Source organism: Synechococcus sp. CS-205 (genome assembly GCF_025128255.1).
Taxonomy (GTDB): Bacteria; Cyanobacteriota; Cyanobacteriia; order PCC-6307; family Cyanobiaceae; genus Regnicoccus_A.
In genome coordinates, this window is record NZ_JAHLZB010000008.1 from 1 (window position 1) to 52,666 (window position 52,666).

60 protein-coding genes, 1 tRNA gene and 1 pseudogene are annotated in these 52,666 nt (G+C 67.4%); 30 read left to right on the top strand and 32 right to left on the bottom strand.

Annotated elements, in window-relative coordinates:
* On the top strand, positions 1–1,021 hold a 1,021-nt coding region (locus KQ297_RS01590), incomplete at its 5' end, for a hypothetical protein (RefSeq protein ID WP_259737880.1).
* A gap of 12 nt (positions 1,022–1,033) precedes the next feature.
* Here KQ297_RS01590 and KQ297_RS01595 read toward each other — a convergent pair.
* Together KQ297_RS01595 and KQ297_RS01600 are read right to left on the bottom strand one after the other, a co-directional pair.
* On the bottom strand, positions 1,034–1,207 hold the full coding sequence (locus tag KQ297_RS01595; RefSeq protein ID WP_259737881.1) for a hypothetical protein: 174 nt from the start codon (positions 1,205–1,207) through the stop codon (positions 1,034–1,036).
* A 185-nt stretch (positions 1,208–1,392) separates the two neighbouring features.
* Positions 1,393–1,647: a hypothetical protein gene (locus KQ297_RS01600; RefSeq protein ID WP_259737882.1), complete on the bottom strand. Its 255-nt coding sequence runs from the start codon at positions 1,645–1,647 to the stop codon at positions 1,393–1,395.
* Between KQ297_RS01600 and KQ297_RS12785 the strand changes: the two are divergent.
* A pseudogene (locus tag KQ297_RS12785) lies at positions 1,633–1,704 on the top strand (M28 family peptidase); the annotation flags it as partial. The gene KQ297_RS01600 and the pseudogene KQ297_RS12785 sit on opposite strands and share 15 nt — an antisense overlap.
* A gap of 198 nt (positions 1,705–1,902) precedes the next feature.
* On the opposite strand, the gene KQ297_RS01605 reads toward KQ297_RS12785, so the two are convergent.
* The 10 genes from KQ297_RS01605 to KQ297_RS01650 form a co-directional block, all read right to left on the bottom strand.
* Positions 1,903–3,807 carry a phage terminase large subunit family protein gene (locus KQ297_RS01605; RefSeq protein WP_259737883.1) on the bottom strand — a complete coding sequence of 635 codons (1,905 nt, stop codon included), beginning with the start codon at positions 3,805–3,807 and terminating at the stop codon, positions 1,903–1,905.
* 7 nt (positions 3,808–3,814) lie between these two features.
* A complete protein-coding gene (locus KQ297_RS01610) occupies positions 3,815–4,492 on the bottom strand; it encodes a hypothetical protein (protein ID WP_259737884.1) in 678 nt (225 codons plus the stop codon).
* Between the two features lie 3 nt (positions 4,493–4,495).
* On the bottom strand, positions 4,496–4,816 hold the full coding sequence (locus KQ297_RS01615; protein ID WP_259737885.1) for a hypothetical protein: 321 nt from the start codon (positions 4,814–4,816) through the stop codon (positions 4,496–4,498).
* Complete coding sequence (locus KQ297_RS01620; RefSeq protein ID WP_259737886.1) at positions 4,809–5,486, bottom strand: hypothetical protein; 678 nt, start codon at positions 5,484–5,486, stop codon at positions 4,809–4,811. Before KQ297_RS01620 ends, KQ297_RS01615 begins: the two co-directional genes overlap by 8 nt.
* A gap of 304 nt (positions 5,487–5,790) precedes the next feature.
* Positions 5,791–6,153, bottom strand: coding sequence for a hypothetical protein (locus KQ297_RS01625; RefSeq protein ID WP_259737887.1), 363 nt, complete (start codon positions 6,151–6,153; stop codon positions 5,791–5,793).
* A 187-nt stretch (positions 6,154–6,340) separates the two neighbouring features.
* Positions 6,341–6,505: a hypothetical protein gene (locus KQ297_RS01630; RefSeq protein WP_259737888.1), complete on the bottom strand. Its 165-nt coding sequence runs from the start codon at positions 6,503–6,505 to the stop codon at positions 6,341–6,343.
* 192 nt (positions 6,506–6,697) lie between these two features.
* A complete protein-coding gene (locus KQ297_RS01635) occupies positions 6,698–7,141 on the bottom strand; it encodes a hypothetical protein (protein WP_259737889.1) in 444 nt (147 codons plus the stop codon).
* 3 nt (positions 7,142–7,144) lie between these two features.
* Positions 7,145–9,664 carry a virulence-associated E family protein gene (locus KQ297_RS01640; RefSeq protein ID WP_259737890.1) on the bottom strand — a complete coding sequence of 840 codons (2,520 nt, stop codon included), beginning with the start codon at positions 9,662–9,664 and terminating at the stop codon, positions 7,145–7,147.
* A gap of 458 nt (positions 9,665–10,122) precedes the next feature.
* Positions 10,123–11,322 carry a hypothetical protein gene (locus KQ297_RS01645; protein ID WP_259737891.1) on the bottom strand — a complete coding sequence of 400 codons (1,200 nt, stop codon included), beginning with the start codon at positions 11,320–11,322 and terminating at the stop codon, positions 10,123–10,125.
* 151 nt (positions 11,323–11,473) lie between these two features.
* Positions 11,474–11,545: transfer RNA gene (locus tag KQ297_RS01650), tRNA-Val, on the bottom strand.
* Between the two features lie 41 nt (positions 11,546–11,586).
* Here KQ297_RS01650 and KQ297_RS01655 point away from each other — a divergent pair.
* Together KQ297_RS01655 and mazG are read left to right on the top strand one after the other, a co-directional pair.
* Positions 11,587–12,090, top strand: coding sequence for a metal-binding protein (locus tag KQ297_RS01655; protein ID WP_259737892.1), 504 nt, complete (start codon positions 11,587–11,589; stop codon positions 12,088–12,090).
* A gap of 63 nt (positions 12,091–12,153) precedes the next feature.
* A complete protein-coding gene (gene mazG / locus KQ297_RS01660; protein WP_259737941.1) occupies positions 12,154–13,011 on the top strand; it encodes a nucleoside triphosphate pyrophosphohydrolase in 858 nt (285 codons plus the stop codon).
* An 18-nt stretch (positions 13,012–13,029) separates the two neighbouring features.
* On the opposite strand, the gene arfB is transcribed toward mazG, so the two are convergent.
* Both arfB and KQ297_RS01670 read right to left on the bottom strand, forming a co-directional pair.
* A complete protein-coding gene (gene arfB, locus KQ297_RS01665; RefSeq protein ID WP_185465720.1) occupies positions 13,030–13,464 on the bottom strand; it encodes an alternative ribosome rescue aminoacyl-tRNA hydrolase ArfB in 435 nt (144 codons plus the stop codon).
* A gap of 18 nt (positions 13,465–13,482) precedes the next feature.
* Positions 13,483–14,226: a carbonic anhydrase gene (locus KQ297_RS01670; RefSeq protein WP_259737893.1), complete on the bottom strand. Its 744-nt coding sequence runs from the start codon at positions 14,224–14,226 to the stop codon at positions 13,483–13,485.
* 105 nt (positions 14,227–14,331) lie between these two features.
* Between KQ297_RS01670 and speE the strand changes: the two genes are divergently transcribed.
* Both speE and speB read left to right on the top strand, forming a co-directional pair.
* On the top strand, positions 14,332–15,183 hold the full coding sequence (speE, locus tag KQ297_RS01675; RefSeq protein WP_259737942.1) for a polyamine aminopropyltransferase: 852 nt from the start codon (positions 14,332–14,334) through the stop codon (positions 15,181–15,183).
* Between the two features lie 4 nt (positions 15,184–15,187).
* Positions 15,188–16,114, top strand: a complete 927-nt coding sequence (gene speB / locus KQ297_RS01680; RefSeq protein ID WP_259737894.1) for an agmatinase — start codon at positions 15,188–15,190, stop codon at positions 16,112–16,114.
* Here speB and KQ297_RS01685 read toward each other — a convergent pair.
* Entirely contained in the window at positions 16,108–16,503 is a 396-nt protein-coding gene (locus KQ297_RS01685) for a cyclic nucleotide-binding domain-containing protein (RefSeq protein ID WP_259737895.1), read from the bottom strand. The genes speB and KQ297_RS01685 overlap by 7 nt on opposite strands.
* Before the next feature lie 127 nt (positions 16,504–16,630).
* Positions 16,631–16,882, bottom strand: a complete 252-nt coding sequence (locus tag KQ297_RS01690) for a hypothetical protein (RefSeq protein ID WP_259737896.1) — start codon at positions 16,880–16,882, stop codon at positions 16,631–16,633.
* A gap of 155 nt (positions 16,883–17,037) precedes the next feature.
* Here KQ297_RS01690 and gcvT point away from each other — a divergent pair, with 155 nt between their 5' ends.
* From gcvT to KQ297_RS01750, 12 genes are all read left to right on the top strand, one after another.
* Entirely contained in the window at positions 17,038–18,174 is a 1,137-nt protein-coding gene (gene gcvT / locus KQ297_RS01695) for a glycine cleavage system aminomethyltransferase GcvT (protein ID WP_259737897.1), read from the top strand.
* A 63-nt stretch (positions 18,175–18,237) separates the two neighbouring features.
* Complete coding sequence (aspS, locus tag KQ297_RS01700; protein ID WP_259737898.1) at positions 18,238–20,058, top strand: aspartate--tRNA ligase; 1,821 nt, start codon at positions 18,238–18,240, stop codon at positions 20,056–20,058.
* Positions 20,059–20,274: 216 nt separating this feature from the next.
* Positions 20,275–21,369 carry an RNA polymerase sigma factor, RpoD/SigA family gene (locus KQ297_RS01705; RefSeq protein ID WP_259737943.1) on the top strand — a complete coding sequence of 365 codons (1,095 nt, stop codon included), beginning with the start codon at positions 20,275–20,277 and terminating at the stop codon, positions 21,367–21,369.
* 87 nt (positions 21,370–21,456) lie between these two features.
* Positions 21,457–21,954 (top strand): Dps family protein, encoded by a 498-nt coding sequence (locus KQ297_RS01710; protein ID WP_185465736.1) that lies wholly within the window; start codon positions 21,457–21,459, stop codon positions 21,952–21,954.
* 50 nt (positions 21,955–22,004) lie between these two features.
* Positions 22,005–23,672 (top strand): CTP synthase, encoded by a 1,668-nt coding sequence (locus tag KQ297_RS01715; RefSeq protein ID WP_259737899.1) that lies wholly within the window; start codon positions 22,005–22,007, stop codon positions 23,670–23,672.
* Between the two features lie 322 nt (positions 23,673–23,994).
* Positions 23,995–24,345: a hypothetical protein gene (locus tag KQ297_RS01720; RefSeq protein WP_259737900.1), complete on the top strand. Its 351-nt coding sequence runs from the start codon at positions 23,995–23,997 to the stop codon at positions 24,343–24,345.
* 73 nt (positions 24,346–24,418) lie between these two features.
* Positions 24,419–25,084: a 7-carboxy-7-deazaguanine synthase QueE gene (locus KQ297_RS01725; protein WP_259737901.1), complete on the top strand. Its 666-nt coding sequence runs from the start codon at positions 24,419–24,421 to the stop codon at positions 25,082–25,084.
* Between the two features lie 50 nt (positions 25,085–25,134).
* A complete protein-coding gene (hisS, locus tag KQ297_RS01730) occupies positions 25,135–26,415 on the top strand; it encodes a histidine--tRNA ligase (protein ID WP_259737944.1) in 1,281 nt (426 codons plus the stop codon).
* A 43-nt stretch (positions 26,416–26,458) separates the two neighbouring features.
* Positions 26,459–27,862 carry a nucleotide sugar dehydrogenase gene (locus KQ297_RS01735; RefSeq protein WP_259737902.1) on the top strand — a complete coding sequence of 468 codons (1,404 nt, stop codon included), beginning with the start codon at positions 26,459–26,461 and terminating at the stop codon, positions 27,860–27,862.
* Positions 27,863–27,866: 4 nt separating this feature from the next.
* Complete coding sequence (locus KQ297_RS01740) at positions 27,867–28,817, top strand: UDP-glucuronic acid decarboxylase family protein (protein ID WP_259737903.1); 951 nt, start codon at positions 27,867–27,869, stop codon at positions 28,815–28,817.
* A complete protein-coding gene (galE, locus tag KQ297_RS01745; protein WP_259737904.1) occupies positions 28,814–29,857 on the top strand; it encodes a UDP-glucose 4-epimerase GalE in 1,044 nt (347 codons plus the stop codon). The genes KQ297_RS01740 and galE overlap by 4 nt, the downstream gene beginning before the upstream one ends.
* Before the next feature lie 199 nt (positions 29,858–30,056).
* A complete protein-coding gene (locus KQ297_RS01750; protein WP_259737905.1) occupies positions 30,057–31,085 on the top strand; it encodes an NAD-dependent epimerase in 1,029 nt (342 codons plus the stop codon).
* 95 nt (positions 31,086–31,180) lie between these two features.
* Here KQ297_RS01750 and KQ297_RS01755 read toward each other — a convergent pair whose 3' ends face one another.
* The 6 genes from KQ297_RS01755 to KQ297_RS01780 form a co-directional block, all read right to left on the bottom strand.
* Entirely contained in the window at positions 31,181–31,381 is a 201-nt protein-coding gene (locus tag KQ297_RS01755) for a photosystem II reaction center protein J (RefSeq protein ID WP_185465752.1), read from the bottom strand.
* A gap of 15 nt (positions 31,382–31,396) precedes the next feature.
* The gene (locus KQ297_RS01760; RefSeq protein WP_048017332.1) at positions 31,397–31,516 is read right to left on the bottom strand and encodes a photosystem II reaction center protein L; all 120 of its coding nucleotides are present in this window, start codon (positions 31,514–31,516) and stop codon (positions 31,397–31,399) included.
* An 8-nt stretch (positions 31,517–31,524) separates the two neighbouring features.
* Positions 31,525–31,659 carry a cytochrome b559 subunit beta gene (gene psbF / locus KQ297_RS01765; RefSeq protein ID WP_006173009.1) on the bottom strand — a complete coding sequence of 45 codons (135 nt, stop codon included), beginning with the start codon at positions 31,657–31,659 and terminating at the stop codon, positions 31,525–31,527.
* 3 nt (positions 31,660–31,662) lie between these two features.
* Entirely contained in the window at positions 31,663–31,911 is a 249-nt protein-coding gene (gene psbE / locus KQ297_RS01770; protein ID WP_006173010.1) for a cytochrome b559 subunit alpha, read from the bottom strand.
* A 92-nt stretch (positions 31,912–32,003) separates the two neighbouring features.
* Positions 32,004–32,999 carry a photosynthesis system II assembly factor Ycf48 gene (locus tag KQ297_RS01775; protein WP_259737906.1) on the bottom strand — a complete coding sequence of 332 codons (996 nt, stop codon included), beginning with the start codon at positions 32,997–32,999 and terminating at the stop codon, positions 32,004–32,006.
* Between the two features lie 5 nt (positions 33,000–33,004).
* Positions 33,005–33,412 carry a rubredoxin gene (locus KQ297_RS01780; RefSeq protein ID WP_399250997.1) on the bottom strand — a complete coding sequence of 136 codons (408 nt, stop codon included), beginning with the start codon at positions 33,410–33,412 and terminating at the stop codon, positions 33,005–33,007.
* A gap of 88 nt (positions 33,413–33,500) precedes the next feature.
* On the opposite strand from KQ297_RS01780, the gene KQ297_RS01785 reads away from it, so the two are divergent.
* The 3 genes from KQ297_RS01785 to KQ297_RS01795 are packed head-to-tail and all read left to right on the top strand — an operon-like array spanning position 33,501 to position 35,182.
* On the top strand, positions 33,501–33,863 hold the full coding sequence (locus KQ297_RS01785; RefSeq protein ID WP_185465757.1) for an NAD(P)H-quinone oxidoreductase subunit 3: 363 nt from the start codon (positions 33,501–33,503) through the stop codon (positions 33,861–33,863).
* Between the two features lie 34 nt (positions 33,864–33,897).
* Positions 33,898–34,659 carry an NADH dehydrogenase subunit K gene (locus KQ297_RS01790; protein ID WP_185465759.1) on the top strand — a complete coding sequence of 254 codons (762 nt, stop codon included), beginning with the start codon at positions 33,898–33,900 and terminating at the stop codon, positions 34,657–34,659.
* Positions 34,613–35,182 (top strand): NAD(P)H-quinone oxidoreductase subunit J, encoded by a 570-nt coding sequence (locus tag KQ297_RS01795; RefSeq protein WP_259737945.1) that lies wholly within the window; start codon positions 34,613–34,615, stop codon positions 35,180–35,182. Before KQ297_RS01790 ends, KQ297_RS01795 begins: the two co-directional genes overlap by 47 nt.
* Here the strand turns inward: KQ297_RS01795 and yvcK are convergent.
* A complete protein-coding gene (gene yvcK / locus KQ297_RS01800) occupies positions 35,176–36,567 on the bottom strand; it encodes a gluconeogenesis factor YvcK family protein (RefSeq protein WP_259737946.1) in 1,392 nt (463 codons plus the stop codon). The two genes, KQ297_RS01795 and yvcK, sit on opposite strands and share 7 nt — an antisense overlap.
* A gap of 126 nt (positions 36,568–36,693) precedes the next feature.
* Here yvcK and KQ297_RS01805 point away from each other — a divergent pair, with 126 nt between their 5' ends.
* Both KQ297_RS01805 and KQ297_RS01810 read left to right on the top strand, forming a co-directional pair.
* The gene (locus KQ297_RS01805; protein WP_259737908.1) at positions 36,694–37,497 is read left to right on the top strand and encodes an ABC transporter ATP-binding protein; all 804 of its coding nucleotides are present in this window, start codon (positions 36,694–36,696) and stop codon (positions 37,495–37,497) included.
* Positions 37,498–37,503: 6 nt separating this feature from the next.
* A complete protein-coding gene (locus KQ297_RS01810) occupies positions 37,504–38,505 on the top strand; it encodes an MlaD family protein (protein ID WP_259737909.1) in 1,002 nt (333 codons plus the stop codon).
* On the opposite strand, the gene bchD is transcribed toward KQ297_RS01810, so the two are convergent.
* The 4 genes from bchD to KQ297_RS01830 are packed head-to-tail and all read right to left on the bottom strand — an operon-like array spanning position 38,502 to position 42,773.
* Positions 38,502–40,628, bottom strand: coding sequence for a magnesium chelatase ATPase subunit D (bchD, locus tag KQ297_RS01815; protein ID WP_259737910.1), 2,127 nt, complete (start codon positions 40,626–40,628; stop codon positions 38,502–38,504). The two genes, KQ297_RS01810 and bchD, sit on opposite strands and share 4 nt — an antisense overlap.
* 53 nt (positions 40,629–40,681) lie before the next feature.
* The gene (locus tag KQ297_RS01820; protein WP_259737911.1) at positions 40,682–41,011 is read right to left on the bottom strand and encodes a hypothetical protein; all 330 of its coding nucleotides are present in this window, start codon (positions 41,009–41,011) and stop codon (positions 40,682–40,684) included.
* A 23-nt stretch (positions 41,012–41,034) separates the two neighbouring features.
* Entirely contained in the window at positions 41,035–41,823 is a 789-nt protein-coding gene (locus KQ297_RS01825; RefSeq protein ID WP_259737912.1) for a fatty acid desaturase, read from the bottom strand.
* The gene (locus KQ297_RS01830) at positions 41,820–42,773 is read right to left on the bottom strand and encodes an orange carotenoid-binding protein (protein WP_259737913.1); all 954 of its coding nucleotides are present in this window, start codon (positions 42,771–42,773) and stop codon (positions 41,820–41,822) included. The genes KQ297_RS01825 and KQ297_RS01830 overlap by 4 nt, the downstream gene beginning before the upstream one ends.
* A gap of 173 nt (positions 42,774–42,946) precedes the next feature.
* On the opposite strand from KQ297_RS01830, the gene KQ297_RS01835 reads away from it, so the two are divergent.
* A complete protein-coding gene (locus KQ297_RS01835) occupies positions 42,947–43,369 on the top strand; it encodes a YccF domain-containing protein (RefSeq protein ID WP_259737914.1) in 423 nt (140 codons plus the stop codon).
* Here the strand turns inward: KQ297_RS01835 and KQ297_RS01840 are convergent.
* From KQ297_RS01840 to KQ297_RS01850, 3 genes are read right to left on the bottom strand one after another with little or no spacing between them, the layout of a single operon-like run.
* On the bottom strand, positions 43,302–43,916 hold the full coding sequence (locus KQ297_RS01840) for a hypothetical protein (RefSeq protein ID WP_259737915.1): 615 nt from the start codon (positions 43,914–43,916) through the stop codon (positions 43,302–43,304). The genes KQ297_RS01835 and KQ297_RS01840 overlap by 68 nt on opposite strands.
* Complete coding sequence (locus KQ297_RS01845; RefSeq protein WP_259737916.1) at positions 43,913–44,491, bottom strand: PCC domain-containing protein; 579 nt, start codon at positions 44,489–44,491, stop codon at positions 43,913–43,915. Before KQ297_RS01845 ends, KQ297_RS01840 begins: the two co-directional genes overlap by 4 nt.
* Before the next feature lie 29 nt (positions 44,492–44,520).
* A complete protein-coding gene (locus KQ297_RS01850; RefSeq protein ID WP_259737917.1) occupies positions 44,521–45,372 on the bottom strand; it encodes an NAD-dependent epimerase/dehydratase family protein in 852 nt (283 codons plus the stop codon).
* Positions 45,373–45,445: 73 nt separating this feature from the next.
* On the opposite strand from KQ297_RS01850, the gene KQ297_RS01855 reads away from it, so the two are divergent.
* Positions 45,446–46,264, top strand: coding sequence for a hypothetical protein (locus tag KQ297_RS01855; RefSeq protein WP_259737918.1), 819 nt, complete (start codon positions 45,446–45,448; stop codon positions 46,262–46,264).
* An 8-nt stretch (positions 46,265–46,272) separates the two neighbouring features.
* Here the strand turns inward: KQ297_RS01855 and KQ297_RS01860 are convergent, their stop codons facing one another.
* Positions 46,273–46,785: a BCAM0308 family protein gene (locus KQ297_RS01860; protein WP_259737919.1), complete on the bottom strand. Its 513-nt coding sequence runs from the start codon at positions 46,783–46,785 to the stop codon at positions 46,273–46,275.
* Positions 46,786–46,920: 135 nt separating this feature from the next.
* Here KQ297_RS01860 and KQ297_RS01865 point away from each other — a divergent pair, with 135 nt between their 5' ends.
* The gene (locus KQ297_RS01865) at positions 46,921–47,400 is read left to right on the top strand and encodes a TerB family tellurite resistance protein (protein ID WP_259737920.1); all 480 of its coding nucleotides are present in this window, start codon (positions 46,921–46,923) and stop codon (positions 47,398–47,400) included.
* A 55-nt stretch (positions 47,401–47,455) separates the two neighbouring features.
* On the opposite strand, the gene KQ297_RS01870 is transcribed toward KQ297_RS01865, so the two are convergent.
* Positions 47,456–49,810 (bottom strand): HAD-IC family P-type ATPase, encoded by a 2,355-nt coding sequence (locus KQ297_RS01870; protein ID WP_259737921.1) that lies wholly within the window; start codon positions 49,808–49,810, stop codon positions 47,456–47,458.
* Positions 49,811–50,045: 235 nt separating this feature from the next.
* On the opposite strand from KQ297_RS01870, the gene KQ297_RS01875 reads away from it, so the two are divergent.
* The 4 genes from KQ297_RS01875 to KQ297_RS01890 all read left to right on the top strand — a co-directional run bounded on the left by KQ297_RS01875 (position 50,046) and on the right by KQ297_RS01890 (position 52,623).
* A complete protein-coding gene (locus tag KQ297_RS01875; protein WP_259737922.1) occupies positions 50,046–51,137 on the top strand; it encodes an AAA family ATPase in 1,092 nt (363 codons plus the stop codon).
* A 47-nt stretch (positions 51,138–51,184) separates the two neighbouring features.
* Positions 51,185–51,808, top strand: coding sequence for a hypothetical protein (locus tag KQ297_RS01880; protein WP_259737923.1), 624 nt, complete (start codon positions 51,185–51,187; stop codon positions 51,806–51,808).
* Positions 51,809–51,964: 156 nt separating this feature from the next.
* Positions 51,965–52,219, top strand: coding sequence for an antitoxin (locus KQ297_RS01885; RefSeq protein ID WP_259737924.1), 255 nt, complete (start codon positions 51,965–51,967; stop codon positions 52,217–52,219).
* A complete protein-coding gene (locus KQ297_RS01890) occupies positions 52,216–52,623 on the top strand; it encodes a type II toxin-antitoxin system VapC family toxin (RefSeq protein ID WP_259737925.1) in 408 nt (135 codons plus the stop codon). The genes KQ297_RS01885 and KQ297_RS01890 overlap by 4 nt, the downstream gene beginning before the upstream one ends.
* Positions 52,624–52,666 lie beyond the last annotated feature (43 nt).

A 52,666-nucleotide genomic window follows, 5' to 3' on the forward strand; every position in this document is an offset into this window, starting at 1 on the left:
TAGCTATTACCCCACCCAGGAAGGTCGCCACTATCCCTGGTATCTGAGCCTCACCGACGCCAGTGGACGGGCGCCGGCCGATGAAGAAACGATCGAGCAGCTGATCCGTTCCTTGTTCGGCGTGTCGAGCGAGTCAACCAGCCAGCGCGAGCGCCGTGAGCGTCTGGAAGAACTCGAGAAAAAGCAGGAAGAAATTAGCCAGCGTCTTGCATCAACCCGTGCCGAGGCAGCACTGGCGCGACGCGAACTTGAAAGCAGCCAGAGCCAGCAGGACAAGCTCACCAAGCAGGCCAGGCAGCAGAAGGATCAGACGATGCAGCGTATGGAGACGCTCGACCTAGATCTTTCGATCGCCAAGCAGGAAGTGGACCTGGCGTATAAGGACAACGAGGCCCTTGACCTTGCCAAAGAAGCTCTGGAGAACACCCTCGAGCAAATGCAGGAAGAACTCGAGTTCTACCGGGAAACCTTCGAGGCAGGGGATTACTACCTAGAGAGCTCATCCGGCTTCGCTGGAGACGGCCCGGGCGACCCAGATATCTGGCTGACGCAACGTCTGCTCGATGGACTTCAGGAGCTCACCGCTCAACTCAAGCCCCGCCGCATCGTTGAACTGGTCAATCAGCTCTGCCCCGACAGCCTCGAGCTGCTCGACTCGGCTTGGAAATCAGCGGATGATGCCGCTGGATTCGAGCTGGGAGATCGCCTTTTCCAGCTCCTCTGGCGCCTGGCCACCGAATATCGCGAGGCACGTCTGGGCGGCAAGCCCGATATTGTTGGCCTCCAAGTATTTGGCCCCAGTGCCTTTGCGGCCAGAGAGTCGCAGGGTGTCGAAAAAAACCAGGCCGCCCGGCGCGCGCGCACCTTCACCTATGACGATGAGGAGGTGGTGATGTGGCAACACCTGAAGATTGGCGTCAAGGAATCGGCATATCGAACTCTGCGCATTCACTTCCACTGGGATCCCAAGGCCGAGAAAGTAGTAATCGGACACCTCGGGAAGCATCTGCCGGTTCCGTGACATTGAACCGACTCAGGGTTCAATGATGTCAAGCACACGATTATCCTCATCGATGAGTCTGTGGCGCTTGCCGGTTGTGCTGGCACGCTTCTGGGCGGTACGGGAAGCGTTCGCTTCGTGATGCACAGTCTGGTATTGCTGCCAGTGACCGAACTGGTCTTGCCATTGGATCTTGATCTGCTTCATGACTGGCTCGATGAGAACGCACTCAGTCTGGAATGCGGATGATGCCCACGCTGGTCATTTCATGCGAACGACGACCCACAGGCAACCCAACGGAAGCTGATTCAATTCCGTCCGCTTCTGGGTGAAGCTCTGAGGCATCTTGCTGATCCACTCAACGTTCGACAGGCGTGTCGGCGTATCCAGTCCTACCCGAACGCCCCGCCATGACGTCCCTGCCGAGCCACCTGCTGAGTCACCTCGAAGCGGTGGCTCGGCCTCGCCACCTCCACTGGAATCGCCTCGGTCTGCTCGCCGTGCGCAGCTACCTCGTTGAGCAGCTCTCGGTCCTCGGGCCACTGGAGACCCACGCCTTCGATGAGGGGTGCGGGGAGGGCCAGAAACTGATCCTCAAGCTGGCCGGCCACAAGCCCGCTCTGGCGCCGCTGCTGGTAGGCGCCCACTACGACGGTCCTCTGGAATCGATCGGCGCTGATGACAACGCCAGCGGCATCGCAGCCATGCTCGTGCTGGCCGAATGCTGGGCCGCCACGCCGACCGATCTGGATCGTGGCCTTCGATCAGGAAGAAAGGGGCATGTTCGGCAGCACCGCCCTGGCCCGCGAGCTGCGCCGCTCCCGCCAGAAGCAGGTTTGCTCCTGATCAGCGTTCAATCGATCAAGCGCTGTGGCACCTTGTACAGCTTGTCTTGCGCCCGCTCATCCGCCGATCGAGACCGCACGACGGGGCCGCCGCCGTGGCCTTGGCCGCGATCGAGAGGATGGTGTAGCAGCGCAATCCGGCGCGCCAGCGGGTGCAGGCGTCGCCTGCACCAACGCAACTCGCCGCCGCTGCCATTCCTCATCGCCCCAGCGATCGACCCCCAGCGTCGTCGCCGCGGCGCGGTTGTAGACCCTCACGTCGAGCTGTTCGTTCCGGTCGCGGATCTTCTCCCACCGGTAGACAGGGAACCCTCGATGCAGGGACTGGCGCAGCTCCTCAGCCGTCAGCCCCTGGAAGTGCTCCTCGCCGTACTCCGGGAAATGGCACCATCCTCGCGGCATCGGGTCGCCCTTCTCCAGCGGTGGGTCCTGCCGCAGCCAGCCGTAAAGCTCTGTCTTCAGCCCGTCGACGCCGACCGGCCAGAGCTTGATGCTGTGCTTCGCCTTCCTTCCCTGGTAGGTCACATCCTGCTTCGTTGGGATCCCCACCGGCGTCGTCAGGTTGGCCCGGCCCTTCACCGCCATCACCCGTGGATCGGCCTGCTTCCGCACCCAGGCGTAGACGGTCTGCGTCTGGTCGCCTGAGTCAACCGCCAGCCGGGTGATGCCCAGCTCTCCCCCGCCTTCGTGCTTGTAGGTGCGCCGCAGCTCCGCGGTCAGGTTCCGCCACGGGCACGGCTTCATCGGGTCCGTCTGAATCGTGCTTGTGTCGCCCTGGAGCACCACATAATCCACGCTCCAGCTTTCCATCCCAGGCCCCCACGCGACCACCTCCAGCTCGATCCGGTCCCGCTGAATGTCGGCCGCGGCCGTGAGCACCAGCCCACCAGCAGGCACCACGCCGCGCTGGTACGTTTCGCGGCGCCGGTAGAGCACCTCCCAATCGGGCGCCTCGCCGTGCTCCTGCCATGGCAGCGCCAGCACCGTGTTCGTGAACGCCCTCATCCGTTGTTCGTCATCCTTGGCCCGCTCGTACAATTCCGCTGCATCTGTCCAGCCGAACCATCCCAGCGGGCTGTAAAGGCTGCTGATGTGATAGCCGTGAATCTTGGCGCCCGGATTCAGCGCGACCCACTCGCCACCCGCCAGCATCCGCGGCTTGTGCCGCTCCTCGATCAGCACCCCGCACTCTTCACACGCAAGCTGCGCGCCTGCTGCCGGATTCTTCGGGTCATACCGAATCCGGTTCCATTCGATCACCTGCCGGTGCCCGCAATCAGGGCAGCCCACCTGGAACACTCGCTGGTCTGACTGCTCCCAGATTGACCAGATCCGCGAACGGCTCGCCAGCGTTGGTGTGCTGGTGAGCAGGATCTTTTTTCTCGCGAACGTCCTCGTCCGCGCTGTTGCCAGGTCCACCGGATCGCCCTCCCCGTCCACATCGCCGGGGTAGGCGTCGACTTCGTCCATGAACAGGTCGCGGATCGGCATCGACCGCAGCCCGGCCGCGCTGTTCGCGCCGGTGATCATCAGGATTCCGCCCGGATACTCTTTGCTCAGCACCGTGTTCCCGCTGTCGCGCTCCCGCGCCGGGCGGACCTTTGCCTTCAGTCGCTCCGTCTCCTCGATCAATGGCGACACCCGCTGCCGGCTGAACCGCTTGGCCAGGTCGACCGTTGGCTGAACGCACAGCATCGGCCCCGGCGATGTGTCGATCGTCGCGCCGATCCAGTTGATCCCGCACTCCGTCTTCCCGAGCTGCGCGCCCGCCACCACGCACACCTCCTGCACCGCATCGGATCGGCTGAGGCTTCGCATCACCGCCTCCAGGTACGGGGTCCGGCTGGTGCGCCATGGCCCCGGCTCCGAACTTGCTCGGCTGCTCAGCACCCGGAACTGATCCGCCCATTCGCTCACCGCCAGCAGCGGGTCCGGCGTGAGCCCTGCGATCAGGGCTCGCACCGCCTCATCAGCAGGGCATCTCATCGTTCAGCCTCTCCAGTGCGGTTGTCATCTCGCGCTCCAGCAGGATTGCGATCTCGGCGGCATCGTTCATCGCGGCCAGGTCTGACGCCAGCCGCACCGGCAAGCCCATCAGGCGCTGCAGGATCTGGCGGCCCGCCTCGAACCATGCCTTTTTGATCGCCCGCGCATCCATCAGCGCCTGCTCCTCACGCGCCAGGTCGATCTCCAGCAGCCGGGCGCGCAGCTCCGCCGATCGCCGCTCAGATTCATGCCGCGGCTGGCCGGCTTCGGCCGCCGCGGCCTGTGACTGCTCCAGCTCGGCCTCCAGCTTCTCGGTGTTGCCGTCCGCTGGCGGCTGCCCCCACAGCAGCAGGGGCATGTCACCGGTCGATTCATCCGGCTGGCGTTGAATCGTGGCCGGCGGCAGTGGCGGCCATGGTGCCGGTGTCGATGGCGCCTCAGACTGCGGCAGCGGGGGTGAGGCCGGCTTCTTGGCCTCGGTTTTTCTTGTTCTGGTCGTTGCCAGCCAGTCGGCCACCGCCTCGGTGTTGATCAACACGCTCCGGCTCCCTTCGCGCTTCACCCACTCCGGTGAGATGCGCCCGCGCCGAATGCCGATCGTCACGTTCGCGGTGGTGCATCCCACCCGCTCGGCGAACATCTTCTGGCTGATCCATGGCATGGGTCAGGTCCTGACGAGGTTGCAGATTTCTTTGACCACCTGCCGGCAGCCGTTGTAGTCGCCGACCCTGAGCATCTCCTGGTACAGGCGCCGGTAGCTGAGCAGCGCCCACCCGCGCACCGCGTCGGCGTCAGGCTGGCCAGCGTGGGCGAGGTATTGCTGAACGGTCTTCATCACGCCGCCGCAGTTCGCGTCGGGGTAGGTCTGCGCGAGCGCCTCCTGCACCTGGCGCTCGCTCGCTCCAGTCAGCAGCCACTCGACCACCGCCTCCACCGGTGGCGGCGGCGCTGGTGTCGCGGCGGTGATTGCGGCGGCTTCATCCATGGTCGCGATACCACTTCAGTTGATCGCTGGTTGACGCCAGGGACAGGCTCTTGTCCTGCCTTCTCCAGACATCGTCAAACGCAGCGCTCAGGAAGTCGCACAGCTCGGGATCGTGAGCGACCTGGAAGCTCTCTAGCCTCGGGTTTTGATTGAGGTTCATGCTGCTTCGCAGCGCCACGGCCCACTCCTCGCTTCTCAGCGTCACGAACTTCGCGTGGGTCCTCGTCACCCTGATGCTGTCATCACCGAAGGTTTCCCGGATCCTTGCCGCCAGCTCCGGCACCCGGCGCACAAAGGTCTGATCCACCAGCCACCGGCAGCCTGTCACTTTCCCCGATTCCATCAGCACCATCATCCGCTCCACGTCGGCGTGGGCGGCGGTCCAGGTGCTGATCTCCATCTCCGCCGGGCCGATCTTGTCCAGCACCGCCTCGATCAGGTCGGAGAGGCTGAACTGCCCGCGGGTGAGGCCGAACAGCTCCATCCCGTCGCGCTCCAGATTCTTGACAATCTCAACAGCAGAATCGCGCCGATAATCTTGAGCAGACTGCCGGCGGATCGGCCGCTTCACCACTGCTTTCTGGATGCAGTCGGGTGGCACCGCGGCATCCACCCGACCGCTCAGTAGCGGGTTGGTTGGGATCTGCAGTTGGCTGATCAGCGTTTGCACGTAGAGGAGCTCTTTTCTCCTCCCAGCTTAATGAGACTGGCTGCTTAACTGGGCTCGTTTAACACGACAGTTTCTGGCACTAGCGAAATTGCGTGGGCAAAATACCCCGCAAGCCCCACTCCCCCTCCGGGAGTACCTTTTTCTTCTGGGGGGTTAGCTATGTGAGCTCCCCAGATTGACTGCCGTGGTGATACCTGCCGATCATTGGCGGCTTCGGGGGCGTTGCGCTTGAGCCAGTGAAGCGCGTGAGGCCATGCGTCATCCCGGCGGTCGGGCCCCTCGGCGGTCGGTGGCGAGCATGGCATCAGATGTACAGTGCAGGGAACTCTTCTTCAGCGTCTTCGATCTGTTGATCCCATTCCGCCCCATCAGCCTGCGGGTGCAGGTAGGCGAGCAGTAGCCGTGCGGCAGCGAGCATCCCGCTGTTGAAGCCGTGCTCCCAGTCGCCGCTATCGGGGCAAGCCAGGCTGTCGGTTTCGTCGGGAAAGTGTTCTTCCACTCTCGCTTGACTGTTAAGAGCGCCTTCCTTGATGTGAGAGGGGTAGGCCTCCCATGACGGATCATCAGTAGGCATGCTGCGGGCATACCAGACGAGTTGCATGTACTTGTCAGTGAGCAGATGCAGCCGGTCGATTGCTTGCTGCTGGCGATTGGTGGTGGTGGTCATGGCTGGTCCTCGGTGGTGGTGGTGATGACAGGGCTGCTCAAGCAGCCCTCCCGTGTGATCTCCCTGCTGATCGCGTTGATCTCCTCAGCCTTCGGGGTGCGGTCGACCGGTGCCGGCGGGGCAGCGGGCCCAGGGCCTCGACCACGGCTTCGACGGCGACGACCACGGCGGGGAGCAGGGTGGTGGGTCATGGGCGGTCCTCCTCCCTGACCAGCAAGGCCTTCTCCAGGCTCTGTCGAATCGGGTCGTTGGCGTTCACCCAGCCGATCACATCAAGCGTGAACTCGGCGCCGCAGCGGATGCAGCGGCAGCCGGCCGAGCCTGTGGGCTCCTGGTCGGCTGGCAGCTTCATTTCGTAGGGGTGGGCGCAGCGTGGATTCGGGCAGTTGAAGGAGATTTCTCGACAGCAGGGACAGGCTCGGGTACTGACAACAGGAAGCCGTTGGGAGCGGCGGCGCTGAGCTCGGTTCATCAGGTTCTCGGTCAAATAGGTCAGGGTTGCCGCTGGCTTGGGTTCGGCGCAACGGCGGGCCGGGGGCGGGCGTCAGTAACTCAGACGCAGCACCTCCTGGGCCTGCTCCACGGCGCGGGCCCAGGCCGGCTGGTCATCGGACTCCAGGAGATCATCTGCAGCCTCCGCCGTGATGCTCCCTGAAGTAAGGAGGATCTCCACGGTGATCTCTCGCTTAATCCTTTCGAGCAAGGCATACGGGCACTCCCCAACCTGGGGGTCCATGGTCATGTCCCATCGCACGAGTCGTTTCATCGCACGCTCAAGTTGTTCGGCCGCTGTGTGCACGGCCTGGGAGATTCGACTGGCGGTGAACTGGTATTCGTCGCATTCGAAGTCGACGTCGGCGCTGATCTCAGGGGTGGCGGTCATGTCGTTGTTGGCGGGTGTGCTGAGCGGGCATAGATCGAGCAGCTCGCGCCAGGGCGGAGGCCGTGCTCGCTGGTGCAGGGCGGCGGGGAGGGTTAAGGCGGGCATGGCTCAGGCCGAGGGGTCGCAGGGCCACACCCAGGCCTTCGGGCGCTGCACGGTGCCGCCATCGGGGCCGGTCAGCTGGCAGTGCTCGGACTTCCCGAGCGGGTTGAGCATCCGGTGGCCGTTGATCGTCGGCTTGCCCGGTTCGCGGACCTCCACTGGGGCGCCCTGGGGGATGGCCAGGACGCGGTCCCGATGGTTCGGCTTGGCGCCCTGTTCCGTCGTTCCATCTGCCGTTCCGTTCCGTGCCGACCTGTTCTGATCCCGTAGGAACGGCAGATCGCTTGCGCCAGAGGGGATCGCAGCCTCGTTCCGACCGTTCCGACCGTTTTGCGCAATCTCCCTACGGGAAATCGCGTCGCCCGTTCCCCCCTTACCTGCTGGTCCCTTTTTCTCTACACAACACTCTCTAAAAGGTTGGAACGGTTGGAACAGGGTGGAGAGATCCCTGTTGCTCCAAGGGGTTGCGCCGTTCCAATCTCCCCAGGATTGGTCGGAACAGGTCGGCACGTCTGGAACGCAGGTCGGCACGTATCCCGATCGAGGCTGGCCGCCGCCATATCGACGCTTGGCTTGGATCCAGCGGATGGTGCCGCCGTGGGTCGTGAAGTCGGAGCCGGCGACAATCCGCGTCACCTTCATCTGAACGCTGCGGTCGATCTGCTTGATCTCGGTTTGGAGCGCCCGCAGGATCAGGTCGTCCTGGCCTATCCCCATGCCGGTGGCGAGTTGCTGCTCCAGCACCTCGCGGACGCAACCTTCCCAGACGTCGCTGATACGGGCGTCAGCAGCACGGCCAGCGGCGGCCAGCGCGGTGGGGTGACCCTCTGGGATCCAGCTCTCCAGCCCCCATGCCACCCATGTGGCAACGGTCGCCCAGATCGAGTCGCGGTGCTGCCGGATCCACTTGGGGCGGATGGTGCCGCCGCGCACATCGATCATCCAGTAGCGGCGGGCGCCGGTTGGATCGTTCAGAACCTCGCGCTCGTTGGATGTGCCGAATAAGACGCAGCGTCGCGGGTGGTCGCGGCATTGCGTCTCCCATTTCTGCACGTACTTGTCAATGAAACGCGATGTGAATCCTTTGAACTCGCTGGAATCACGGCCTAGTAGCGCTTTCTCGCATTCGTCAAACTCGAACAGCCAGGCGGAGTTGAGCTTCCCTAGGAACTCGCGATCCTCCAGCCCTTTGGCCACCTTGGTGGCGGAGTCATACCAGCCTTCAGGGGCAAGTGCTCGAATCGCCTTTTGTTTGCCCTGTCCTTGATCGCCCAGCATGATCAGCATCTGATCGTGCTTCTCGCCAGGGCAGATGCCTCGCTTGTAGGCGCCGGCTAAGTGGCGTGCCAACAGCTCCTGAGAGAGGGTGTCGCCGGGAGTAACGCCGAACGCTGCGGCGATCTCCTCCAGTGACAAGAGCTTCAGGTCGTTGCGCTGCTCCAGCCCCTTCAGGTATTCGGCCACGGGGTTATAGGCGTTGGCCATCGCCACGTAGGTGAATGAATCCTGTGCGGCCTGCTTGGATGTCTCGATCCCATGGAGGTGGGCCAGGAATGAATCCGCCAGCTCGATGTGTCCCATGGGCTTCCCGTCCAGCTCGACGGCGCCCGATAGCTCGTTGAACCTGACCGAGTAGGTAGAGCGAATGAAGGCCTGGAGCTGCGCCTTGTTGGGATCTTCAGGGCACTGGCTGGAGGCGGCGCTGGATCGCTTTAGTGCCTTGCGCGCTGCGGCGACGGACTGGCCGATGGCCTTGGCCACCTGAGTCATGAGGGCGTCAGTTGCCTCTGGGTCCATACCGGCCGCTGTGGCGAGCCGGGCCATGGTCTTCAAGGTGCGGCCGTGCCAATCGACGCGCAGATCCCTGGGCAGCAGCCTGGGCAGCTCGCGCAGCAGCTCACGGGGTTTCCACCGCTTGATGGCGGTGAAGTCGCCGCCAGCGTTGCGGAACTCACAGGCGCCACCCTTCGGGCCTGCCACGTCGGCGGGGAAGAACGCCAGGCGTAGCCGCGGGCGCTCTAGGCCGGCGGTGATCAGCGCCCCCCAGACGCCTGGATTGTGCTGAGCGTCGGCGTCGTAGATGACCAGATCGACGGAATCGGGGAGCTGTTTCCATGCGGATACTCCAGCGATGCCGGCGACGGCCTGGCCGGTCAGCAGGTGCAGCGCGACTGAATCCTTGAATCCCTCGGTGGCGAGAGTGGCCGGGCCGGTGCCGACGATTACTGGGGCCTGGGGGATGCCGACGGGGGAGAGGTATTTCACCGGGTCTCCCTTGCTGTCCTGCGGCGGGTCGTCGCAGCGAAGCTGGGTGAACGTGCCAGCGAATGGCAGCATCAAGCCGCCGCCACTCCAGCCCTTGAACCGGAAGCCAATGGCGTGGGCCTCGTCGGCCTTGATGCTGCGGGCGCCGAGGTTTATGGCGATCTTCAGGCCTTCGGGGCCCAGCTCGCTCAGGAGGTGCTCCCAGTGCCCATCAGCAAGGGGTTGTTTATTGCCAGCTTCGGTTGAATTCACTTGCGACATCTGCGTTCAGCTCTCCGCACTACCCCCGCTCAGTTCTTTCTGGGCCGCTTCAGCTGACGGCCGCGGCGCTGTAGTGCGGCTTCGACGGCGTCAAGGTCCCACCGGAGATTCGGGCGCTTGATGCCAACGCCACTGGCTACGAAGTGAACTCCGGGGCGAAGAATATCGGCGGCACGCAGGCGGCCAAGGGTATTTCTTGCCACGCGAAAGTGGCTTGCAACCTCTGCGGTGGTGCAGGTAAAGGCCATTGGGTACAGATGAGAAACCTCGGCGCTCTTGTGCGCCTTGTGCTCACCCTATGCCCTGAAAATCGCCACCGCAAGGGGTAAAAAAAGAACGGTTTGGTGAGCTATGCGTTCCATTTTTGAGCCCAGTCTTGGTGAGGCTTCTCGGGGAATCGGAGCGCCCGGCGGGCTACGGCGTTCCTTTCTCTTGGCGGGTATTCCGGCGGGAGCTGGTCAGCCGCAACGGTTGCCGCGGCCGGCCACCAGGGCTTGCACCTTGCTTCGCAGGCCCGGCGCGTCCAGTCGGCGGCCATAGGTGGCGAGGTGAACCGCCGGGCTGTGGCCCATCAATTCGGCACCTTCGCGGACGTGCAGCCCCAGGTCCAGGCCCAGGCGCAGGGCGAACGCATGGCGCATCCCGTAGCTGGTGAGGTCGCTGGGCATCTGCAGGCGGCGCAGCTGTTGTGTCATGTGGGCGCCGGGGCCGGTTGCTCGCTGGCTCCACTCAGGTAACCCGTGAGCGTGCCAGCGATGCAGGAGCCGGTAGCAGTCGGGCGGCCAGTCGGCTGGCGGCACGGCCGGAACCTGCCGCGGCCGTGTCGCGCCCTTGCTGGAATGCTTCGAGCGGGTGACCATCGCCACCGGCGAACCACTGGCCCCACCCTTCAGCTCTAGTCCAATCAGTTCCTGCGGCCGGAGCCCGAAAACGGCCAGGGTGTCCCAGGCCAAAAGATCGGCGGCCCCCAGCCTGCCGCTCTTTCCGATCCGCTCACGCAGTTCCTGGATCTCCTGATCGGTGAAGGCCCTGACCCCCTCGGGATCGGCTGCGGCTTTGCCGTTTCCGCGCAGCTGCGCCATTTCGTCCGGCCAGGGCCAGCCCGCCTCCTTCCAAAGGCTCCGTGCACGGTCGTGGGCCATCTGCCGTGATCGGGTGTTCGCCTCCCATCGCCGCAAGTAGGTGGTCACTAGGGCGGCATCATCATCCGCGTGGCGCTCAGCGGCACTCGCTACGAGCCGTTGGAGAAATGGCTCCCATGTCCGATCCCAAGTGCGGGCGGTCATGCGCTCACCTACAAGGCTGCAGCGGAGCTGCAGGATCAGCCTCTCGAGGTGCTCAGGATTCAGGTGGCGAGGGTCTTCGGCTGGCGGGGCGGCTGTCTCGTCGAGCCACTCCCAGGTGCCCTCCATCACGCTGTCGAACACTGCGCAGGCCTCGCTCAGGGCTGCGGCGGCGGTGGCCGGCCCGGGTGGTACGGAGAGGCTGCAAGCTCTGCGCTTGTGAGCCTGGTCTGGCGATTCACCGGGCCTGAGTGGTAGTTCGGCGGAGACCACCCGCAGACGGTCGCGGTTCAGCTCCACATACCAGCCGCTCCGTCCTAGACGGTGGGCCTTGAAGGCCTGGCTCAGGTTCCGCAGCCATGGAGGGGAGGCCATTGCGTCTTCACGCCCGCGTGAAATCCGCGTGAAATCCTGGCATTTTCGGGGTCAACCTGGTCTCTTTGGGTGCGGCGACGGCGCCAAGGGGAACCCTGAAAGCCGTTGCTATGCAAGCTAAAATCCAGTCATAGACTGGGTTGTCTGGGGATGCGCGATGCCGGGTTCGAACCAGCGACATCCTGCTTGTAAGGCAGGCGCTCTACCGCTGAGCTAATCGCGCGTGCAGGCATTCTGCCCCCATACCAGCAGCCCGCTCCAGCCATGGCCAGTGGCCGCAGCCATGACCGTGCCACCTGGCTGCTGAGCCTGCCCTTCGGGCTGCTGTGGTGGCCGTGGCTGGGGCTGGCTGGAGTGGCCAGCGCAGCTGCTGGCTTCCTGGCCGGTGGCCTCTGGCTCTCCCCCGACCTCGACACCCGCTCCAACCCCAGTCGGCGCTGGGGCCCGTTCGCCCTGCTCTGGTGGCCCTACCGCCGCGGGCTGCGCCATCGCTCCCTGCTCTCCCACAGCCCCCTGCTCGGCTCGGCGCTGCGCCTGACTTACCTGGCGGCGCTGGTGCTGGCGCTGAGTGCGTTGCTCTCGCCCCTTGGGGCGCCGGGCCCCGGGCGGCTGCTGGAGGCGGGGCGGGGTCTCTGGGGGCAGCAGCGGCCCCTGCTGCTGGCGGCGCTGGTGGGGGTGGAGGCCAGCAGCTGGCTGCATCTGCTCCAGGACGGTGACCCCCTGCCGCGCCTGCCCCGGTTGCTGCGTGGGAAACGGAAGCGGCGTTAGGACGGTGGACCTGTGGCTCATCGGCCCGTGACCGGCCCCGATTCCCGCCTCGATCCTGCCGCCTTGGGTCCCACCCTGGAGGCCCTCGCCGGGCTGATCGCCGTGGTGGCGCAGCTGCGCGATCCGGAAGCCGGTTGCCCCTGGGACCTCGAGCAGACCCATGCCTCCCTGGTGCCCTACGTGCTGGAGGAGGCCCATGAGGTGGCCGACGCCATTCGCCATGGCGACGACAGGCATCTGGCGGAGGAACTGGGTGATCTGCTGTTGCAGGTGCTGCTGCACGCCCAGATCGCCAGCGAGGCGGGCCGCTTCGATCTCACCGCGATCAGCCTTGGCCTTCACGACAAGCTGGTGCGGCGCCATCCCCATGTGTTTGCCGCGCCCGACACCGCCGCCAACCGGGGGCTGGCCGGTGACAGCGCCGCGGTGAAGGTCAGCTGGGAGGCCATCAAGGCCGGCGAAGCCAGCGCCGGCGGTCAGCGCGATTCGTCCAGCAGCCCCCTCAGCGATCGCCTGGCCGGCAAGGTGCGGGGGCAGCCCGCCCTGGCCGGAGCCATGACCATCTCCCGCAAGGCCGCCGCCGCCGGCTTCGAGTGGGACACGATCGAGGGGGTCTGGGAGAAGGTGCGCGAGGAGCTCGATGAGCTCAAGCAGGCCGTGGCCAGCGGCGACAAGGCCCACGCCCAGGAGGAGCTGGGGGATGTGCTCTTCACCCTGGTGAACGTGGCCCGCTGGTGCGGCCTCGATCCGGAGGCCGGCCTGGCGGGCACCAACCGTCGCTTCCTCGATCGCTTCTCCCGCGTCGAAGCGGCCCTGGGGGGGAACCTCCAGGGCCAGAGCCTCCGCGAGCTGGAGGGGCTCTGGCAGCAGGCCAAGGCCCAGATCCGTGCGGAGGCCCGAAGCCAGGACGACTCGGCGTGAAGGGTCTGTTCCTGTGGCTCAGTCGTCGGGGTGGGGCGGCCGCGAGCGGCGCTGGCCCTTGATGGCGCCGCGTTGCTTCTTGGCGCTCAGCCTCCGCTCCACCGACCCCCGCGTGGGCTTGGTGCGCCGGCGGGGCGGTGGTGGCGGTTCGATGGCGGAGCGCAGCAGCTCCGCCAGCCGCCGCAGGGCCGCCTGGCGGTTCTGCCACTGGGAGCGGTGCTCCGAGGCGGTGATCACCACGGCGCCCTCCAGCAGGCGTCCCTCGAGCCGCCGCAGGGCCCTGGCCTTGAGCAGGGGCGGCAGCGCCGTGGTGGCCGCCAGATCGAACACCAGCTCTGCGCGTGAATCGGTGGTGTTCACTCCCTGGCCGCCTGGCCCGGAGGAGCGGGAGAAGCGCCAGCCCAGCTCGGCCGCCGGGATCACCAGCCGCTCGCCCAGGGGCAGGTCAGGCATCGATCGCCCCTGGGTGGTTCACAGCAGTGTCACCGCGCCGCTGGCGATGTCGAAGCAGGCGGGCTGGATTTGCAGCCGCCCCGCGCCCACCGCTTCCCGCAGCAGGGGGCTGCGCCGGCTCAGTTCCTGGGCGGAATGCGACGCGTTGTGGCTGATCGCCAGGCTGAGGTCGTCGCCCGGTTGCAGCGCCGCCCGGATCGGCGTCACCAGGTGCTCCAGCAGTGGGGTGAGCGGTGCCTCGGCGAGGGCGGCGGTCACGGCGCCGCAACCGCTGTGGCCCATCACCAGGATCAGCGGCACCTCCAGCTCCGCCACCGCGTACTCCAGCGAGGCCACGCCGTCGTCGAACGCGGTGTTGCCGGCGCAGCGCACATCGAACAGCTCACCGGCGCCCGACACGAAGATCCACTCTGGCGACACCCGGGAATCGGCACAGCTGAGCAGGGCCGCCCACGGCCTCTGACCACTGGCCATGGCGCTGGGGTCCAGCTGACAGCTGCGCTGCCAGATGGCGTTCATCAACGTGGTGCGCTCCTGGGCGCTGCCGGAAGTGGCGGCGGCCTGCCAGGCGCGGCTGAACTGGGCATTGCGCCGCAGCAGGCTGCCGAGGGGATCGTCATGGGGGGAGCAGGCCGTGAGGCTGCGTTCCAGTTCAGGCGAGAGGCCTGTGGCCTCCGCCGGGGCCGGGCCCAGGGCCGGCAGGGCCAGGGCCCCGGCCGCCAGGCCCGCCCGTTGCAACCACTCCCGGCGGCTCAGGCTCATCGACTTGCGCTCATGGGTGGTGTGGGCCAGGGGACGCCTGGGTGACAGGGTGCTCCACTGGAGGCTTAGCTAGGGCGGCTCGAGGAGTCAGCAGCCGTGAAACCGATCAATGGCTGGGTTGATGAGATCCACGAGGGTGTGCGCTATGGCCTTGAGGCTGAGGTGCTGCTGGAGCAGAGCAGCCCTTACCAGGAGATCACCATCATCGACAGCCGGCGCTACGGCAAGGGACTGCTGCTCGATGGCTGCTGGATGACGGCCGAACGTCAGGAGCGCCACTACCACGAGCCGCTGGTGCATCCGGCCCTCAGCTCCGCCGCCGGCCTCGAGCGGGTGCTGGTGATCGGCGGCGGCGACGGCGGCACGGCGCGGGAGTGCCTGCGCCATCCCGGTGTGCGCCACCTCGATCTGGTGGAGATCGATGGGCTGGTGGTGGAGTGCGCCCAGCGCTACCTGCCCTCCCTGGGCGCGGGCTGCTGGGATGATCCCCGCTTCCGGCTCACCGTCGGTGATGGCATCGCCTGGGCCTCCGCGGCCGACGACGCCAGCTACGACGTGGTGATCGTGGATGGCTCCGACCCGGCGGGCCCCGCCGAAGGCCTGTTCAACCGTGCCTTCTTCCGGCAGTGCCGCCGCATCCTGCGCCCTGGCGGGGTGTTCGCCACCCAGAGTGAATCGCCGGAAGCCTTCCGCGAGGTGCACCTGGCCACCGTGCGCCTGCTGCGGGAGCTGTTCGGCCATGCCGATCCGCTCTATGGCTGGGTGCCGATGTATCCCAGTGGCTGGTGGAGCTGGACCTTTGCCGCCACGGACGGCCCCCGGTACCTGGAGCCCATGGCCGAGCGGGCCGCGGCGGTGGCCGCCGGCTGTGAGATCTGGTCGCCCCGCTGGCAGCGGGGCGCCTTCCAGGCCATCCCGGCCGGCATTGAGCGGGCCCTGGCCCTCCATCAGGCCTGAGCTGATGTCTGTCCCTGTGCCTCAGGATCTGATCGACTCCGACCTGTTCGAGCGCGACGGAGCCATCTACATGGGATCAAGGCGTGATCCCGACGGTTGCCGGGTGGGCCTCTTCGGGGTGCCCTACGACGGCACCACCTCGTTCAGGCCTGGGGCCCGCTTCGGGCCGGCGGCGATCCGGGAGGTGAGCAATGGGCTCGAAACCTACGACCCGCAGCTGAATCTCGACCTCGAGGACCTGGCCTTCGTGGATCTGGGGGCAGTGGCCATTCCCTTCGGGGCGCCGGAGCCGGTGGTGGCTGCCGTGGGAGAGGCCACCCGGGCGGTGCTTGAGCTGGGGCTGCGGCCGCTGATGCTCGGCGGTGAGCACTCGATCAGCAGTGGTGCGGTGGCCGCCGTGGCCGCCCGGTACCCCGAGCTGGCCCTGGTGCAGCTCGATGCCCACGCCGATCTTCGCCAGAACTGGCTGGGCGCCCGCCACAGCCATGCCTGCGCGATGCGCCGCTGCCTGGAGGTGCTCCCCTCCGCTGACCTGCTCCAGGTGGCGATCCGCAGCGGCACCCGCGAGGAGTTCGAGGAACTGCGTCGCAGTGGCCGGCTGGTGGGGCAGGGCCCCGGTCTGTCGCTGGAGCCGGAGCGGCTCCAGGCTGAGCTGGTGGCGGCCCTCGGCCCGCTGCGGGGCCGGCCGCTCTACCTCACGGTTGACCTTGACTGGTTCGATCCCGCCGTGCTGCCCGGCACCGGCACTCCCGAGCCGGGCGGCTACCACTGGGGCCACTTCGCAGGGCTGCTGGAGGAACTTCGCCACCATCACCTGGTGGCAGCCGACGTGGTGGAACTCGCGCCAGGGCTCGACCCCAGCGGTGTGAGCGCCGTGCTGGCGGCGAAGGTGACCCGAAGTCTGCTTCTGCTGCTGGGTCAGGCTCAGTAGGAGTAGGAACCGCTGGCCCGTTGCTCCCGCAGCCTCTCGTGCTGTTGACCGATCAGCACCACCGCCAGGGTGGGGTGGTTGTGGAGAAGGTTGAGGAAGTTCAGCCGCTCCAGTTTCACCAGCTCCACCGGGGTGCGGGCGATGGCCTCGTTGCGGAAGAATCCGCCCCGCCAGGCGATGTCTTCGTAGCTGAACAGCTCGCCGTGGCGGTAGCAAAGGCGATTTCTTGAGGCGTCGATCAGTTCGACGATGCCCTTGCGCACCCCGTAGATCGCACTGGTGAGATCTCCGTGGCGAAACACATGGGAGCCGGTGGGCAGGGTGAGGGTTTCACCGTCCACCTGGGAGGCCATCAGTTCAACCGGCGTGGCGGGTGCAGTGGAGACCAATCATTCACCTCCAACAGGGGTTTGACCCATCAGCATGGCGCCTGATGCATCCTTTTGCCGGCAGTCTCGATCACAGATTGCGGCCAGATGTGTTCCGAGGTCCGTTCCGTGGTGGACCTGGCTCCGCTCAGCTGACAGCCGCCAGCAACTCGGTGAGGGCGAGCTGGCGGTTGGCCGGCTTGGGCATCGTGAGCACCCGCGGGTCCACGCTCGGCAGCCTGGGTGGCCGTGGGGTCCAGTGGTGACACCAGAGATCGCCGGCCAGTTCGGGATGGATCGCCAGCCGCCGCATCTGGCACCAGCTCTGCTCGGAGCCACTGATCGAGGCTTCGGGTGCCTGGCAGTGGTTGCAGCTGCGACAGTTCGGGCGCTGGCCCATGGGCACGACCCATTCAGGGCACTCAAGGTAATGACCTTCTCCTTGCCAGACCAGGGGAAAACCCGAACCTGCTGGAAGTCTTCGGGATTGCCCGGAGGGCTCCCTTCCGGTGGGCCTCCATAGGATCCTCGCCAGCACCCGCGACAGCGCAGCCCATGGCGGAATCCCTGAAGCGAACCCCCCTCAACGGGGCCTGCCGCGCCGCCGGCGCCCGGATGGTGCCCTTCGAGGGCTGGGAGATGCCCGTCCAGTTCCAGGGCCTGGTGCAGGAGCACAGGGCCGTGCGCGAACGCTGTGGCGTCTTCGACATCTCCCACATGGGAGTGCTGCGGCTGCGCGGCGACGGCGCCAAGGACGCCCTGCAGGCCCTGGTGCCCAGTGACCTGTTTCGGATCGGTCCCGGCGAAGCCACCTACACCGTGCTGCTCAGCGAAGCCGGCGGCATCCGTGACGACCTGATCGTCTACGACCGGGGGCGGCCGGAGGACACCGATGGCGCACGCGACGAGCTTCTGCTGATCATCAACGCCGGCTGCGCCGAGGCCGACACCGCCTGGCTGCGCCAAAACCTGGAGCCGGCGGGCCTGGTGATCAGCGACCGCAAGGCCGATGGTGTGTTGCTGGCCCTCCAGGGCCCCGAGGCCATCGGCCGGCTGGAGGCCCTGGCCGCCGTCGACCTGAGCGGCCTTCCCCGTTTCGCTCACCGCACGTTCACGCTGGCCGGCAGCGCCGCCGCTGAAGCCGCCGGCGCCTCCGCGTTCGTGGCCCGCACTGGTTACACCGGCGAAGACGGCGTGGAACTGCTGCTGGATCGAGCTGCCGGTTGCGCCCTCTGGGCTCAGCTGCTGGCGGAGGGGGTGGTCCCCTGCGGCCTCGGTGCCCGCGACACCCTGCGCCTGGAGGCGGCCATGCACCTCTACGGCAGCGACATGGACAGCAGCACCACACCCCTGGAGGCTGCCCTGGGCTGGCTGGTGCACCTGGAGATGCCGGCGTCCTTCATCGGGAGGGAGGTGCTGGAGCGCCAGAGCGCCGAAGGGGTGAGCCGGCGTCTGGTGGGTCTGAAGCTCCAGGGCCGCGCGATCGCACGGCACGGCTATCCGGTGCTGCGCCAGGGCCAGGTGGTGGGTGAGGTCACCAGTGGCACCTGGTCGCCCACCCTGGCGGAGGCGATCGCCCTGGCCTATGTGCCGGCTGATTCCACCCGCCCCGGCACCGAACTGGCGGTGGAGATCCGGGGCAAGGCGGAGCCCGCCGTGGTGGTCAAGCGTCCCTTTTACAGGCGGGCCTGACGGGTGCTGCCGGGCCTGGCCCGGCTGGGTGGGAAAATCGCCGATTGCTCAGGGATTCACAGCATGCGCAGCCACGGGTGCGGCGACCTGCGTCAGGACGCCACCGGAGAGGAGGTGCAGCTCTGCGGCTGGGTCGACCGCAGCCGTGACCACGGCGGGGTGATCTTCATCGACCTGCGCGACCGCAGCGGCACGGTGCAGGTGACGGTGGACCCCGATCTGGGGTCCGAGGCCTTTGCCGTGGCCGAGCACCTGCGCAACGAGACCGTGATCCAGGTGGCTGGGCGGGTACGGGCCAGGCCAGCGGAATCGATCAACACGAAACTGGCCACCGGCGGCCTGGAGGTGCTGGCCAGCGCCATCACGGTGCTGAACAGCGTCAAGGGCAACCTGCCCTTCCCCGTGTCGGTGCACGACGAGGAGAACACCCGCGAGGAGCTGCGGCTGCGTCACCGCTACCTGGATCTGCGCCGCGAGCGCATGAACGGCAACCTGCGTCTGCGGGCCCGCACGATCCAGGCGGCCCGCCGCTTCCTCGAAGACCAGGGCTTCATCGAGGTGGAAACCCCCGTGCTGACCCGCTCCACCCCCGAGGGCGCCCGCGACTATCTGGTGCCGTCGCGGGTGTGCGGCGGCGAGTGGTTCGCCCTGCCCCAGTCGCCGCAGCTGTTCAAGCAGCTGCTGATGGTGGGCGGCCTGGAGCGTTACTACCAGGTGGCGCGCTGCTTCCGCGACGAGGATCTGCGGGCCGACCGCCAGCCGGAGTTCACCCAGCTCGACATCGAGATGAGCTTCATGGGCCAGGAAGAGATCCTGGAGCTCAACGAAGCGCTGATCGCCGCGATCTGGAAGGCCGCCCGAGGGGTGGAGCTGCCCCGGCCCTTCCCCCGCCTCAGCTGGCACGAGGCGATGGATCGCTACGGCACCGACCGGCCCGACACGCGCTATGGCATGGAGCTCACCAACGTGAGCGACCTGGTGGCCGGCATGGGCTTCAAGGTGTTCAGTGGTGCCGTGGCCGCCGGCGGTTCGGTGAAGTGCATCGCCGTACCCGGAGGCAATGAGGCCCTTTCCAACGTGCGCATCAAGCCCGGTGGTGATGTCTTCAGCGAGGCCCAGGCGGCGGGGGCCGGGGGGCTGGCCTTCATCCGCGTGCGTGAGGGCGGCGAGATCGACACGATCGGTGCCATCAAGGACAACCTCAGCGCCGCCACCAAAGCCGAGCTGCTGGAGCGCACCGGCGCGGTGCCCGGCACCCTGCTTCTGTTCGGCGCCGGCGACACCGCCACGGTGAACAAGGCCCTCGACCGGGTGCGCCAGTACCTGGCCCGGGAGCTGGGGATGGTTCCGCCCGACCGGGAGAACGACATCTGGAACTTCCTCTGGGTGGTGGATTTCCCGATGTTCGAGTTCAACGCCGACGAGAACCGCCTCGAGGCGCTGCATCACCCCTTCTGCGCCCCCAACGCCGCCGACCTCGGCAACGATCCCGCCGCCTGGGCCACCACCCTGCCCGGCGCCCGCGCCCAGGCCTACGACCTGGTGCTCAACGGCCTGGAACTGGGCGGCGGCTCCCTGCGCATCCACGATTCGGCCCTGCAGCGCCAGGTGCTGCAGACCATCGGCCTGCCCCTGGAGGAGGCCGAGCGCCAGTTCGGCTTCCTGATCGAGGCCCTCGACCTGGGCGCCCCTCCCCACGGCGGCCTGGCCTTCGGGCTCGATCGGATGGTGATGCTGCTGGCCGGCGAAGAGTCGATCCGCGACACGATCGCCTTCCCCAAGACCCAGCAGGCCCGCTGCCTGCTCACCCAGGCCCCTGCCGATGTGGCTCCCCAGCAACTGCAGGATCTGCACGTGGCCAGCACCTGGGTGGAGCCTGAATGAACGCAGCGAGACCCGACTGATCCTGAAGAGAAACCTTCTGTTTCGCGCTGCTTTTCAGTGGCAACACGAAGGTGAAGGCACGTCAGTGCATGGTTCGTGTCCCCAGGGTCAACATCAGCGCTTCAAGGCAACCCCGAACCGGAGGTGGCGATCGATCTCGATGCCGCCCCCGACACTGGCAGGGCCTCCACCCGGGCCCTCCGCGGCCGCCCTCGCCTGCCCAGCCGCGCCAGTGCCGATCTGGTGCGGCTCTACCTGCAGGACATCGGCCGGGTCGATGTGCTCAGCCAGGAGGAGGAATTGCTGCTGGCCCGCCAGGTGCAGGCCCGTGAGCTGCTGCTGGAGCAGCGGCAGGAGAAGGCGGCCGACCTGCCGATCCTGCAGGCCATGATCGAGCTGGAGGTGGTGCGGCAAAAGCTGGCCACCCGCCTCACCCATCAGCCCTCCCATGCCCAGTGGGCCGAGGCCTCTGGCCAGCCCCTGCCCGAGTTGCGGCGCCTCCTGCAGGAGGGCCACGCAGCCTGGGCCGCTTGCCTGCAGCTCAGCCTCAGCGACCTTCAGCAACGGCTGCTGCGGGGCCGCCGTGCCCGCGACCGCATGATCCAGGCCAATCTGCGTCTGGTGGTGGCGGTGGCCAAGAAGTATCAGAAGCGGGGCATGGAACTGCTCGACCTGGTCCAGGAGGGCACCCTGGGCCTCGAGCGTGCTGTCGAGAAGTACGACCCCACCCGCGGCTTCCGCTTCAGCACCTATGCCTACTGGTGGATCCGCCAGGGGGTCACCCGGGCGATCGCCACCCAGAGCCGCACGATCCGCCTGCCGGTGCATGTCACCGAGAAGCTGAACCGGATCAAGAAGGCCCAGCGTCAGTTCGCCGCTGACCACGGCCGCACCGCCTCCCTCGCCGAGCTGGCCGAGGCTTTGCAGTGGAGCGAGGAGGCGGTGCGTCTCACCTTGCTGCGGGTGCCCCGCTCGGTCTCGCTGGACACCAGGGTGGGGCGTGACCACGACACGTCCCTCGGGGACCTGCTGGAGGCCACCAGCGACACCCCCGAACAGCGGCTGACCAGGCAGCAGCTGCACAGCGACCTCGATGCCCTGCTCGATGAGCTCAGCCAGCGGGAAGCGGAGGTGATCCGCCTGCGCTATGGCCTCAGTGACGACAACCCCCGTACCCTGGCCCAGATCGGCGAGGGGATGCAGCTGTCGCGGGAGCGGGTGCGTCAGATTGAAACCACGGCCCTGCACAAGCTGCGCCAGCCGGGCCGGCGTTGCCGCGTGCACGACTACCTGCTCAGCCTCGACGGCTGAGGCGCTCCTGCACAGGCCATACGGAAAGCCCCCCTGGACTCCTGCCGCGGCATTGGGCTAAACCGAAGTCACTTCGCTTTGTTTTCCGTGAGCAACTCCTCTGCCGTCACCGCCCCTCCGATCGACATCGGCATCTCCGATGACCAGCGCGAGCAGATCGCGGCAGGTCTGGGCCGGGTCCTGGCTGACAGCTATGTGCTCTACGGCAAGACCCACGGCTTCCACTGGAACGTGACCGGTCCGATGTTCAACACGCTGCACCTGATGTTCATGGAGCAGTACACCGAGCTCTGGACGGCCCTCGACGTGATTGCCGAGCGGATCCGGGCCCTGGGCTGTCCGGCCCCCTTCGGCGGCGGCCGTTTCGCCGCCCTCTCCTCGATTTCCGAAACCCAGGGTCAGCCCCCGGCCCTGGAGATGGTGCGTGAACTGGTGATGGGCCATGAGGCCGTGGCCCGCACCGCCCGCAGCCTCTTCCCCCTGGTGGCGGAGGCCGGAGACGAGCCCACCGCCGATCTGCTCACCCAGCGGTTGCAGATCCACGAGAAAACCGCCTGGATGCTGCGCAGCCTGCTGGATGCCTGATCGGGCGAGCTGGATAGATTGATGTGTCCGCCGATGTCCGCCCTCCGCCCATGGCGAAATTCGTCTTCGTGACCGGGGGGGTGGTGTCGAGCATCGGCAAGGGGATCGTGGCGGCGAGCCTCGGGCGGCTGCTCAAATCAAGGGGCTACAGCGTTTCGATCCTCAAGCTCGATCCCTACCTCAACGTGGACCCGGGCACGATGAGCCCGTACCAGCACGGCGAGGTGTTCGTCACCCAGGACGGCGCCGAGACGGATCTCGACCTGGGCCATTACGAGCGGTTCACCGACACCGCCATGTCGCGCCTGAACAGCGTGACCACCGGCTCGATCTACCAGGCGGTGATCAACAAGGAACGCCGCGGCGATTACAACGGCGGCACGGTGCAGGTGATTCCCCACATCACCGGTGAGATCCGCGAGCGCATCCACCGAGTGGCCTCCGACAGCGGCGTCGATGTGGTGATCACCGAGATCGGCGGCACGGTGGGGGACATCGAATCGCTGCCCTTCCTGGAGGCCATCCGCGAGTTCCGCGGCGACGTGGGCCGCTGCGACCTGGCCTACGTCCACGTCACCCTGCTTCCTTACATCGGCACCTCCGGCGAGATCAAGACCAAGCCCACCCAGCACTCGGTCAAGGAGCTGCGCTCGATCGGCATCCAGCCCGATCTGCTGGTCTGCCGCTGCGACCGGCCGATCAGCGAGGAGCTCAAGGCCAAGATCGGGGGCTTCTGCGGCGTCCGCCGCGAGGCGGTGATTCCCGCCCGCGACGCTGACAGCATCTATGCGGTGCCGATCGCGCTGGAAGAGGAAGGGCTCTGCCGACAGGTGCTGGAGGTGTTCGGCCTGGAGGATCGCGACAGCGACATGGAGCGCTGGCAGGCCCTGGTGCAGAGGCTGCGCAATCCCGGAGCGGCGGTGAAGGTGGCCTTGGTGGGCAAGTACGTGCAGCTCAACGACGCCTACCTCTCGGTGGTGGAGGCCCTGCGCCATGCCTGCATCGACCGGGATGCCTCGCTGGATCTGCACTGGATCTCAGCCGAGCAGATCGAGACCCAGGGGGCTGAAGCGCTGCTGCGCGGCATGGATGCCGTGGTGGTGCCGGGCGGTTTCGGGCATCGGGGCGTGGATGGCAAGGTGGCGGCGATCCGCTGGGCCCGCGAGGAGCGGGTGCCCTTCCTGGGCCTCTGCCTGGGCATGCAGTGCGCCGTGATCGAGTGGGCCCGCAACCTGGCCGGCCTGGCGGGCGCCACCAGCGCCGAGCTGGACGCCGAAAGCCTCCACCCCGTGATTCACCTGCTGCCGGAACAGCAGGATGTGATCGACCTGGGCGGCACGATGCGCCTCGGGGTCTACCCCTGCCGCCTCGCTGCGGGAACCATCGCTGCTCGCCTGTACGGCGAGGAGGTGGTCTACGAGCGTCACCGCCACCGCTATGAGTTCAACAACGCCTACCGCAACCTCTTTCAGGCGGGGGGATACACGATCAGCGGCACCTCTCCCGACGGCCGGTTGGTGGAGCTGATCGAGCGGGAGGATCATCCCTTCTTCGCGGCCTGTCAGTACCACCCGGAATTCCTCTCCAGGCCCGGCAAGCCCCATCCACTGTTCCGGGGGTTGATCGAGGCTGCTCAGGGGCAGCGGGGCGAGATCAGCGCCAACGGCCAGGAGCAGCAGGCCAAAGCCGTTCCCGATGATGTGCCCGTGCGGGCCTGAGCAACCGCCTGGATGGAGCGGGTGCTCGCCTGCGCGCTGCCTCCCGTTGAGTTCAAAGAACACTGGGCAGATGCCATTGCTGGATACCCAGTAAGCTGGTTAGCCGGCAAGCAGGTCTGATGAAAACGACCTTGGACCTGCCGGATCATCTCGTGCGCCAGGTCAAGCAACGGGCCCTGCAGCAGGGCCGCACGCTCAAGGAGCTAGTGGCTGATTACATCCGTCAGGGTCTCCATGGCGGCACATCAGGGTCTGCGCCACCCGCCAGCAATGGGGTGACAGTGGATGGAGCAGGAGTGCCTGATGCAGGAGGACCGCCGCCGTGCCGGCCTCCCTGCTTGATGTGAATGTGTGGCTGGCGGCGGCCTTCGAGGCCCATCCAGCCCATCGCACCGCCCAATCGGTGCTGCTTGAGGCCACGCCTGCGACACCAGTCCTGCTCTGCCGTGCCACCCAGCAGAGCTTTCTGCGGCTGGCGTCCACCCCAGCAATCTTCACGGCCTACCTAAGCGCGACGATCACGAACCAGGATGCTCTGGCTGCCCTCCAGTCTTTCCAGGCCCTGCCTCAGGTGGACCTGGTGGACGAGCCGATCGGAATCGAATCGCTCTGGTGGCGCTTGGCGGGGCTCGGCCTGGAGCTCCTCCAGGCCGATGCCTGCAGCGGGGGTTGAGGCGAACGGGGCGCCCGTGCGGGGATCGAAGCCTTTCGTTGTGCCGCTGAGCGTCCGGTCTTCGCTTCCTAGGGTGAGTTTCGTTTGCGCCGTGGCCGTGCCCCCAGCCGGACTCCCGGTGGTGGAAACCTTCCACTCCCTTCAGGGTGAGGGAGTGCACGCTGGCCGCAGCGCCTTCTTCATCCGGCTGGCCGGCTGCTCGGTGGGTTGCAGCTGGTGTGACACCAAGCACTCCTGGCCGGCGGCCGCCCATCCCCACCGTCACTTCCAGGATCTGGCGGTGGACACCGCGGCGGCTGCTGCTGCCGGTGCCGCTTTCGTGGTGATCACCGGTGGTGAACCTCTGCACCAAAACCTCGATGGTTTGTGTGAGGCCCTGGGCCAGGCAGCTCCCCAGCTCCCCCTGCACCTGGAAACCAGCGGCGTCGACCCGCTCTCCGGCCGCTTCGAGTGGATCACCCTCTCGCCCAAGCGCCACCGGCCGGCCACTGCCGAGCTTCTCGCCGCCTGCCATGAGCTGAAGGTGGTGATCCACGAGAGGGCTGATCTGGCCTTCGCTGAGGCCATGGCCTCAGCCGCTTTGGCCCTGCGCCGGGAGTCGCCGCTGCCGCCGCCGGTGCTGTTGCTGCAGCCCGCTGCCGGAAGCGAGCTGGGGCAGGAGCTGGCGGTGAACCACGTGCGCCGTCACGGCGGTTGGCGCCTCAGCCTGCAGACCCACAAATGGCTGGGGCTGCGCTGAAGGCCGGCTCCAGCGATCCCGCAAACTGTGAGCGAGTGAGCAACGCGGGCGTGGAGAAGCTGCAGAGCCTTCGGGGCATGGTGGATCTGCTCCCGGAGCAGATGCCCCTGTGGCAGCGGATCGAAGCCACGGTCCGCAGCCAGTTCGAGTGCGCTGCCCTGCGGGAGATCCGCACACCCCTGCTGGAGGTCACCGAGCTGTTCGCCCGCGGCATCGGTGAAGCCACCGATGTGGTGGGCAAGGAGATGTACACCTTCCTCGATCGGGGCGAGCGCAGCTGCACCCTGCGTCCCGAGGGCACCGCGTCGGTGGTGCGCGCCGCCCTGCAGCATGGCCTGCTCGGCCAGGGGGGCCAGCGGCTCTGGTACACGGGCCCGATGTTCCGCTACGAGCGCCCCCAGGCCGGCCGGCAGCGCCAGTTTCATCAGGTGGGGATCGAGCTGCTCGGCTTCGCCGACCCCCGCAGCGACGCCGAGGCGATCGCGATCGCCTGGGATCTGCTTCGTGAGCTGGGGGTCGGGGGCCTGGCGCTGGAGCTCAATTCCCTCGGCGATCCTGCTGACCGCGCCGCCTACCGCACCACCCTGGTGAGCTGGCTGCAGGAGCGGCGCGATCTGCTCGACGGGGACTCCCAGGAGCGGATCAGCACCAATCCCCTGCGTGTTCTCGACAGCAAGAACCCCGACACCCAGGCGGTGCTGGCTGAGGCTCCGCTGCTGATCGACAGCCTGAGCGACGCCAGCCGCGAGCGTTTCGAGGCCGTGCGCCGTTGCCTCGACGGGCTGGACATTCCCTACCAGCTCAATCCCCGCCTCGTGCGCGGCCTCGACTACTACACCCACACCGCCTTCGAGATCACCAGCAGCCAGCTCGGGGCCCAGGCCACCGTCTGCGGGGGCGGTCGCTACGACGGCCTGATCGAGCAACTGGGCGGTGCGCCCACGGCGGCGATCGGCTGGGCGATCGGCCTCGAGCGGCTGGTGCTGCTGCTGGCCCAGGCCCAGTCCGCCGGCAGATTCACCCTCCCCACACGATCCCCTGATGTGTACCTGGTCAGCCGAGGCGAGCGGGCTGAACGCCAGGCCCTGGTGCTCTCCCGTCAGCTGCGTCAGGCCGGCCGCATGGTGGAGCTCGATCTCACCGGTGCCGCCTTCGGCAAGCAGCTCAAGCGTGCCGACCGCTCCGGAGCCCCCTGGGCCGTGGTGATCGGCGAGGGGGAGGCCGAGGAGGGGGTGGTGCTGCTCAAGGACCTGCGCCGTCGCGGCGATCCGGCCGAAGAGCGCCTGGGAGCGGAGGAGCTGCTCCGACGCCTGACGCTTCAATCACCATGAGATGCTCTACGGACCCCCGTCCCTTGCCTCATCCAGCTCTGTGATGACTGTCCGGACCATTTGCTGCATCGGCGCCGGTTATGTGGGTGGGCCCACCATGGCGGTGATGGCCGACCGCTGCCCCCACATTCAGGTCACCCTGGTTGATCTCAATGCTGAGCGGATCGCTGCCTGGAACGATGCCGATCTGAGCAAGCTTCCTGTCTATGAGCCAGGCCTTGCAGATGTTGTGGCTCGCTGCCGAGGCCGCAATCTTCACTTCACCACCGAGGTGGACGGAGCGATCGCGGCGGCCGATATGGTCTTTCTTTCGGTGAACACCCCCACCAAGAGGCGCGGTCTCGGGGCCGGGCAGGCCTCCGATCTGCGTTGGATCGAGGCCTCCGCCCGCCAGGTGGCTGCCCAGGCCATGGGCCACACGATCGTGGTGGAGAAAAGTACCCTTCCTGTGCGTACCGCTGAAACGATTCAGTCGATTCTTTCAGCCTCTCAGGACAGTTCCGAAGCAGAAAGCAAGACATTCTCTGTGCTCTCCAACCCTGAGTTTCTGGCAGAAGGAACTGCCATTTCCGATCTCGAGGATCCCGATCGTGTGCTCATCGGCGGGGATGATGCGAATGCGATTGATGCCCTGGTGGAGATCTACTCCAGGTGGGTCAGCCCTGAGCGAATTCTGCGCACCAACCTCTGGAGCAGTGAGCTCTCCAAGCTCACGGCCAATGCCTTTCTGGCCCAGCGCATCTCCTCGATCAATGCCATTGGTGCCCTCTGTGAGGCAACGGGTGCTGATGTGAAGGAAGTGGCTCGGGCCATCGGGGCCGATTCGCGTCTGGGGCCGAAGTTCCTCTCCGCTGGTCCGGGATTCGGCGGCAGTTGCTTTCGCAAGGACATCCTTAACCTGGTGTATCTCTGCCGTCACTACGGCCTGGAGCAGGCGGCCCACTACTGGGAGCAGGTGGTGGATCTCAACAGCTGGCAGCAGCAGCGTATTGCCAGGCTGGTGGTGAGTCGGCTGTTCGGCACAGTGAGCGGCAAGCGCCTGGCGGTGCTGGGGTTCGCCTTCAAGGCCGACACCAACGACACCCGGGAATCTCCGGCCATCGGCATCTGCCGTGACCTGCTGGAGGAGGGGGCTCACCTGGCGATTCATGACCCGAAGGTGGGACCCGATCAGGTGGCCGCGGACCTGGGCCGTGAGGCCGCCGCTTCCCGGCTGGGCCTGGCTGATGAAGGAAGCTGGCAGTCTGCCGCCGGCGTGCTGGATGCCGTGGAGGGTGCCGATGCGGTGATCGTGCTCACGGAATGGCACCAGTTCGCTGAACTCGACTGGACTGCGATCGTCGCGCGCATGCGTCGACCCGCCTGGTTGTTCGATGTGCGCGGGGTGACTGATGCTGAAGCCGCCCGGGCGGCCGGGCTTAGGGTCTGGCTTGTAGGAGAGGGCTGAACCCATGGCTCCATCCTCCCTTCGCAATCTCGTCACCGGCGGTGCCGGCTTCGTTGGCTCCACCCTCGTCGACAGGCTGATGGAGGCCGGGGAGGAGGTGATCTGCCTTGACAACTATTACACCGGCAGCAAAGCCAATGTGGCCCGCTGGATCGGCCATCCCCGCTTTGAGCTGATCCGCCACGACGTCACTGAACCGATCCGGCTCGAGGTGGATCGGATCTGGCATCTGGCTTGTCCGGCTTCACCCAGGCACTACCAGTCGAATCCGATCAAGACGGCCAAGACCAGCTTTCTTGGCACTTACAACATGCTTGGCCTGGCCAGTCGGGTCGGAGCGCGGCTTCTGCTGGCGAGCACCAGCGAGGTGTACGGCGATCCCGAGGTGCATCCCCAGCCGGAGAGTTACCGCGGCAGCGTCAATCCGATCGGAATCCGCTCCTGCTACGACGAAGGGAAGCGCATTGCCGAAGCCCTCTGCTTCGATTACATGCGCATGCACGGCACGGAGATCCGTGTGGCCAGGATCTTCAACACCTACGGCCCGCGCATGTTCCCCGATGACGGCCGGGTGGTGAGCAACTTCATCGTGCAGGCACTGCGCGGTGAGCCGCTCACGCTTTATGGCGATGGCAGCCAGACCCGCAGTTTCTGTTATGTAGATGATCTGGTGGAGGGCTTGATTCGCCTGATGAACGGCAACCACACCGGCCCCATCAACATCGGCAATCCCGGCGAATTCACGATCCGCCAGCTGGCGGAGCTGGTGCTGGAGCGGATCGACCCCGGTCTCTCCCTCACCTGCCTGCCACTGCCTCAGGATGATCCTCTGCAACGCCAGCCGGTGATCGATCTGGCCAGGCGTGAGCTGGGCTGGGAACCCAGGGTTTCACTGGAGGAGGGACTGGGTCCCACCATCGCTTACTTCCGCAACTGCCTGGAGCAAGGCCGTTGACCCTGCTCGTCACCGGTGGTGCGGGCTACATCGGCAGCCACACCGTCCGTGCCCTGCAGCAGGCCGGTTTCAGGCTGGTCGTCCTCGACAATCTGGTCCATGGACACCGTCGCCTCGTTGAGGAGGTGCTGACTGTGCCCCTGGTGGTGGGGCAGGTGGGTGATCGGGCCCTGCTGGAGCAGGTGCTGAGCGGCTGCCATCCCGCCTGCGGAGGCGAGCCCGTGCAAGCGGTGCTGCACTTTGCGGCCTATGCCTACGTGGGTGAATCCGTCCAGGACCCAGCTAAGTATTACCGCAACAACCTGGCCGATTCCCTCGCGCTCCTGGAATCCCTGGTGGAGCCGGTACGGACAGGCACGGGGCCCGCGATCCCGATCGTGTTCTCCTCCACCTGTGCCACTTACGGGATACCGGACACCGTTCCGATCACCGAAGACACCCCCCAGCTGCCGATCAACCCCTATGGCCGCAGCAAGTGGATGGTGGAGCAGTTGCTCAAGGATTTCGGCGCCGCCTATGGCTTACCCAGTGTCATCTTCCGCTACTTCAATGCCGCCGGTGCTGATCCTGCCGGTGATCTGGGGGAGGATCACACGCCGGAAACCCATCTGATTCCCCTGGTGCTGGCGGCGATGGCGGGGCTGCGCTCAGGTGTTGAGGTGTATGGCGACGACTACCCCACCCCAGATGGCACCTGCATCCGCGATTACATCCACGTTTGCGATCTGGCGGATGCCCACGTTCTTGGCCTGAAGCAGATTCTTGGGTCTGAGTCAAGTCCATCGTGGCTGCCGAGAATCTACAATCTTGGCAATGGCTCGGGCTATTCCGTTCAGCAGGTCATCGATCAGGCTCGACAGATCATCCCGCGGCATCTGGAGGCTGCTGTTTCCCTGCGGCGCCCTGGTGATCCTCCTGTTTTGGTGGCCAGTGCTTCAAAGGCTCGGCAGGAGCTTGGTTGGACCCCAAGGTTCCCCGATCTGGAGCAGATCATCACCCATGCCTGGCAGTGGCATTGTTTGCAGTGGTCAATCTCTTGAAAGCCATGCTCATCGAAGATGGCGATGTCGCTGAAGCTCTGGGCGTGAAGTCGCTGATGAACGATCACCTTTCGAGATGGGCTGCCCGCAAGCCCCTGGTGAGTTTGCACCTGCGCTTTGGGGAGACAGATCAGCCAGGAATGAGCGCCGCAAGGCCTTGTCACCATCTCGGTCAGTACCAAACGGGGTCAGTCTGAAGATGGATCGTGCTGTTGTCGTCACTGGTGCCGCTGGCTTCATCGGTGCTGCCGTTTGTCAGAAGCTTCTGGAACGCGGTGAGCGGGTGGTGGGGCTTGACAACCTCAATCCCTATTACGACCCGACCTTGAAGCAGGCTCGGCTGGGGCGGATCGAGAGCGTGGCTCGATCAAGCCAGGGACATTTCAGCTTCCATCACCTTGATGTGGACAGTGGCGATGCAATCTCGACCTTCTTCGCCGCAGCCCGCCCCCGCGCGGTGATTCACCTGGCCGCCCAGGCCGGCGTGCGCTATTCACTCGAGAACCCGTCGGCCTATATCCAGAGCAACCTGGTGGGCTTCGGGAACATCCTCGAGGGTTGCCGCCATCACGGTGTGGAGCACCTGGTGTATGCCTCCAGCAGCTCGGTGTATGGCGGCAACCGGCGCATGCCCTTTTCGGAGCAGCATCCGGTGAACCATCCGGTGAGCCTCTACGCGGCCACCAAGAAGGCCAATGAACTGATGGCGCACACCTACAGCCACCTCTACGGGCTGCCGGCCACGGGTCTGCGCTTCTTCACCGTTTATGGCCCCTGGGGGCGGCCCGACATGGCGCCGATGCTGTTTGCCAAAGCGATCCTGGCGGGCGAGCCGATCCGGGTGTTCAACCATGGCCGCATGCAGCGTGACTTCACCTACATCGACGACATCGTGGAGGGGGTGATCCGCTGCCTCGACAAGCCGGCCACCCCGGATCCGGATTTCGATCCACTGGAGCCGAATCCGGCCACGGCGGCGGCTCCCCACCGGCTGTTCAACATCGGCAACAGCCAGCCCACCCCCCTGCTGCGTTTCATCGAGGTGCTCGAAGACGCGCTCGGGGTGAAGGCCATTCCCCAGTTCGAGCCGATGCAGCCCGGCGATGTGGCCGCCACCGCCGCCGACACCTCGGCCCTGGAGGCCTGGATCGGATTTGCGCCGCACACACCGCTGGAGGTGGGCATCGGCCATTTCGCGCGCTGGTATCGCGAGTACCACGGCGTCTGAGCGCAGGGGCCAGGCCACCCCTCTGGTTCAACGGATCCCCATCAAAAAAGGGCCCCGTCGGGGCCCTGGCATCAGGGGGAACGCTGAGCTCAGGATCAGGCCGAACCAACGCCCACGTAGGAGCCGTAGAAGAACAGGCCCACCACGAAAATCACGGCGATGCCGCCGGCGGTGGCCACGAGCCAGAGGGGCAGCACCCCTTCGGTCCAGCGGCTGCGCCAGGCCACCGCTGGGCGGCCATCGGGAAGACGGTCGGGAAGCCGACCGTCGGGCATGGTCATTTTCTTGCCGCTCATGGCTGGATCTCCCGATCAGTTGAAGAAGTAGCTGGAGAAAAGCACTCCGGTGACGAACACCAGCAGGAGGCCCAGATAAAGGCTCGTGCGGTTGAGCTCGACCGGAAGATTGTTCGGGTTGGGATTGCGCTGCATGGCGGAATTCAGCGACGGACGAACTGCATGGCCGCCAGGGCACCCAGGAAAAAGACCGTGGGGATCCCCAGCGCATGCAAGGACAACCAGCGGACCGTGAAGATCGGATAGTTGCGGGGCGTGGTGCTCGGTGACTGGGTCATGGCTTATTGCAAGCGCAGATCGAGCTGGCTCTTGCCTTCGTAGCGCTTGCTCACCACCGGTGCCTTGGCTTCCTGGGCCTGGAAGTAGGCATCGGGGCGAGGCGTGCCGAAGGCGTCGTAAGCCAGGCCGGTGGAGACGAACAGGAAGCCCGCCAGAAAGATCGCCGGCAAGGTGACGGCGTGGATCACCCAGTAACGGATGCTCGTAATAATCTCGAAGAACGGACGTTCTCCGGTGGAGCCGGCAGCCATAGCAGCGGGCAATTCAGCCCAGAGATCCTAGGCCTTGGCGGTGCGCCGCAGCGAGCGCATCCCCCTGTTGGTTACAGAGGGATGCAGTCCAGTCAGCCCACCCAGCGCAGCAGGTTGCCCCGCTCGCCCAGCAGGAAGCCCTTGCCGTTGCGCTCGAAGACGATCCGGGTGAAGTTGGTGGGCTGGGAGCCCCCCATGGGATCGCGCTCCCAGCTGGAGCCGCCGTCCTGGCTCACCAGCAGGGTGCCGCTGCCGCCGCCGGCCCAGATGGCGCCGTTGGGGTCCCAGGCCATGTCGAGGTAGCCGTAGCCATTGGTGATCGGGATCACCGGCTTGCTCCAGGCCTCCACATCGGCGGCGTCGGGGTTGAAGCGCAGCTGGGCGCCACGGGTGACCATCCAGAGGTTGCCGTCGGGCTGGAAGCCCATGCTCTGCAGCCGTTGGCTGCTGATGCGCTGGTGGGGCTCCCAGGTGGCCTGCCCCGGCGCCCAGGTGGCGAAGAAATTGCCCAGGCTCGAGACACTCACGTAACGGCCGTCGGGGGCGCGCCGCAGGTCGCGCACGGCGCCGGCGGCGTCGCTCACCTCGGCCTGCCAGCTGCCGCCGCCATCACTGGTGCGGTAGATCGCGCCCACGGTGGTGGCCAGCTCGGCCTTGCTCCGGGACAGGGCCGTGATCAGGTAGGGGTCTCCGGGCAGCTTGGTGTCGAGCAGCAGGCGCTCCCAGTTCTGGCCCCCATCGGTGCTGTGCAGCAGCAGGCCCGGCTGGCCGGCGATCCAGCCCTCCTCTCCGGAAAAGTCGATGCTGAGCAGGCGGAAGTTCTCGTCCTCCGGCAGGGCGAGGGCACGGGCCTCCCAGCTGGCGCCCCCATCGTCGGTTTCGAGGATCAGGCGGTTGCTGCCCACCAGGAAGCCGTGGCTGTCGTCGGTGAAGGCCAGGTCGAGGGGGTTGGAGCGGGTGTCGAGGGCCACGGGCTGCCAGGGGCTGCTGGCGGCCACGGGCAGGCCGGTGGTGACGCAGCCGCCGAGGCTGAAGACCAGACCAACGGCCAGCACCAGGCCGAGCAAGGAGGAAAACAGGCGTTTCACGGGACTCAGCGCAGGGAATAGAGAGAGAGGAAGAAGGCGAACGCCAGCGCGAAGCCCCCGAAGATCAGCACGTTTTTCTGGCCGGGGGTGAGCTTGTTCACGCCGAGGCCGAAGTTGAGGTTTTCCTCGAAGCCGCTGGGCTTGTTGCGCGGTCCGATGTCGCGGAAGGCGCCCGCGCGGCTGCGGCAGACCGGGCAGCGGAAGCCGATCGGATCCAGTGCGCCGAACGGAGTGCCGGGGGCGATCGCCAGTTTGCGGATGCCCTCCTCGGGGTCGTAGACGAAGCCGCAGCTTCGGCACTCGAAGCGGTGGGTGTCGGGATCGCTCTCCAAGGTGGCGGTGGCCTCCCCCTGGGGCTCGCTGTTGGAGTCCTCCGGAGCGCGTTCCTCGTCGCCGTCGTGCCCGTTGACCATGGCGCTGGCCCCACTGCCGTCAGATCGGACTCTATCCAGGCGGTCCCTGCCCACGGATGCCAGACTGCGCCCCAGGTTGGGCCCTTCCATGTTCGTGCTTCCCGGCTACGACGCCTTTCTGGGCTTTCTGCTGATCGCAGCGGCCGTTCCTGTGCTGGCTCTGGTCACCAACAAACTTGTGGCCCCCAGGTCGCGTGATGGCGAACGCCGCCTCACCTACGAATCGGGGATGGAGCCGATCGGCGGTGCCTGGATCCAGTTCAACATCCGTTATTACATGTTCGCTCTGGTCTTCGTCATCTTCGACGTCGAGACCGTCTTCCTCTATCCCTGGGCCGTGGCGTTCCATCGCCTGGGCCTGCTGGCCTTCATCGAAGCCCTCATCTTCATCTCGATCCTCGTGGTGGCCCTCGCCTACGCCTGGCGCAAGGGCGCCCTCGAGTGGAGCTGATCCCCCGCCACCCGGAACCCCGACCAGCCGACCGATGACCCTCACCCCGTCAAGCCCCGGAACCAGCGAAGCCCCCTCGATCGAGGCCCTGCGCGACCTGCGTGCCGCCACGTGCAACCCGGTGGGTGCACCCACGGTCACCTCGGATCTCTCCGAGAACGTGATTCTCACGAGTCTCGATGACCTGCACAACTGGGCCCGGCTCAGCAGTCTCTGGCCCCTGCTCTACGGCACGGCCTGCTGCTTCATCGAGTTCGCGGCGCTGATCGGCTCCCGCTTCGACTTCGACCGCTTCGGCCTGGTGCCCCGCTCCAGCCCACGCCAGGCGGATCTGCTGATCACGGCCGGCACCGTGACCATGAAGATGGCTCCGGCCCTGGTGCGGCTCTACGAGCAGATGCCCGAGCCGAAGTACGTGATCGCCATGGGCGCCTGCACGATCACCGGCGGCATGTTCTCCGCCGACTCCACCACGGCCGTCCGCGGCGTCGACAAGCTGATCCCGGTGGACCTCTACATCCCCGGCTGCCCGCCGCGGCCGGAGGCCATCTTCGATGCGGTGATCAAGCTGCGCAAGAAAGTGGGCAACGAGTCCTTCGCTGAGCGGGGGCAGATGCAACCCACCCACCGCTACCTCACGATCGAGCACGCCATGAAGGCGGTGGAGCCGATCGTCACCGGCGCCTACCTGAAGGCCGACACCCAGCAGGCCGCCTTTGCCGCAGGGGCCGGGCTGCCCCTGGCCAGCCCTGAACCCGAAGCCCTCGAAGCCACCCGCTCCTCCAGCGATGCCTGATCCCAGCACCGAGCTCAGCTCCGCCCCGATCGGCGCCGTCAGCCAGTGGCTGAGCGACCAGGGCTTCGACCACCAGCCCCTGCCGGCCGACCACCTGGGCGTGGAGATCATCGGGGTGGAGCCGATGTTCCTGCCGGTGGTGGCTGCGGCCCTCAAGGCCTGGGGTTTCGACTACCTGCAGTGCCAGGGCGGTTACGACGAGGGCCCGGGCGGTCGGCTGGTGAGCTTCTACCACCTGGTGAAGCTGGCGGCGGCTCTCGAGCAGGGCTCCTCCGCTGAGGCCCCCCAGGAGGTGCGCCTGAAGGTGTTCCTGGAGCGGACCGGCGACCTCACCATCCCCACCCTTTATGGCCTGTTCCGAGGGGCCGACTGGCAGGAGCGGGAAACCTTCGACATGTTCGGCATCCGCTACGAGGGCCATCCCCATCCCAAGCGGCTGCTGATGCCGGAAGACTGGAAGGGTTACCCCCTGCGCAAGGACTACGTCCAGCCGGATTTCTACGAGATGCAGGACGCCTACTGAGCCCGGCTGGCCAGCCAGTCGAGATCGCTGCCGGGCTTGTGGCCCTTGTGCTTGCGGTAGAAGCGCATCACGGCGTGGGCCAGGCTGCGTGAGTCGTGGCGCAGGGTGGGGCTCGGCCTGGAGCCCTGCAGCGGCGCCAGCATCACGTCGTAGCCGGCCGCGCGCAGCTGCCGTTGATCACAGAGCACGGGCTCGGCTCCCCTGGCGCGGTAGTGCTCGAGCAGAGAAAGGTCCCGCAGCGGTTCCTGGGCGAGCACTGCCGGGAACAGACGCTGGTTCACGCCGAGGCTGGCCAGCTGGGCTTCGATCGCCCGCAGGTGACCGGTCACATCCATCCCGTCGGTTTCGCCGGGCTGGGTCATCAGGTTGCAGATGTAGAGCTTCGGCGCCTTGGACTGGATGATCGCCTGCACCAGCTCCGGCACCAGCAGGTTGGGCAGCAGGGAGGTGTAGAGGCTGCCGGGCCCGAGGATGATCAGCTCGGCGTTGGCGATGGCCTCGATCGCCCGGGGCAGGGCGGGAGGCCGCTCGGGGATGCAGCCCAGGCGCACGATCGGACTGGGTGAGTGGCCGATCTTCGATTCACCCTCGATGCGCTCGCCGCTCGCCAGCTCAGCCCAGAGGCGCACATCGGCAGTGGTGGCGGGAACCACCTGGCCCTGCACCGCCAGCACCCGGCTGCTGGCGGTGATCGCCGATTCCAGGCTGCCGGTGATGGCGGTGAGCGCGGAGATGAACAGGTTGCCGAAGCTGTGGCCTTCCAGGCCGTTGCCTGCCTTGAAGCGGTACTGGAACAGGCGGGTGAGCAGCGGTTCCTCCCGGGCCAGAGCGGCCAGGCAGTTGCGGATGTCGCCCGGCGGCTGCACCCCCAGTTCGCGGCGGAGCACACCACTGCTGCCGCCGTCATCGGCGACGGTGACGATGGCCGTGATGTTGCTGCTGTAGCGCTTGAGGCCGCTGAGCAGGGTGGAGAGGCCGGTGCCGCCGCCGATCGCCACGACGTTGGGGCCGCGGTTGAGCCGCCGCTGGGCCAGCAGGGCATCCACCAGCACCGTGTCCTTCTCGGGGGCCAGGGCCTGCTGGATCGAGCCGAAGCTGCGGCTCTGGCCCCAGATCACCAGTGCCGCACCGGCGATCAGCACCAGCGGCCCGGTGAAGCCCCGCGGCAGCACCCGCGCCACATTGGTGATCAGCCAGGTGAGCGACTCGAGCATCCAGTAGATGGGCGTGAGATCCGCGAGGATGGCGGCGCCCAGCAGCGCCAGCACCAGCCCGAGGCCCGATGTGAGCACCCAGCGCTTCACCACCAGCCCTGGTTGCAGCCAGCGCACCGCCCGCTTCGAGCGGCTGACGAGGTCCTGCTGGCGGAGGTCGCCACGACCCATCCAGCCGGGACGGCGGACCTGCCGGCGGGGGCGGCGGCGGGGCTGGATGGGGCGCTGGGAGGTCAAGCCGATGGGGCGTTACGCCACAGCACATAGCACCATGAACTGTACGGAGGAAACGCCAGGATGAACCGAGCTCTCCAGAGCGACCCTGACGGGCCGGTGCTTGAGCTCGATGGCGTGGGCATGCGCTGGGGGACCAACACGGTGCTCGATGGCCTCAGCCTCAACCTGCGTCGGGGGGAGCGTCTGGCGGTGGTGGGCCCCTCGGGCACGGGCAAGTCAACGGTGCTGCGCATCCTGGCCGGGCTGCTGCTGCCCACGACGGGAGAGCTGAGGGTGCATGGCGCCCCTCAGCGCTACCTGCGGCTGGACCAGCGCCGACCGCCGGATGTGCGCCTGGTGTTTCAGAACCCTGCCCTGCTGGGCTCGCTCACCGTGCGTGAGAACGTGGGCTTCCTGCTCTACCGCCACAGCAAGCTGCCGGAGGCCGAAATCCGCGAGCGGGTCCATCGGGCCCTGGAGGCCGTGGGCCTCTTCGGGATTGAGGAACGCCTCCCGGGGGAGCTCAGCGGCGGCATGCAGAAACGGGTGAGCTTTGCGCGGGCCCTGATCGAGGACCCCGCCCAACCGGCAGGGCAGCATCCGATCCTGCTGTTCGATGAACCCACCGCGGGACTGGATCCGGTGGCCTGCACCCGCATCGAAGACCTGATCGTCACCAGCACCCGCCTGGCGGCGGGCTGCTCGGTGGTGGTCAGCCACGTGATGAGCACGATCGTGCGTTCGGCGGAGCAGGTGGCGATGCTCTACGAAGGCAAGCTGCAGTGGCACGGTCCCGTGCAGGATTTCAGCCGCACCGACAATCCCTACGTGGTTCAGTTCCGAACCGGTAGCCTGAGCGGACCGATGCAACCGGCGGAGACTTAGAGCCCCATGCGTCGCAGCGTGCGAGAGGCCATCGTTGGATTTTCGCTGCTTGCTGCCGTGGTGGGGGGAGCCGGTTTCTGGATCTGGCTGCGGGGAATCTCCCTCAGCCAGAACAACTGGACCCTGAAGGTGAGCTTCGCCGATGCCGCTGGTCTGGCCGACCGATCCGCGGTGATCTTCCGCGGCGTGCAGGTGGGCAGCGTGCGCAGGATCAAGACCACCTCCTCGGCGGTGCTGGCCGAGCTGGAGATCAGCGATCCCACCCTGCAGCTGTCACGCCCCACCACGGCCCAGGTGCAGACCGGGTCCCTGCTGGGCGGCGACGCCCAGGTGGCCCTGATCAGCACCGGCAACCCCCTGCCGGAGGACGCCCCCATGCCCCGGGCCAAGGACTGCGACAACACGGTGATGGTCTGCGCCGGCAGTGAGCTCAAGGGTGTCACCGCGGCCAGCCTCAACAGCGTGACCGAGCTGATGCAGCGCCTGCTGGCCCAGGTGGATGAGGAGCAGATCGTGGCGGAGATGGCCCGCACCACCCGCAGCTTCGATGCCACCTCCAAGGAGGCCACCCTGTTCCTCAAGCGGGCTCAGGTTCTGGTGGCTGAGCTGAAGCGCTCGGTGGGCAAGGCCGATCCGATCCTGGCCAACCTCAACACGGCCACGGCCGAGGCGGTGGCGGCGAGCCGCCACGTGCGCAACGTCACCGCCTCGCTCGACAACCCCAAGACCCTGGCCCAGCTCAAGACCACCGTGGGTAATGCGGAGCGGCTCACCGCCCGCATCGATGCCGTGGGCGGTGATGTGAACAAGCTCACCGCCGACGCGGAGTTCATGGACGGCGTGCGCAGTGTGGCGATCGGCCTGGGCCAGCTCTTTGATGAGCTCTACCCCGCCCAGACCGGGCTGGCCAGGGAGAAGGCCGAGAAGGAGGCCCAGAAGAAGGAGAGCCAGAAGAAGGAGAGTCAGACGAAGGCGGTGCCCAAGCCCCAGACGATCAAGGGCCTCTAAGCCCCATTGAGGGCGTCGAGGGCGATGGCGGCGATGGCCTGATCGCTGGCCTTGGGCAGCTGCACGTACTTGCCACCGGCCGCCTGGGCCAGGTCCTTGCCCATGCCGCTGCCGATGAATTTGCGCTCGGTGTCGATCACCAGCAGTTTGATGCCCAGGGCCTGGTAGCGGCCGGCCACCTGTTTCACCTCCTCCTTGAGGTCGACGGGCTCCTCGCCCTCGAGCTCCGGCTGGCCGAGGGAGCGGGAGAGGGGCACGTTGCCGCGGCCATCGGTGATCGCCACCACCACCACCTGGCCGAGATCACCGGTGGCCAGGGCGTTGGCTGCCACCCGGGCCGCCTGGGTCAGGCCATGGGCCAGGGGTGAGCCACCGCCGCAGGGCATCTGCTCGAGCCGGCGGCGCGCGGCGGTGATCGAGCGGGTGGGAGGCAGCAGCACCTCGGCCTGCTCGCCGCGGAAGGGGATCAGAGCGACTTCGTCGCGGTTCTCGTAGGCCTCGGTGAGCAGGCGGATCACGGCCCCCTTGGCGCTCTGCATGCGGTTGAGGGCCATCGAGCCGCTGGCATCCACCAGGAAGATCACCAGGGAGCCGGCCTTGCGCTGCAGCTGCTTGGCGCGCAGGTCCCCCTCCTCCACGATCACGGCGCGGTGCGGTTCGCGGGCGCGGCGGGCCTTCTGATAGGGAGCGGCGGCCCGCAGGGTGGCATCCACGGCGATGCGGCGCACGGGTCCGCGGGGCAGCATCGGCTTGACGTAGCGGCCGCGGGAGTCGGAGAGCACCACCGAGCGCTTGCCGCTGCCGCCGCTGCGGGATTTTGCGGCGGCGAAGAGCAGCAGATCGGGATCGATGGCGATCGCCTCGGGGTCGAGCAGAAACTCCTCGGGCACCTGGGGCGGCGCCTGGTCCTCGGGGCTGTCGTCCTCGCGATCGTCGTCGGCCTCCTCCTGCTCGGGCGGGTCCTGCTCCGGGGGCTCCTGCTCGTCAGGGGTGTCGGGCTCGGGCGGCTGCTCCCCCTGGGGAGGGGGCGGCGGCGGCGGCTCCATGGGCTGCTCCGGATCGGGCGGGGGCAGCTGCAGGGCCCTCGGCGCGATCACCAGCCGCACCGCCACCTGCAGGTCGTCGGCGTCGACGCTGTCACGGCCGCTCAGGGCCGCATGGGCCCGCGCCACCCGCACGGCGTAGAGCTCGGAGCGGTGGCCTTCCACCCCGCCCCGCAGGGCCTCGTTGACCAGGTAGGTGATCTGCTCACGGGTGATCGTGACATCGGGCAGCCACTGACGGGCCAGCAGCAGCTGGGTGGCCAGGGCGTCGCTCTCCTCCTGCCAGCGGGCGCGGAAGGATGCGCTGGAGGCGCCGTGGTCGAGGGCGGAGCTGGTGATGGCCACCCGCTGCTCCACCCCCAGCACCTGGTTGGCCGAGAGCGCGATGGCGAAGCGATCCAGCAGGTGGTCGCGTATCGCGCCCTCCTCCGGGTTGTAGGTGGCGATCAGCAGGCAGCGGCAGGGGTGGGAGAGGCTGAGCCCCTCGCGCTCGATCCGGTTTTCGCCGCTCCCCACCGCCGCCAGCAGCAGGTTGGTGATGCCGTCATCGAGCAGGTTGAGCTCATCGACATAGAGCACGCCCCGGTGGGCTTCGGCCAGCAGACCGGGCTGGAAGACGGGTGCCCCGGCGGCCAGGGAGGCGGCCACATCCACCGAACCCACCAGGCGGTCTTCGGTGACACCGAGGGGCACCTGGATGAAGGGGGCGGGGATCACCGCGGTGGGCAGCAGCGCCGTGGGGTCGGATCCGGTGGGATCACCGCCCAGCTGGGTGATGCGGCTGTGAATGGTGGCGTCCCAGTCGTCCGGCCGCTGGGGATCGACGTTGAGGCGGCGGCAGGCGTCACCGAGGGCGAGCACGTCGATCGGCGGCAGCAAGGCATGCAGACCCCGGGCCAGCACTGATTTGCCTGTGCCGCGCCCGCCGGCGATCACCACACCGCCGAGGCCCGGATCCACCGCCGCCAGCAGCAGGGCCAGCTTGAGGGTGCCGTGGCCGGTGATGGCCGCCAGGGGGAAGGAGCTGGAGCCCGCAACGCTGGCGGCCGCTGGGGAGGCTGCAGACCCGCTGACGACCATGGGGGGCGGAGGCCTCGAAAGGATTGCTCAGTCTGGCCGATGGAGCGCCAGGGCTAGAACCGCGACATCGCCTTGATCTTGGCCAGCTTGTCGCCGTCGAGGCCGTTGAGTTCGTCGAGCCGGAGCAGATCCTCCTTGACCAGGCTGGCGAACACGAACAGGATGCCGTCGAGGCGGAAATCGAAGCGTCCTTCCATCATATGGCGCTGGGTGCTGAGATAATCGTGCAGTTGCCAGAGAGCCTGCGCTGATGTGATCGAATCGGCCTCGCGGCGCACGGTGCTGATCACCGACTGAACGGCACGGCCATAGGCACAACTGAACGCCTGTTCAGCGATGGCCTGCTCTTCGTCCGTCCAGGTGATCAGTGCCGGTTCAGCCATGATGTAGTCTTTGATACAGGAGTTTATCGCGGCAGGGCTTCGTGCGCGAGCCGCAGGGATTGCCGCCGGGCCGAGAAGCGAAGGCGCCGCATGCCGGGCAACTGAAACCAGGCCTTGGTGGGGAACTCGTGGTGTTCCCAGTGATAGCCGAAGTGAAAACAAGCCAACAGGGAAAGCCATACAGGCAGCTCAAGGCTGCGGGCCTGGTGGCTGTTGCTCTCGCCGGGACGTTCCCGGTGGGGCAGATAGGTGCCGAAGACGAACAGCTGCAGGGAGCTGATCAACAGCGGAAGGGTGCAGAACAGCAGCACGTTCTCCAGTGCCCCGTGACTGAACTGTGCCGTGATCAGAGCCAGTAGAGCCCACCCTGTCAGCAGCAGGAGCATCTGGGCGACCCCCAGATAGCCGGCCATGAAGTGAACGTACCAACGCAGAATCCCAGGACCATGCTGGGGATGGTGGTCGGGGTCACTCGCACTGCCCGGGGCATGGTGGTGGCGCAGATGGTTGGCGCGGCACGCCCGGTAGGGAAGACCGGCGTAAAGCCCAAGCGCCAGCTGCCCCAGGCCGTGGTTGGCCTGGGGCCGGCCCGGCAGGAGCAGGCCGTGCATGGCGTCGTGCCCGACGATGAACAGCCCGGTGTGCAGCACTGAGCGGAGAAGAACCGCGAGCAGCAGCAGGGGCAGGGGCAGATGGCCTGAATCACCTGGCAGCAACACCGCCAGACTCACGATCCAGGCCAGCAGGATCAGTGCCGCCAGCGCAAGGCCCTTGCCGGAGGAGGCAGGGGCCGTGGCTGTAGCGAGGGTCAAGGGGCGAACTTGAGAAGCTCGGCGGGGGAGGCCAGCAGGTCGATGGCCACGAAGTAGATCTTTCCTTCGGGATTGAGCAGGAAGCGCCAGGCCACGTTCATGCCCACGCCGGCTCCGAACCAGGGTGTCTGCACCTTGCCGGTGACCTTGATCTGGGTGAATTCGCCGTCGGCGGGTTCGGCAACACCGGATTCGGGAAGAAGTTTGAGGTTCTGGCAGTCTTCGCGGAAGAAGCGCAGGATGGCCTCCTTGCCCACGATCGGCTTCTGGAAGGGAGGCTGCAGGGCCCCATCCGGCAGGAACAGCTCGATCAGGTTGTCGAAATCGTTGGCGTTGAGCTGATCCATGTAGGCGCTCACCGTGGCGTTGTCGATACCGGCGATCGACACCTTCTGACGCTGGGACTCAGGGGTGGGAGCGACCACGGGCTCCATGACGCGCTGGGCCTCGCCCTTGGCGGGGTCGTACCCCATGTCGACGACGAAGTTGCGCAGCAATGTGATCTGCTGGCCCTGCTCGACGCTCTTGAGGGAGCTGAGCACGGAGGCGGCGTTGGCGGAGAGCTGGTAGCCCTCGGGAATGGGGGCGACGATGCCGGCGGCCATCCATTCGCCGAGCTGATACCAGAAGCCGAGCTTGATGTTCACCGACCATCCGGAGTAGGTGCGGCCGATGGCTGTGTCGGTGCTGTTGGCCAGATCGCACATCACCTGGCTCTGCTGGGCAAAACTCATGCCTTTGATCTGGCTGAGCACCCCCTCGGCGAACTGCATGCGGGCGGCGCCGGGGGCGGCGATCGTGATGGTCTTGCCCATCTCGAGGTAGGCGTACCAGATCAGCGCCAGCTGGTCTTCGGCGCTGAGCAGCTTGTAGCGGGCCGTGATCGCGGGGACCACGTCCGCCGAGAGCGTGTCGGGGAAGATCTGGGTGGCCTTCTCGAGCGTGTACATCTGGGTTTGCTGCTTTTTGTTAAGGAGATTTACAGACTCTAGCCGATGGCCCCTGAGGCTGGTACTAAACTGCCCCGCTTTTGCTGTGGTTCTGGTGAGGCTGAACCGAGCTGGCAGGGCTGACTGGCCAGAGACGTGCCTGCCAATTTTCGGATCTACGCCAAGCTGGAGGGATGCTCCGCTTCGTTCTTAACGTCCTCTGGTTCGTGCTCGGGGGCTTCGTGATGGGCCTGGGCTGGTGGCTGGCCGGCCTGGTGGCCGCGATCACGATCGTGGGCCTCCCCTGGGCGCGGGCCTGCTTCGTGATCGGCAACTTCTCCTTCTGGCCGTTCGGCCAGGAGGCGATCAGCCGCCGCGAGCTCACCGGCCGCAACGATTTCGGCACCGGCCCCCTGGGCCTGGTGGGCAACGTGATCTGGTTCCTGCTGGCGGGCTGGTGGCTGGCGATCGGCCACCTCAGCTCCGCCCTGGCCTGCTTCGTGACGATCATCGGCATCCCCTTCGGGATCCAGCACGTCAAGCTGGCACTCATTGCCCTGGCGCCGATCGGTCTGCAGGTGGTGCCCACGGGAACCCGGCCCCGGCTTCCGGAGTGAAGCGGCAACGCAGCAGCGCCAGGGCCTCATCGGGCAATCCCAGGAACCGATCCAGCCAGGCCTCGCCAGAGGGCTGGATTGTGGCCACCCCCACCAGCAGGGCCATGCCATCGGCGCTCAGCCGCTGGCCGCAGCGCTGGTGCCGCCGGCTGCTGACCTCTCCGGTGACCAGCTGGGTGGCCACGAGCAGGGCCGGTGCGCGGTAGAGAGACCCCACGCGGAAGAGGAAGCGTGCCCTGAAATTCAGGGCCAGGGTGCCGCTGGCGGGATCGATGATCCCCTCCAGTTCCTCCGGCTCGATGGCGATGCTCAGCCCCGGCGGCAGGGGCAGCCCCAGGACACGGGTGCTGCGCCAGTTGAGCGGGGGAATGCGCAGCCCTGCCGCAGGGAAGCTCAGCGGCCGGAGCCCGTCGCTGCGTGGCGGCCCAAGCTGAGCGTTGCCGCCACCCCCCCGGGCGTCGTAGCGGAAGCGGGGGTAGCCGGCGATGGTCAGGCCACAGTCAGCCAGGGTGCTGAGCTGCAGTGCGGCGGCCGGCGGCACGCTCATCCCTGGCGCAGGGCTTCCAGCTCACCCCGGCCGTGGCGCTGGGCCAGCTCGTCGTAGCCGCCGATCAGCTGCCCATCGAGGAAGACCTGGGGCACGGAGCCATCGGCGCTGGGCTCGATCAGCCGGTAGGGAATGCCGAGGGTTCGCAGCATGCGCAGGGCCCGCCGCGAGAAGGGGCAACCGGAGCGCACGGCGATCGCCACCCGCGGCTCCGGCGCGGCCGTGGTGCGAGCCGGGGCCTGCGCTGCCGTGTCGAGCAGGCCCACCAGCAGGTCGGCGCCCTTGAGCACCCGGGAGCCTGGTTCGAGGTGGCCGCCCCAGACCCGGCACTCCCCATCGGAGAGGCTCAGGTGCAGGTGCACCCCTTCGGGGGCGATGGTGCCCTGCAGGGTGATGATCTCGAGCTCGCCGCGCAGCACTGTGGGGATGCTCTTGCCGGGGCACTGGAAGGCGGCCTGGGCCAGGTTGCCCACCACGCTGAGCACGAAGCCGGAGGCGTTCTGCTCCACCGCCAGCTGCTCCAGCGCCTGACGCAGGTCGCTGCCGGGCTCGAGGTGGAGCGGCACGGAACGCATCGCTGGCGGGGCAGATGGGCGCGGCAAGATTAGGCCGCGAGGATCCGCAGGCGAGGGTGCTGCAGGCTCAGGCCCAGCTCCCGCAGGCGGCGGTTCGAGATTCGCCGTTCGGCGGCTGGGTTGGCCACGCGCTCGTTGTCGCCATCCCAGATCACCGGCTCGAGGCCGGCGGCGTGGCAGCTGCGGTCGATCAGCTCGCGCACGCTGATCGGTTCGTCGTCCACCAGGTTGATCAGTCCATCGAAGCCCTGCTCCACCGCCCAGTCCAGGGTCGCCACCACATCGTCGCGGTGGATCCAGCTGATCAAGGACGACCCATCCCCCTTGCGGCGGCTGCCTGCCAGGGAGCGGAAGCGGGGCTCCAGCTCGCGCCCGGGGCCATAGATCGCCCCCAGCCGCGCGATCGCGACGCGGCGGTGGGGGCTGCGGCAGGCGAGCAGCAGATCTTCGGCGTCGCGCAGGATCTGAGCGTGGGGCTCCCGGGGCTTGGGGTGTGTGTCTTCCTCCACCAGGCCGGTGGCCTCGCCGTAGACCGAGCAGCTGCTGGTGTACACGAGCTGCTGGAGCTCGGGGAGCTGGGGCACCACGGCCGCCACGGCCTCCATGGTGCGCAGGTAGGTGGCCTCATAGCCGTCGGCATCCACCTGGCGGCTGCCGCCGGGTGCCAGGCAGAACACCGCCGCCTCGGTGGTCTCGAGGGCCTGGCGCAGCTGATCGGGGTCGGCGGCATCCAGCCGCTGCACCGCATCGGCCAGGGGGGCCAGCTCCCGCAGGCGCTCCTCGCGGGTGGTGGTGACCCGCAGCCAGTGCCTGGCCTGCTGATGCCAGTGGCTCGCCAGGGCGGAGCCCACATAGCCGCAGCCAACGATCGTGATCCGCATCAAGGCTGAGCTGGCTGGCGAAAAGCTAGGGCGCCGCCACCACACTGACGCCAGCACCACCGCTCCAGTCGCCATGACCGGCCACGACCGCCAGTGGGAGCTCAACAGGCTCAACTTCGAGGGCCGCTGGTGTGGCACGAGCCGCTGGTATGAGCGCAGCTCCACCGGTGTGCTGGACCTCACCTGCCCCAGCGCGGAGATCGAGGGCACCTGCTACGCCATCAGCTTTTCCGACCCCGACACGGGTCTGTGGGATGGCAGCGGTCTGCGCTTCGCTCCGGACGGCCGCCGTCAGTTGCCCCTCTCGCGCTCCACTTACAACGGCGGCGGACAGTGCTGGCAGTTCCGCGGCGCTGCCGGCCAGTCGAGCCTGGCGGTGGACGGCCAGCAGCCGCGATTCGGCCACGAAGTGAACCTGTTCCGGGGCCGCTCCCGCTCGATGCTGGTGCTGCTCTACGCGCCTCTGGCAGCAGCCCCGGGCGATCCCCCCGGCTGGCGTCTGCAGAGCCTGGGGGTGGTTCCCTTCCGCTGCGGCCTGGCCCCTGAGCCCGACCCACCCCGCCCTGCGGCCAGCGACTGGCGGGCCCTGCTGGCGGAGCAGGAGGGCTGGCCCGGCGAGCTGGAGCGCCTGGAGCCCCACCGCTGGCCCGCCGCGGATGGGGAGCCGCAGCCGTGCGAGCCCTTCCGCGGCAGCCAGTTCAGCAGCAACGACCTCACCGCCGGCTTCGCTGATGGCCTGCTCTGTTCCCTGCCGGAGCAGCTGCCGGAGGGGGCCTTTGCCCTGCAGGTGGGCTGCCGCCTCGATGCCGACCACTTCCGGCAGGTGAGCCTGACGTACGACACCAAGCAGCGGCTCACGGCCTGGGAGCTGCGACGGTTCCGCAGGCCCTGAGGGATCGCTCAATCCCGCTGCCAGCTGGCGCGCATGGGTGAGCCGGCGTCAGCAAAGGGCGCTTCCAGCGTTCCTCCGAAGGCATGCACCAGGGCCTCACCCAGGCCATGGGTGGCGTGGATGCCGGTGAAGCGCAGCAGCACCTCCCCGCTGGAGGGATCGCCGCTGCTGTCGATCAGGCGCTCGAGCGCATGCTCCTGCCGGATGTGGTCCTCGGTGTTGCTCACCAGCTGCATCACCTCCTCGGCGTGTTCGGTCAGGAAACGGCCCGAGAGGCGCAGCTCGCCTGCGGGAACCCCATCCCGGATCCGTTCACAGGCCGGGCAGCGGTGGCTGGCGGCGCCTGTCTCCGGGGCTTCCCAGGTCCAGCGCCCCTGGTGAAAGGTGGCCTGGCAATCCGGACAGGTGCTGGGCTGGGACGGTTTGTGGCGCTGTTGATAGGGATCGCTGTGATGCCCGCTCTCCATCCCGTCATGGCGGGGTTGGTGGCTGGCAGGCGCATTGGTGGTGTTGGCAGGCATGGGGTGGACTCTTCTGTTCCTGCTGTAGCCACGCGCACGGAACCTGTCAGGGGTTCGGCCCGGAGGACATCCAGGCCGAGGGGAATCAGGACGAGCCGTCAGAATGGCTGTTGCGATGCCCACCGGATCCTGTTCATGGCGCCCAGCACCGACACCCCGCCTGCCGGCAACCTCGACCTGCTGCGCATCCTCTGCTGTGTGGCCTGGTCGGATGGAGAGTTCTCGGAGGAGGAGAGGGAGCTGCTGGCCCGTCTGGTGGAGCGCTACATCGTGGCCGATGGGGGTGCACCGCTGCCCGCCGAGGCGGCGGAGGTGCTGGCTGATCGCACCCTGCAACCCGAGGCGCTCGATGTCCTGATCCCCCGACTGCGCTCAGAGGAAGACCGGCAGCTGGCCCTGAAGCTGGCCTACATGATGATCCGCGTCGGCCGGCGGCCCGGCGACACATCGAGCATCAACCCCCTGGAGAAGGTGGCCTACCGGCGCCTGGTGGAGGGTCTGGGCCTGGGTGAGGCCGACATCACCGAGGCGGAATGGTCCGCTGAACTCGACCTCCAGGCCCAGAGCGGCCTGCGCGGCTTCCTGGCGCAGCACTTCGGCTTCCTGGCCGCCTGATCGACGAAGCTTGCCAAGCGATTTCCGCACGATCGCGTGCAGTCCGATGGCGGCTTCAGGCCAGCCGGCGGTTGAGCAGGCCCGCCAGCAGCAGGGCGAGCGCGGTGGTGATCAGCACGGTGAGGATCCCGGATGGCTGCAGCGGGGCGAGGCTGAGCAGCTGCTGCAACCCGGGAATGGCCAGCAGCAGCAGCCAGAGCCCAAGGCCGATGCCGGCACCGGCGGCGGTGATGCGGCTGCGGGGATCCCCGTTCAGCCACACCAGCCCCCCGCCGGCGAGCAGCAGCAGTGAGAACACCAGGCTGCGGTGGGTGGCGGCGTCGGTTTCGGGCCAGAAGACCAGCACCAGGGCGGCCACCATCACCACGGCGCCCTGGCTGAGCGAATGGCGCCAGGTGTCGGACCCGAACAGGGGCGCCTCCGGCGGGCGGGGTGGCTGCCGCATCAGGCCCGGTGTAGCGGGAAGCGCCTCGAACACCACCGTGCAGGCGGGATCGATCACCAGGTGCAGCAGAGCGATGTGCACCGGCAGCAGGATCAGTGCCTGGCCGCTCAGCAGCAGCGGCACCAGCCCGAGCGCCGCGATCGGCAGGTGGATCGCCAGGGTGTAGCCCAGCGCCCGGTGCAGGTTGGCGTCGACTCGTCGGCCCAGTTCCAGGGCCGCCACCAGATCGCTGAAGGTGTCGTCGAGCAGCACCAGATCGGCGGATTCACGGGCCACGGCGGTGCCCCGTTGGCCCATCGCCACGCCGATGTCGGCGGCCTTGAGGGCCGGGGCGTCATTGACGCCATCGCCGGTCATCGCCACCACCTCACCGGCGGCCTGCAGCGCACGCACCAGCTGCAGCTTCTGCTGGGGCATCACCCGGGCAAAGACCCCCACCTCGCGGATCGTGACAGCCAGTTCCTGCGCAGAGAGGGTGCCCAGCTCGGGGCCGGAGAGCACCGGACCGGGCGGCAGGCCCGCCTGATCGGCGATCGAGCGGGCCGTCACCGGGCTGTCACCGGTGATCATCACCACGCGAACGCCCGCACCCCGCGCCGTGGCGATCGCCGCCGGCACATCCGGGCGCAGCGGATCCGCCAGGGCCAGGAACCCCACCGGTTCAAACAGGTAGCCGTGCACGTGATCCGGCAGAGCGCCGCCGCCTGCGGACGGCTGACCCTCGTGCACCGGCACGCCATCGAGTCCGCGGGCCACCGCCAGCACCCGCAGCCCCCTGGCGGCGAGCCCATCGGCGGCGGCCAGCAGGGCGGTGGTCTGCCCGGCATTGAGGTGACACAGATCGGCGATCGCCTCGGGCGCCCCCTTGGCGGCCAGCTGCAAGCCCCCGTCGTCGTCGTGCCAGAGGCGGGAGAACACCAGCAGATCGCTCTGCAGGGGGTATTCGCGCTCCAGGGGCCAGTCGGGATGCAGGTGTTCGGTGCCGTCGAGGTGGTCGGCGGCCAGGCGCTGGATCGCCCGTTCCATGGCATCCACCGGATCGCCGCGGCTGGCCAGCACCGCCATTTCCACCACACCGTGAAAGGGTTCCGCCAGAGGCTCCCCCGCCTGCCAGCCCTCCAGCTGCGGCCAGGTGAGCAGCCGCTGCACCCCCATGCGGTTCTCGGTGAGCGTGCCGGTCTTGTCGACGGCGAGCACCGTGGCGCTGCCGAGGCTCTCCACCGCGGCGGGCCAGCGGGCCAGCACCCCGATCCGGGCCAGGCGCAGGGCGCCGAGGGCCAGGAACAGGGCCAGCACCACGGGGATCTCGTTGGGCAACACCGCCAGGGCCAGGGCCAGGGCGGCGAGCAGGGCCTGGGGCCAGTCGCCGCTGATCGCTCCCTGGATCACCGCCAGGGCCGCGCAGAGCCCCAGGGCCAGCACGGTGAGGCGCCCGGTGAGGCGGCGGGTCTGGCGCTGCAGCCGGGTGGCCGGTGGCTGCACCGTGGCCAGGCTGCTGCCGAGCCGGCCCAGTTCGGTGGCATCGGCCACGGCCACCACCTCGGCCCAGCCGCGGCCACCGGCCACCAGCGAACCCGCCAGGATCCGCTCCCCGGGCGTGGAGCGGGCGACCGGCAGCGATTCACCGGTGAGCAGGGACTCATCCAGCCACAGCCCCACCCCTTCGCTGAGGGCGGCATCAGCCGCCACCCGATCGCCTTCCTCCAGCCGGAGCCGATCGCCCACACGCACCTGCTCGGCGGGCAGGTCCAGCTCCTGGCCGTCGCGGCGCACGTGGGCGCGGGGCGCCGAAAGACGGGCCAGCTCGGCCAGGGCACGGTTGCTGCGCTGCTGCTGGATGGCATCGAGCAGGCTGATGCCCACCACGAACACCAGCAGGATGCCGCCATCGACCCATTCCCCGATCAGGCCGTAGATCAGGGCGCAGGCGAGCAGCAGCAGATTGGTGGGCTCCAGCCAGCTCATGGAGGCTCTGCTCGTGCCTTCGCCTTAGCGGGATCTGACTGCCATGGGGAGCAATCCCAGCAGTTTCTGTCGATTCCCCCCCCCGAAGCGTGCCAACACATCACCATCGGCATGATGCCGCCATGAAGCACCCCACCCTGATCGCCGTCTCCGCTGTGAGCGCTGCGCTGAGCCTGGCCGGACGGAAACGGTGACACATCAACGCCCACAGAGTCCCGCGCTCAGCCATCTCGCCGTGAGCGGCTACCGCTCCCTGCAGAACGTGGTGCTCCCCCTCAAGCGGCTGACGCTGGTGACGGGTGCCAACGGCAGCGGCAAGTCGAATCTTTACCGGGCCCTGAGCCTGATCGTGGCCGCTGCCCGCGGCGAGATGGTGGGGGCCCTGGCCAGGGAGGGGGGCCTGCCGGCGGTGATGTGGGCCGGCCCGGAACGGCTGAGCCGGGACATGCTGAAGGGGGAGCAGCCGGTGCAGGGCGGCCCGCGTCAGCGACCGGTGCGCCTGCGCCTGGGCTTCGCGGCCGATCCCTTCTCCTATGCGATCGAGCTGGGCTACCCCCAGGAGCGGCAGACGGCCTTCGCGCTCGATCCGGCCCTGAAGGGCGAATGGATCTGGGCCGGTGGCAGCTTTCATCCCCGCGCCGTGCTCAGCAGCAGGGGGGGGCAGGCCCATCCCGACCGGAGTCTGTTCCAGAGCGGCGCCGACCCGCAGGAGCAGCCCGAGGTGCATGTGCTGCGCGAGCAGATCCTCAGCTGGCGCTTCTACGACAGCTTCCGCACCGATGCCGGCGCGCCGGCGCGGCAACCGCGGGTGGGCACGCGCTGCTTCGCCCTGGCGGGTGACGGCGGCGACCTGCCGGCTGCGGTGCAGACGATCCTGGAGAGCGGAGACGGCAACGGGTTGCAGCAGGCGATCGAGGATGCCTTCCCCGGCTGTCATCTGAGCGTGAGCACGGAGGCGGGGCTGTTCCGGCTGCGCTTCCACCAGCCGGGTCTGCTGCGGCCGCTGGAAGCCTCGGAACTGTCGGACGGCACGCTGCGCTACATGCTGCTGACGGTGGCGCTGTTCAGCCCGCGCCTGCCGCCTCTGCTGGTGCTCAACGAACCGGAGAGCAGCCTCCACCCCGATCTGCTGGCGCCGCTGGCGCGGCTGATCCATTCAGCGGCTCAGCGCACTCAGGTGTGGGTGATTGCCCATGCCCCAGAGCTGATCGGCGCGCTGGCCGCTCAGGAGCACTGCAGCCACGTGCAGCTGCAGCGGGAGGTCGGGGCGACGGTGGTGCAGGGTCAGACCACCCTGGAGCGGGGCGCCTGGCGCTGGCCGGGGTGATGGGCCCGGCGGCTTGCCGAGGCTGCCTGGCCGCCGTTCACTGTTGCTTGACGAAGCTGTCGATTGTTCCGCCTGTGCTGATCCGCCTGTCCCGCCTGCTCCCGCTTGCCCTGGCTCTCAGCTCCGCTGGATCGGTGGCACCGGCGTTGGCGAACAGCAGCGAAATCCCCTGCAACCTCAGCCGCCATGACCACACGATCCCGCTGGAGAAGGGGCCGGGCACCCCGCAGGTGCCCTGGCCTTCCGCCCAGGCGGCGATCCCCAAGCCAAAGGGCTGGGCCAATGACAACTTCTTTCTGGGCCGCTGGCAGGGGCAGAGCACGGCCGGCCGGGCGGTGATCGATGTGCTCACAGTGGAGCCGAACCGGATCCGTTGGGGCAACAAGGCCAACGGCATCTGCGACAGCGACTACAGCGTGGAGAACCTCCCCTGGGGCCGCAACGGCCGCTATCCCGATCAGTTGGTGCCGCCCAGCCAGCCGACGGATCTGGTGTTCGGAGTGGCCCGGCTCACGCTCAGGTTCGGACCCTGCAGCACGGGGGATGCGGTGATCCAGCTGGCGATGCCGCTGGATGGCTCCAGCGCCCTGGAGGTGGTGACCTACGACGCCAAGGGACAGGTGATCGGCAAGTTCGGCGCCTTCGAGCGGCTTCCCGCAGCTGGGCGGTGACGATCCAGATCTCACCGCTCAACCGCCAACCCCGCGATCATGCCAACCCCATCACGAGCGAATTGTGTGGCTGGGTGCGTCATCGCGCGGAAAGCAGAACGCCGTCGCTCCAGCAGATCGTATACACTCCTCTGTACACACGTCGGAGCTGGTCCTGTGGAAGCGCTGCCAAGCCGCGTGTTCATGAACGGCAACAGCCAGGCCGTGCGCATTCCCGCTGAGTTCCGGCTCAGCACCGATCGGGTACAGGTGAGCCGCACTGTGGAGGGAGATCTGCTCATCCACCCCTGCCCCAGTCAGCGAGGCCAGGCCCTGCTTCAGGCACTCAGCGGCTTTGATGCCGAGTTCGTGGAGGCTCTGGAGCAGCAGCAGGCCGAAAAGCTGCCAGTGCAGGAGCGCGAGGCGTTGTGATCTACCTCCTCGACACCAACATCCTCATCTACCTGAGCAAGAATCGCCCGCCCCAGGTTGCCGAGCACATCGACGCCCTCAGTGAGAACGACACGCTGGCCATGTCGTTCATCACCTGGGCTGAACTGTTGCGCGGAGCGGAAGGCAGCCTGCGCCGGAACGTCACCCTGCAGCTCCTGCAGACCCTGGCCCGGCAGGTGCCGGTTCTCTATCCCCAGGGTTCAGGCATTTGCGAGCACTACGCCATTCAGGCCACGGCCCTGAAACGGCGGGCCACGCCCATCGGCGCCAATGATCTCTGGATTGCCTGCCACGCCCTGGCCATCGAAGCCACCCTGGTGAGCCACAACGTCCGAGAATTCAGTCGTGTGGAGGGGCTGCAGCTGGCGGACTGGGCTGCCTGAGACCGATGTCCATGGCTGAGCTTTGATCAGCCCAGAACCCCGC

What these genes read in the sequence shown, in the direction of transcription:
- KQ297_RS01740 (WP_259737903.1), top strand. Translation starts at nt 27,867, where the DNA reads ATGGCTCCATCCTCCCTTCGCAATCTCGTCACCGGCGGTGCCGGCTTC.
- psbF (WP_006173009.1), bottom strand. Translation starts at nt 31,659, where the DNA reads ATGACCCAGTCACCGAGCACCACGCCCCGCAACTATCCGATCTTCACG.
- KQ297_RS01655 (WP_259737892.1), top strand. Translation starts at nt 11,587, where the DNA reads ATGGCCAGTGGCCGCAGCCATGACCGTGCCACCTGGCTGCTGAGCCTG.
- KQ297_RS01595 (WP_259737881.1), bottom strand. Translation starts at nt 1,207, where the DNA reads ATGAAGCAGATCAAGATCCAATGGCAAGACCAGTTCGGTCACTGGCAG.
- KQ297_RS01845 (WP_259737916.1), bottom strand. Translation starts at nt 44,491, where the DNA reads ATGCGTTCCGTGCCGCTCCACCTCGAGCCCGGCAGCGACCTGCGTCAG.
- psbE (WP_006173010.1), bottom strand. Translation starts at nt 31,911, where the DNA reads ATGGCTGCCGGCTCCACCGGAGAACGTCCGTTCTTCGAGATTATTACG.
- KQ297_RS01860 (WP_259737919.1), bottom strand. Translation starts at nt 46,785, where the DNA reads ATGCCTGCCAACACCACCAATGCGCCTGCCAGCCACCAACCCCGCCAT.
- aspS (WP_259737898.1), top strand. Translation starts at nt 18,238, where the DNA reads ATGCGCAGCCACGGGTGCGGCGACCTGCGTCAGGACGCCACCGGAGAG.
- KQ297_RS01715 (WP_259737899.1), top strand. Translation starts at nt 22,005, where the DNA reads ATGGCGAAATTCGTCTTCGTGACCGGGGGGGTGGTGTCGAGCATCGGC.
- KQ297_RS01670 (WP_259737893.1), bottom strand. Translation starts at nt 14,226, where the DNA reads ATGAGCCTGAGCCGCCGGGAGTGGTTGCAACGGGCGGGCCTGGCGGCC.
- KQ297_RS01835 (WP_259737914.1), top strand. Translation starts at nt 42,947, where the DNA reads ATGCTCCGCTTCGTTCTTAACGTCCTCTGGTTCGTGCTCGGGGGCTTC.
- KQ297_RS01840 (WP_259737915.1), bottom strand. Translation starts at nt 43,916, where the DNA reads ATGAGCGTGCCGCCGGCCGCCGCACTGCAGCTCAGCACCCTGGCTGAC.
- KQ297_RS01640 (WP_259737890.1), bottom strand. Translation starts at nt 9,664, where the DNA reads ATGTCGCAAGTGAATTCAACCGAAGCTGGCAATAAACAACCCCTTGCT.
- KQ297_RS01615 (WP_259737885.1), bottom strand. Translation starts at nt 4,816, where the DNA reads ATGGATGAAGCCGCCGCAATCACCGCCGCGACACCAGCGCCGCCGCCA.
- KQ297_RS01810 (WP_259737909.1), top strand. Translation starts at nt 37,504, where the DNA reads ATGCGTCGCAGCGTGCGAGAGGCCATCGTTGGATTTTCGCTGCTTGCT.
- KQ297_RS01790 (WP_185465759.1), top strand. Translation starts at nt 33,898, where the DNA reads ATGACCCTCACCCCGTCAAGCCCCGGAACCAGCGAAGCCCCCTCGATC.
- KQ297_RS01820 (WP_259737911.1), bottom strand. Translation starts at nt 41,011, where the DNA reads ATGGCTGAACCGGCACTGATCACCTGGACGGACGAAGAGCAGGCCATC.
- KQ297_RS01830 (WP_259737913.1), bottom strand. Translation starts at nt 42,773, where the DNA reads ATGTACACGCTCGAGAAGGCCACCCAGATCTTCCCCGACACGCTCTCG.
- KQ297_RS01690 (WP_259737896.1), bottom strand. Translation starts at nt 16,882, where the DNA reads ATGGGCCAGCGCCCGAACTGTCGCAGCTGCAACCACTGCCAGGCACCC.
- speB (WP_259737894.1), top strand. Translation starts at nt 15,188, where the DNA reads ATGTCTGTCCCTGTGCCTCAGGATCTGATCGACTCCGACCTGTTCGAG.
- yvcK (WP_259737946.1), bottom strand. Translation starts at nt 36,567, where the DNA reads ATGGGTCGTGGCGACCTCCGCCAGCAGGACCTCGTCAGCCGCTCGAAG.
- KQ297_RS01610 (WP_259737884.1), bottom strand. Translation starts at nt 4,492, where the DNA reads ATGCCATGGATCAGCCAGAAGATGTTCGCCGAGCGGGTGGGATGCACC.
- KQ297_RS01850 (WP_259737917.1), bottom strand. Translation starts at nt 45,372, where the DNA reads ATGCGGATCACGATCGTTGGCTGCGGCTATGTGGGCTCCGCCCTGGCG.
- KQ297_RS01735 (WP_259737902.1), top strand. Translation starts at nt 26,459, where the DNA reads ATGACTGTCCGGACCATTTGCTGCATCGGCGCCGGTTATGTGGGTGGG.
- KQ297_RS01785 (WP_185465757.1), top strand. Translation starts at nt 33,501, where the DNA reads ATGTTCGTGCTTCCCGGCTACGACGCCTTTCTGGGCTTTCTGCTGATC.
- KQ297_RS01630 (WP_259737888.1), bottom strand. Translation starts at nt 6,505, where the DNA reads ATGAAGCTGCCAGCCGACCAGGAGCCCACAGGCTCGGCCGGCTGCCGC.
- arfB (WP_185465720.1), bottom strand. Translation starts at nt 13,464, where the DNA reads ATGCCTGACCTGCCCCTGGGCGAGCGGCTGGTGATCCCGGCGGCCGAG.
- KQ297_RS01750 (WP_259737905.1), top strand. Translation starts at nt 30,057, where the DNA reads ATGGATCGTGCTGTTGTCGTCACTGGTGCCGCTGGCTTCATCGGTGCT.
- KQ297_RS01760 (WP_048017332.1), bottom strand. Translation starts at nt 31,516, where the DNA reads ATGCAGCGCAATCCCAACCCGAACAATCTTCCGGTCGAGCTCAACCGC.
- KQ297_RS01870 (WP_259737921.1), bottom strand. Translation starts at nt 49,810, where the DNA reads ATGAGCTGGCTGGAGCCCACCAATCTGCTGCTGCTCGCCTGCGCCCTG.
- KQ297_RS01635 (WP_259737889.1), bottom strand. Translation starts at nt 7,141, where the DNA reads ATGCCCGCCTTAACCCTCCCCGCCGCCCTGCACCAGCGAGCACGGCCT.
- KQ297_RS01625 (WP_259737887.1), bottom strand. Translation starts at nt 6,153, where the DNA reads ATGACCACCACCACCAATCGCCAGCAGCAAGCAATCGACCGGCTGCAT.
- KQ297_RS01755 (WP_185465752.1), bottom strand. Translation starts at nt 31,381, where the DNA reads ATGAGCGGCAAGAAAATGACCATGCCCGACGGTCGGCTTCCCGACCGT.
- KQ297_RS01855 (WP_259737918.1), top strand. Translation starts at nt 45,446, where the DNA reads ATGACCGGCCACGACCGCCAGTGGGAGCTCAACAGGCTCAACTTCGAG.
- KQ297_RS01645 (WP_259737891.1), bottom strand. Translation starts at nt 11,322, where the DNA reads ATGGCCTCCCCTCCATGGCTGCGGAACCTGAGCCAGGCCTTCAAGGCC.
- KQ297_RS01780 (WP_399250997.1), bottom strand. Translation starts at nt 33,412, where the DNA reads ATGGTCAACGGGCACGACGGCGACGAGGAACGCGCTCCGGAGGACTCC.
- KQ297_RS01805 (WP_259737908.1), top strand. Translation starts at nt 36,694, where the DNA reads ATGAACCGAGCTCTCCAGAGCGACCCTGACGGGCCGGTGCTTGAGCTC.
- gcvT (WP_259737897.1), top strand. Translation starts at nt 17,038, where the DNA reads ATGGCGGAATCCCTGAAGCGAACCCCCCTCAACGGGGCCTGCCGCGCC.
- KQ297_RS01865 (WP_259737920.1), top strand. Translation starts at nt 46,921, where the DNA reads ATGGCGCCCAGCACCGACACCCCGCCTGCCGGCAACCTCGACCTGCTG.
- bchD (WP_259737910.1), bottom strand. Translation starts at nt 40,628, where the DNA reads ATGGTCGTCAGCGGGTCTGCAGCCTCCCCAGCGGCCGCCAGCGTTGCG.